Origin of the sequence: Pseudomonas salmasensis, from assembly GCF_014268375.2 — a bacterium.
Taxonomy (GTDB): domain Bacteria; phylum Pseudomonadota; class Gammaproteobacteria; order Pseudomonadales; family Pseudomonadaceae; genus Aquipseudomonas; species Aquipseudomonas salmasensis.
The window spans coordinates 4,418,527-4,473,822 of record NZ_CP077083.1; the positions used below are offsets into that span (position 1 = coordinate 4,418,527).

General features: G+C 60.7%; 56 protein-coding genes and 5 tRNA genes (2 of these 61 cut by a window edge). 32 read left to right on the plus strand and 29 right to left on the minus strand.

Annotated features, from left to right (window positions below; genetic code table 11):
• Window positions 1–215, plus strand: partial view of a glutamate racemase gene (gene murI / locus HU731_RS19755; RefSeq protein ID WP_186608437.1) — the 3' portion only. The gene continues 580 nt to the left of window position 1, outside the view; 215 of the gene's 795 nt are visible here — the last part of the coding sequence; the start codon falls outside the window, past its left edge; its stop codon occupies window positions 213–215.
• Between the two features lie 111 nt (window positions 216–326).
• The gene (locus HU731_RS19760) at window positions 327–845 is read left to right on the plus strand and encodes an acyloxyacyl hydrolase (RefSeq protein ID WP_014716838.1); all 519 of its coding nucleotides are present in this window, start codon (window positions 327–329) and stop codon (window positions 843–845) included.
• 108 nt (window positions 846–953) lie between these two features.
• Here the strand turns inward: HU731_RS19760 and HU731_RS19765 are convergent, their stop codons facing one another.
• The 12 genes from HU731_RS19765 to HU731_RS19820 all read right to left on the minus strand — a co-directional run bounded on the left by HU731_RS19765 (window position 954) and on the right by HU731_RS19820 (window position 10,943).
• The gene (locus HU731_RS19765; RefSeq protein ID WP_003188364.1) at window positions 954–1,256 is read right to left on the minus strand and encodes a YkgJ family cysteine cluster protein; all 303 of its coding nucleotides are present in this window, start codon (window positions 1,254–1,256) and stop codon (window positions 954–956) included.
• 54 nt (window positions 1,257–1,310) lie between these two features.
• Window positions 1,311–1,802: a DUF2878 domain-containing protein gene (locus tag HU731_RS19770; protein WP_186608436.1), complete on the minus strand. Its 492-nt coding sequence runs from the start codon at window positions 1,800–1,802 to the stop codon at window positions 1,311–1,313.
• The gene (locus HU731_RS19775) at window positions 1,795–3,066 is read right to left on the minus strand and encodes an SAM-dependent methyltransferase (RefSeq protein WP_020302482.1); all 1,272 of its coding nucleotides are present in this window, start codon (window positions 3,064–3,066) and stop codon (window positions 1,795–1,797) included. Before HU731_RS19775 ends, HU731_RS19770 begins: the two co-directional genes overlap by 8 nt.
• The gene (locus tag HU731_RS19780; protein WP_186608435.1) at window positions 3,053–3,862 is read right to left on the minus strand and encodes a DUF1365 domain-containing protein; all 810 of its coding nucleotides are present in this window, start codon (window positions 3,860–3,862) and stop codon (window positions 3,053–3,055) included. Before HU731_RS19780 ends, HU731_RS19775 begins: the two co-directional genes overlap by 14 nt.
• Window positions 3,859–5,106 (minus strand): NAD(P)/FAD-dependent oxidoreductase, encoded by a 1,248-nt coding sequence (locus tag HU731_RS19785; RefSeq protein WP_186608434.1) that lies wholly within the window; start codon window positions 5,104–5,106, stop codon window positions 3,859–3,861. The genes HU731_RS19780 and HU731_RS19785 overlap by 4 nt, the downstream gene beginning before the upstream one ends.
• Window positions 5,103–5,885 carry an SDR family NAD(P)-dependent oxidoreductase gene (locus HU731_RS19790; protein WP_186608433.1) on the minus strand — a complete coding sequence of 261 codons (783 nt, stop codon included), beginning with the start codon at window positions 5,883–5,885 and terminating at the stop codon, window positions 5,103–5,105. The genes HU731_RS19785 and HU731_RS19790 overlap by 4 nt, the downstream gene beginning before the upstream one ends.
• Window positions 5,882–6,304 (minus strand): nuclear transport factor 2 family protein, encoded by a 423-nt coding sequence (locus HU731_RS19795; protein ID WP_186608432.1) that lies wholly within the window; start codon window positions 6,302–6,304, stop codon window positions 5,882–5,884. The genes HU731_RS19790 and HU731_RS19795 overlap by 4 nt, the downstream gene beginning before the upstream one ends.
• On the minus strand, window positions 6,297–7,739 hold the full coding sequence (gene phrB / locus HU731_RS19800; RefSeq protein WP_186608431.1) for a deoxyribodipyrimidine photo-lyase: 1,443 nt from the start codon (window positions 7,737–7,739) through the stop codon (window positions 6,297–6,299). The genes HU731_RS19795 and phrB overlap by 8 nt, the downstream gene beginning before the upstream one ends.
• Window positions 7,740–8,669 carry a MerR family transcriptional regulator gene (locus tag HU731_RS19805; protein ID WP_047712553.1) on the minus strand — a complete coding sequence of 310 codons (930 nt, stop codon included), beginning with the start codon at window positions 8,667–8,669 and terminating at the stop codon, window positions 7,740–7,742.
• Window positions 8,670–8,672: 3 nt separating this feature from the next.
• The gene (locus HU731_RS19810; RefSeq protein ID WP_186608430.1) at window positions 8,673–9,632 is read right to left on the minus strand and encodes a YbgA family protein; all 960 of its coding nucleotides are present in this window, start codon (window positions 9,630–9,632) and stop codon (window positions 8,673–8,675) included.
• 112 nt (window positions 9,633–9,744) lie between these two features.
• The gene (locus HU731_RS19815; RefSeq protein ID WP_032893646.1) at window positions 9,745–9,960 is read right to left on the minus strand and encodes a TIGR02450 family Trp-rich protein; all 216 of its coding nucleotides are present in this window, start codon (window positions 9,958–9,960) and stop codon (window positions 9,745–9,747) included.
• Window positions 9,957–10,943, minus strand: coding sequence for an NAD(P)/FAD-dependent oxidoreductase (locus tag HU731_RS19820; protein WP_014716849.1), 987 nt, complete (start codon window positions 10,941–10,943; stop codon window positions 9,957–9,959). The genes HU731_RS19815 and HU731_RS19820 overlap by 4 nt, the downstream gene beginning before the upstream one ends.
• Window positions 10,944–11,155: 212 nt before the next feature.
• Here HU731_RS19820 and HU731_RS19825 point away from each other — a divergent pair, with 212 nt between their 5' ends.
• Together HU731_RS19825 and hemH are read left to right on the plus strand one after the other, a co-directional pair.
• On the plus strand, window positions 11,156–12,055 hold the full coding sequence (locus tag HU731_RS19825) for a TIGR01777 family oxidoreductase (RefSeq protein ID WP_186608429.1): 900 nt from the start codon (window positions 11,156–11,158) through the stop codon (window positions 12,053–12,055).
• A gap of 14 nt (window positions 12,056–12,069) precedes the next feature.
• Window positions 12,070–13,095, plus strand: coding sequence for a ferrochelatase (hemH, locus tag HU731_RS19830; RefSeq protein WP_186608428.1), 1,026 nt, complete (start codon window positions 12,070–12,072; stop codon window positions 13,093–13,095).
• A gap of 582 nt (window positions 13,096–13,677) precedes the next feature.
• Here hemH and HU731_RS19835 read toward each other — a convergent pair.
• Together HU731_RS19835 and algW are read right to left on the minus strand one after the other, a co-directional pair.
• Window positions 13,678–15,771: a TonB-dependent siderophore receptor gene (locus HU731_RS19835; RefSeq protein WP_032893643.1), complete on the minus strand. Its 2,094-nt coding sequence runs from the start codon at window positions 15,769–15,771 to the stop codon at window positions 13,678–13,680.
• A 112-nt stretch (window positions 15,772–15,883) separates the two neighbouring features.
• On the minus strand, window positions 15,884–17,044 hold the full coding sequence (gene algW, locus HU731_RS19840; protein WP_054896877.1) for a Do family serine endopeptidase AlgW: 1,161 nt from the start codon (window positions 17,042–17,044) through the stop codon (window positions 15,884–15,886).
• Window positions 17,045–17,145: 101 nt separating this feature from the next.
• Here algW and HU731_RS19845 point away from each other — a divergent pair, with 101 nt between their 5' ends.
• The 3 genes from HU731_RS19845 to cysN all read left to right on the plus strand — a co-directional run bounded on the left by HU731_RS19845 (window position 17,146) and on the right by cysN (window position 21,334).
• Window positions 17,146–17,904, plus strand: coding sequence for a Nif3-like dinuclear metal center hexameric protein (locus HU731_RS19845; protein ID WP_186608427.1), 759 nt, complete (start codon window positions 17,146–17,148; stop codon window positions 17,902–17,904).
• Between the two features lie 604 nt (window positions 17,905–18,508).
• A complete protein-coding gene (gene cysD, locus HU731_RS19850) occupies window positions 18,509–19,426 on the plus strand; it encodes a sulfate adenylyltransferase subunit CysD (RefSeq protein ID WP_003171640.1) in 918 nt (305 codons plus the stop codon).
• Window positions 19,427–19,435: 9 nt separating this feature from the next.
• Complete coding sequence (gene cysN, locus HU731_RS19855; protein ID WP_003188392.1) at window positions 19,436–21,334, plus strand: sulfate adenylyltransferase subunit CysN; 1,899 nt, start codon at window positions 19,436–19,438, stop codon at window positions 21,332–21,334.
• A gap of 215 nt (window positions 21,335–21,549) precedes the next feature.
• Here the strand turns inward: cysN and yihG are convergent, their stop codons facing one another.
• From yihG to HU731_RS19870, 3 genes are all read right to left on the minus strand, one after another.
• Window positions 21,550–22,449, minus strand: coding sequence for a 1-acylglycerol-3-phosphate O-acyltransferase, YihG family (gene yihG / locus HU731_RS19860; protein WP_186608222.1), 900 nt, complete (start codon window positions 22,447–22,449; stop codon window positions 21,550–21,552).
• Window positions 22,450–24,549 carry a phosphate acetyltransferase gene (pta, locus tag HU731_RS19865; RefSeq protein ID WP_056785333.1) on the minus strand — a complete coding sequence of 700 codons (2,100 nt, stop codon included), beginning with the start codon at window positions 24,547–24,549 and terminating at the stop codon, window positions 22,450–22,452.
• A gap of 79 nt (window positions 24,550–24,628) precedes the next feature.
• Window positions 24,629–24,916 (minus strand): DUF3565 domain-containing protein, encoded by a 288-nt coding sequence (locus HU731_RS19870; protein WP_186608223.1) that lies wholly within the window; start codon window positions 24,914–24,916, stop codon window positions 24,629–24,631.
• Here HU731_RS19870 and HU731_RS19875 point away from each other — a divergent pair.
• Window positions 24,915–25,400, plus strand: coding sequence for an FKBP-type peptidyl-prolyl cis-trans isomerase (locus tag HU731_RS19875; protein WP_003188398.1), 486 nt, complete (start codon window positions 24,915–24,917; stop codon window positions 25,398–25,400). The genes HU731_RS19870 and HU731_RS19875 overlap by 2 nt on opposite strands.
• Before the next feature lie 275 nt (window positions 25,401–25,675).
• Here HU731_RS19875 and rpsT read toward each other — a convergent pair whose 3' ends face one another.
• Complete coding sequence (gene rpsT, locus HU731_RS19880; RefSeq protein ID WP_003188401.1) at window positions 25,676–25,954, minus strand: 30S ribosomal protein S20; 279 nt, start codon at window positions 25,952–25,954, stop codon at window positions 25,676–25,678.
• 253 nt (window positions 25,955–26,207) lie between these two features.
• On the opposite strand from rpsT, the gene murJ reads away from it, so the two are divergent.
• The 6 genes from murJ to ispH all read left to right on the plus strand — a co-directional run bounded on the left by murJ (window position 26,208) and on the right by ispH (window position 33,729).
• The gene (murJ, locus tag HU731_RS19885; RefSeq protein WP_186608221.1) at window positions 26,208–27,746 is read left to right on the plus strand and encodes a murein biosynthesis integral membrane protein MurJ; all 1,539 of its coding nucleotides are present in this window, start codon (window positions 26,208–26,210) and stop codon (window positions 27,744–27,746) included.
• Between the two features lie 119 nt (window positions 27,747–27,865).
• Entirely contained in the window at window positions 27,866–28,804 is a 939-nt protein-coding gene (gene ribF / locus HU731_RS19890) for a bifunctional riboflavin kinase/FAD synthetase (protein ID WP_186608220.1), read from the plus strand.
• Between the two features lie 14 nt (window positions 28,805–28,818).
• A complete protein-coding gene (ileS, locus tag HU731_RS19895; RefSeq protein ID WP_186608219.1) occupies window positions 28,819–31,650 on the plus strand; it encodes an isoleucine--tRNA ligase in 2,832 nt (943 codons plus the stop codon).
• A complete protein-coding gene (gene lspA / locus HU731_RS19900; RefSeq protein WP_044270796.1) occupies window positions 31,643–32,155 on the plus strand; it encodes a signal peptidase II in 513 nt (170 codons plus the stop codon). The genes ileS and lspA overlap by 8 nt, the downstream gene beginning before the upstream one ends.
• 7 nt (window positions 32,156–32,162) lie before the next feature.
• Window positions 32,163–32,600: an FKBP-type peptidyl-prolyl cis-trans isomerase gene (locus HU731_RS19905; RefSeq protein ID WP_169855857.1), complete on the plus strand. Its 438-nt coding sequence runs from the start codon at window positions 32,163–32,165 to the stop codon at window positions 32,598–32,600.
• A gap of 181 nt (window positions 32,601–32,781) precedes the next feature.
• Window positions 32,782–33,729 carry a 4-hydroxy-3-methylbut-2-enyl diphosphate reductase gene (gene ispH, locus HU731_RS19910; RefSeq protein WP_032893637.1) on the plus strand — a complete coding sequence of 316 codons (948 nt, stop codon included), beginning with the start codon at window positions 32,782–32,784 and terminating at the stop codon, window positions 33,727–33,729.
• Here ispH and HU731_RS19915 read toward each other — a convergent pair.
• Window positions 33,683–34,264, minus strand: a complete 582-nt coding sequence (locus HU731_RS19915) for a GspH/FimT family pseudopilin (protein WP_186608218.1) — start codon at window positions 34,262–34,264, stop codon at window positions 33,683–33,685. The genes ispH and HU731_RS19915 overlap by 47 nt on opposite strands.
• Before the next feature lie 196 nt (window positions 34,265–34,460).
• Between HU731_RS19915 and pilV the strand changes: the two genes are divergently transcribed.
• Genes pilV through thiO form a run of 5 tightly spaced genes read left to right on the plus strand, consistent with a single transcriptional unit; the run spans window position 34,461 to window position 37,771 of the window.
• Window positions 34,461–34,946 (plus strand): type IV pilus modification protein PilV, encoded by a 486-nt coding sequence (gene pilV / locus HU731_RS19920; RefSeq protein WP_186608217.1) that lies wholly within the window; start codon window positions 34,461–34,463, stop codon window positions 34,944–34,946.
• Window positions 34,943–35,650: a prepilin-type N-terminal cleavage/methylation domain-containing protein gene (locus tag HU731_RS19925; RefSeq protein ID WP_186608216.1), complete on the plus strand. Its 708-nt coding sequence runs from the start codon at window positions 34,943–34,945 to the stop codon at window positions 35,648–35,650. The genes pilV and HU731_RS19925 overlap by 4 nt, the downstream gene beginning before the upstream one ends.
• A 5-nt stretch (window positions 35,651–35,655) precedes the next feature.
• Window positions 35,656–36,186, plus strand: coding sequence for a pilus assembly PilX family protein (locus tag HU731_RS19930; protein WP_186608215.1), 531 nt, complete (start codon window positions 35,656–35,658; stop codon window positions 36,184–36,186).
• Between the two features lie 11 nt (window positions 36,187–36,197).
• A complete protein-coding gene (locus HU731_RS19935; protein WP_186608214.1) occupies window positions 36,198–36,602 on the plus strand; it encodes a type IV pilin protein in 405 nt (134 codons plus the stop codon).
• Window positions 36,603–36,661: 59 nt separating this feature from the next.
• Window positions 36,662–37,771 carry a glycine oxidase ThiO gene (thiO, locus tag HU731_RS19940; RefSeq protein ID WP_186608213.1) on the plus strand — a complete coding sequence of 370 codons (1,110 nt, stop codon included), beginning with the start codon at window positions 36,662–36,664 and terminating at the stop codon, window positions 37,769–37,771.
• Here the strand turns inward: thiO and HU731_RS19945 are convergent.
• Window positions 37,758–37,991: a PP0621 family protein gene (locus HU731_RS19945; RefSeq protein WP_186608212.1), complete on the minus strand. Its 234-nt coding sequence runs from the start codon at window positions 37,989–37,991 to the stop codon at window positions 37,758–37,760. The two genes, thiO and HU731_RS19945, sit on opposite strands and share 14 nt — an antisense overlap.
• Window positions 37,992–38,118: 127 nt before the next feature.
• Window positions 38,119–39,144 carry an outer membrane protein assembly factor BamD gene (locus tag HU731_RS19950; RefSeq protein ID WP_044270805.1) on the minus strand — a complete coding sequence of 342 codons (1,026 nt, stop codon included), beginning with the start codon at window positions 39,142–39,144 and terminating at the stop codon, window positions 38,119–38,121.
• Between the two features lie 149 nt (window positions 39,145–39,293).
• Here HU731_RS19950 and rluD point away from each other — a divergent pair, with 149 nt between their 5' ends.
• The 7 genes from rluD (at window position 39,294) to HU731_RS19985 (ending at window position 44,387) form a co-directional block, all read left to right on the plus strand.
• Window positions 39,294–40,256, plus strand: a complete 963-nt coding sequence (gene rluD / locus HU731_RS19955; RefSeq protein ID WP_003188422.1) for a 23S rRNA pseudouridine(1911/1915/1917) synthase RluD — start codon at window positions 39,294–39,296, stop codon at window positions 40,254–40,256.
• A complete protein-coding gene (pgeF, locus tag HU731_RS19960) occupies window positions 40,253–40,978 on the plus strand; it encodes a peptidoglycan editing factor PgeF (protein WP_186608211.1) in 726 nt (241 codons plus the stop codon). Before rluD ends, pgeF begins: the two co-directional genes overlap by 4 nt.
• A gap of 135 nt (window positions 40,979–41,113) precedes the next feature.
• Window positions 41,114–43,678 (plus strand): ATP-dependent chaperone ClpB, encoded by a 2,565-nt coding sequence (gene clpB, locus HU731_RS19965; protein WP_003188426.1) that lies wholly within the window; start codon window positions 41,114–41,116, stop codon window positions 43,676–43,678.
• Window positions 43,679–43,973: 295 nt separating this feature from the next.
• Window positions 43,974–44,049: transfer RNA gene (locus HU731_RS19970), tRNA-Asn, on the plus strand.
• 9 nt (window positions 44,050–44,058) lie between these two features.
• A tRNA-Pro gene (locus HU731_RS19975) sits at window positions 44,059–44,135 on the plus strand.
• A 5-nt stretch (window positions 44,136–44,140) separates the two neighbouring features.
• Window positions 44,141–44,216: transfer RNA gene (locus HU731_RS19980), tRNA-Lys, on the plus strand.
• 94 nt (window positions 44,217–44,310) lie between these two features.
• Window positions 44,311–44,387: transfer RNA gene (locus HU731_RS19985), tRNA-Pro, on the plus strand.
• A gap of 195 nt (window positions 44,388–44,582) precedes the next feature.
• Here HU731_RS19985 and HU731_RS19990 read toward each other — a convergent pair.
• From HU731_RS19990 to HU731_RS20000, 3 genes are read right to left on the minus strand one after another with little or no spacing between them, the layout of a single operon-like run.
• Window positions 44,583–45,881 carry an NAD(P)/FAD-dependent oxidoreductase gene (locus HU731_RS19990; protein ID WP_014716868.1) on the minus strand — a complete coding sequence of 433 codons (1,299 nt, stop codon included), beginning with the start codon at window positions 45,879–45,881 and terminating at the stop codon, window positions 44,583–44,585.
• 60 nt (window positions 45,882–45,941) lie between these two features.
• A complete protein-coding gene (locus HU731_RS19995; protein WP_186608210.1) occupies window positions 45,942–46,115 on the minus strand; it encodes a DUF3094 family protein in 174 nt (57 codons plus the stop codon).
• A gap of 54 nt (window positions 46,116–46,169) precedes the next feature.
• Entirely contained in the window at window positions 46,170–46,799 is a 630-nt protein-coding gene (locus HU731_RS20000) for a DUF1780 domain-containing protein (RefSeq protein WP_003188431.1), read from the minus strand.
• A gap of 128 nt (window positions 46,800–46,927) precedes the next feature.
• On the opposite strand from HU731_RS20000, the gene HU731_RS20005 reads away from it, so the two are divergent.
• A complete protein-coding gene (locus HU731_RS20005) occupies window positions 46,928–47,617 on the plus strand; it encodes an energy-coupling factor ABC transporter permease (RefSeq protein ID WP_047712565.1) in 690 nt (229 codons plus the stop codon).
• 64 nt (window positions 47,618–47,681) lie between these two features.
• On the plus strand, window positions 47,682–47,897 hold the full coding sequence (locus HU731_RS20010) for a hypothetical protein (protein WP_003171680.1): 216 nt from the start codon (window positions 47,682–47,684) through the stop codon (window positions 47,895–47,897).
• Here the strand turns inward: HU731_RS20010 and yacG are convergent.
• From yacG to HU731_RS20030, 4 genes are read right to left on the minus strand one after another with little or no spacing between them, the layout of a single operon-like run.
• Window positions 47,894–48,094 carry a DNA gyrase inhibitor YacG gene (gene yacG / locus HU731_RS20015; protein ID WP_122489563.1) on the minus strand — a complete coding sequence of 67 codons (201 nt, stop codon included), beginning with the start codon at window positions 48,092–48,094 and terminating at the stop codon, window positions 47,894–47,896. The genes HU731_RS20010 and yacG overlap by 4 nt on opposite strands.
• Window positions 48,091–48,714: a dephospho-CoA kinase gene (coaE, locus tag HU731_RS20020; protein WP_186608209.1), complete on the minus strand. Its 624-nt coding sequence runs from the start codon at window positions 48,712–48,714 to the stop codon at window positions 48,091–48,093. The genes yacG and coaE overlap by 4 nt, the downstream gene beginning before the upstream one ends.
• Entirely contained in the window at window positions 48,711–49,577 is an 867-nt protein-coding gene (locus HU731_RS20025; RefSeq protein WP_186608208.1) for a prepilin peptidase, read from the minus strand. The genes coaE and HU731_RS20025 overlap by 4 nt, the downstream gene beginning before the upstream one ends.
• The gene (locus HU731_RS20030; RefSeq protein ID WP_186608207.1) at window positions 49,574–50,782 is read right to left on the minus strand and encodes a type II secretion system F family protein; all 1,209 of its coding nucleotides are present in this window, start codon (window positions 50,780–50,782) and stop codon (window positions 49,574–49,576) included. The genes HU731_RS20025 and HU731_RS20030 overlap by 4 nt, the downstream gene beginning before the upstream one ends.
• Window positions 50,783–50,983: 201 nt before the next feature.
• Between HU731_RS20030 and HU731_RS20035 the strand changes: the two genes are divergently transcribed.
• The 3 genes from HU731_RS20035 (at window position 50,984) to HU731_RS20045 (ending at window position 51,992) form a co-directional block, all read left to right on the plus strand.
• Window positions 50,984–51,397, plus strand: coding sequence for a pilin (locus tag HU731_RS20035; RefSeq protein WP_186608206.1), 414 nt, complete (start codon window positions 50,984–50,986; stop codon window positions 51,395–51,397).
• A gap of 64 nt (window positions 51,398–51,461) precedes the next feature.
• A tRNA-Thr gene (locus HU731_RS20040) sits at window positions 51,462–51,537 on the plus strand.
• Between the two features lie 149 nt (window positions 51,538–51,686).
• Window positions 51,687–51,992 (plus strand): DUF6388 family protein, encoded by a 306-nt coding sequence (locus HU731_RS20045; RefSeq protein WP_057710775.1) that lies wholly within the window; start codon window positions 51,687–51,689, stop codon window positions 51,990–51,992.
• Window positions 51,993–52,111: 119 nt separating this feature from the next.
• Here the strand turns inward: HU731_RS20045 and nadC are convergent, their stop codons facing one another.
• Complete coding sequence (gene nadC / locus HU731_RS20050) at window positions 52,112–52,960, minus strand: carboxylating nicotinate-nucleotide diphosphorylase (protein WP_047712568.1); 849 nt, start codon at window positions 52,958–52,960, stop codon at window positions 52,112–52,114.
• A gap of 245 nt (window positions 52,961–53,205) precedes the next feature.
• On the opposite strand from nadC, the gene HU731_RS20055 reads away from it, so the two are divergent.
• A protein-coding gene (locus HU731_RS20055) for a DUF1631 domain-containing protein (protein ID WP_186608205.1) crosses the window boundary here: on the plus strand, window positions 53,206–55,296 show its 5' portion. 42 nt of this gene lie beyond the right edge of the window; the window shows 2,091 of its 2,133 coding nt (coding positions 1–2,091); its start codon is at window positions 53,206–53,208; its stop codon lies beyond the right edge, outside the window.

Here is a 55,296-nt window from a genome sequence, read left to right on the forward strand (position 1 = left end):
TCCTGGCGCAGATGCTGCCCCCCAGCATCATCCTCATTGATACCGGCGCCGCCGTGGCGCGCCAGCTCAAGCGCTTGCTGGGTGAGCGCGACCTGCTGGCCGCTGGCGAACCTGAACCCGCACAGTTCTGGACTAGCGGCGATCTGTCCCACCTCAGAAATATCCTACCGGCACTTTGGAAACATCCTGGAGTTGTGCGAAGCTTTGGCTCGTGAAAATTTCGTGAAATAACACTGAAAAAAGCTGAACTTCCGGCTATGCGTCGGCTTCTATAGCCCGTTAGCCTATTCACGACCCTATAACTCCGTTTGCAAAGGATGTTTCACATGAAGCGCTTGTTCTGTTTGGCTGCGATTGCGGCCGCTATGTTGGGACACTCTGTTTCAGCCCAGGCCGCTGGCCTGGAGTTCGGCTTGGGGAGCACCAGCGATTCGACGCTGACCTACCGCCTGGGCCTGACCTCCGATTGGGACAAAAGCTGGATGCAGAGCAATGTCGGCCGACTGACCGGCTACTGGAGCGGCGCCTATACCTATTGGGAAGGCGATGACCGCGCAGGCGCCAGCAGCCTGTCGTTCTCGCCGGTATTTGTGTATGAGTTTGCCGGCGAGTCGGTCAAGCCCTACATCGAAGCCGGTATCGGCGTGGCGTTGTTCTCCCGCACTCGGCTGGAAGACAACAACATTGGCCAGTCCTTCCAGTTCGAAGACCGCCTGGGTTTCGGCCTGCGGTTCAACGGCGGGCATGAAGTGGGCATTCGTGCCACCCACTATTCCAACGCCGGCATCAGCAGCAATAACGATGGGGTAGAGAGCTACTCGCTGCACTACACCATGCCGTTGTAATGCACTGTAGGAGCGAGCTTGCTCGCGAAGAACCTCAACGATAACGCAGCGAATCGGGTTTAACGCGGCGCTCTCAGGTTTTTCGCGAGCAAGCTCGCTCCTACAACATCAGCGGTAGGCCGTGGTAATCCCTTCGCGCTCTTCAAGGCATTCCGGTGCCCCCATCTCGAACTCCCGGCAAATCAGCGGCCGCAGCTCATAAATCGTGCACATCATCGTGTCGCGGTCCAACGCTGCGCACCAGCCGTCGTCCAGGCGCAGCATTACCTCACCTCCCCAATCGTCGGTATCGATAAAACGTTGCGGCACGCCAGTGTCGGTGATCAGCATGACTTCCAGCTGGCAGCAACAGGCCGCGCACGTCGAGCAGGTGACGGGTTCGGTGATTTGAATGTGAGGGATGTTGGTCATAGGCGCGCAGTGTAAGGCAAGTGCGCTAGATGCGTATAAATGCTCGGACGGGCGTCAATGCTCCAGCCTCTGAGCAATCCTGTGCAACAGCGGAAAGAGCATGGCCCATAACAGCGCCAGGCCGATCAGCGTCGTTGCCGTGCCGTAGGTAAAACTCACGCCTGCCAATTGACTGCCGGCGTAATAAGACAACGGCCCGCCCACTGCGCCCAGCAGGCTAGCCAGCCACCCGGGCTGTGCGCTCCAGGCCAGGCAATGCCGCAAGGTGGTGGCCAGCAAGGCCCATAACAATATCAGCCACAGCGGAATCAGTGGCCCCGGCGTATTGAACTCAAACACGCCAAGCCCACGCAATGCCGTATCGACCAGTGTACCCAGCACCGTCACGGCCAGAATCACTTGCCCATCCCTGGCCCAGGAACTTATCCACAGCAGGTGCGCGCCCAGCGCCGCGATGCCGATCAGCAGCCAGCGGCTGTCGCCGCCGAGCACGCAGGCAAACCAGCCGCACTGAAACAGCACGGCGTTGGCCAGGGATTTAAGCACTGAAACGCCCGAGCAGCGGTGGATTGATCGCCGCCGGTTTGGCCAGCAGCAACTGTGCGGTGCCGATGGTGCGCTCCATAAAGCCGCCTTCGCAGTAGCACAGGTAAAACTCCCACAGGCGCAGGAAGTATTCGTCATAACCCAGCTCCGCAAGACGGCCATGGGCGCGGCGAAAGTTTTCATGCCACAGGCGCAGGGTGCGGGCGTAGTGCAGGCCGAAGTCTTCCATGTGCAGCAGGTTCATGTCGGTGTCGCGGCTGACGATCTGCAGCATGTTTTGTACACAGGGCAGCGCGCCGCCGGGGAAGATGTAGCGCTGGATAAAGTCGACGCTACGCTTGGCCTGTTCAAAGCGCTGTTCACGAATGGTGATGGCTTGCAGCAGCATCAAGCCGTCGGGCTTGAGCAACTGTGCGCACTGTTTGAAATAGGTGGGCAGGAAACGATGGCCCACCGCTTCAATCATTTCGATCGACACCAGTTTGTCGTACTCACCGGTGAGGTCGCGATAATCGCTCAGCAGCACCGTCACTTGGTCTTGCAGGCCCAGCGCCTCAATACGCTGCGCGGTGTAGGCGAACTGTTCCTTGGACAAGGTCGTGGTGGTGACCCGGCAACCGTAGTGCTGCGCGGCATACAACGCCATGCTGCCCCAGCCGGTGCCGATTTCCAGCAGATGGTCGCTGGGCTTGAGCGCCAGTTTCTGGCAGATGCGCGCCAACTTGTTCAGTTGTGCCTGTTCCAAGGTGTCGTCCGGCGTGAGGAACTGCGCCGCCGAGTACATCATGGTGGGGTCGAGAAATTCTTCGAACAGGTCGTTGCCCAGGTCGTAATGGGCGGCGATGTTTTTTTGCGAGCCTTTGCGCGTGTTGCGGTTGAGCCAGTGCAGGCCCTGGGTGAACGGCCGGGCCAGGCGAGCGAGGCCGCCTTCCATGGCGTCGAGCACCTCCAGGTTGCTGACCATCACCCGCACCACGGCGGTGAGGTCGGGGCTGGTCCAATAACCATGGATAAACGCTTCGCCAGCGCCGATCGAGCCATTGGCGGCCACCAGGCCCCAAACCGCCGCATCGAGAATCTGGATCTCGCCCAGCAGGTGCGCTTCCCGTGCGCCGAAGACTTGCCGCTCGCCATCCTCGATGATCACCAGTTGGCCATGGCGCAATTGGCTGAGCTGGCGCAACACGCCTTTGCGCAACAGCGCAGCGGTCATGCCGTTGACGTTCAGGCGGTTAGCCTTGACCGATAAGCTAGGGGATTTCATGGTGGCGATCCTTGGTATACCCGTCTGCGGTGCGAGAGGCGCCATCGGCGCCCTGGTGGGAAAAAATCGGTGTGCGTTTGAGCAGCAGGCGCAAGGCTTGCCAGTAGATCGCAAGGCCGGTCTTGGCGGTCATCCAGGGAAAGCGCCACAAATAGCGATGCAGGCTGGCGCGGCTCAGTGCCTGTTTTTCCAGGCTCAAGGTGGCGTCGAAGACTTTTTGCGTGCCCTGCCAATCGGCCATATGCACGCCGAGCCGGGCGGCGGGCGGGCTGAAACTCATGCGGTATTCCAGGTCGCGAGGCAAAAACGGCGACACATGGAAGGCCTTGGCCACGGCGAAATGCTGGTGCTCGTCGGCGCCCAGTGCCTGGGCGGGCAGCACGTAGTGATAGCGCTCGCGCCATGGGGTGTTGGTCACTTCACACAGGATCGCGGCCAGTTGCCCGTCAGCCTCGAAGCAGTAGAAGAAACTCACCGGGTTAAAAGCCAGGCCCCAACTGCGGGCCTGGGTCAGCAGGCAGATAGCGCCCTGGGGTGTTTGCCCCAGAGCCTTGCCGACTGCGTGGCGCACGGCATCGCTTAAGCTCATGCCGTGGCGCGTGAATTCACGCAGGTAATCCTGCTGGCGGAAACCGAAAGGCGCCAGGCGCCCCGTGCCGGCCAGCGGCGAGAGCCCCAGTACTTCATCCTCTTCGCTGAGGTCCAGGTACAGCAGGCCGATGCGGTAGCGAAAGGCGTGGGCCTTGGGCGTAAACCGCCGATGGGCGATCCAGCCGCTGTAAAGGGCGCTGTTCACAGGGTTTCCCCAAAAGCCTTGGCCACACGCAGGGCGCTGACCACGCCGTCTTCGTGAAAGCCGTTGGCCCAGTAGGCCCCGCAGTAAAAGGTATTGCGCACGCCGTGCAATTCTTCCCAGCGTGCCTGCGCCGCCACTGCGGCCAGGCTGTATTGCGGATGGGCGTAGGTGTAGCGCGCCAGGATCTTCAGTGGGTTGATCATCGGCGTCTGGTTGAGGCTGACGCAAAAGGTGGTGGCGCTGTCGATGCCTTGCAGGATGTTCATGTCATAGGTGACGGCGGCCTGTTGTTGCGCGCTGCCCGTCAGCCGGTAGTTCCAGCTGGCCCAGGCCAGTTTGCGGTCGGGCAGCAGGCGGGTGTCGGTGTGCAGCACCACGTCGTTGTCGGCGTAGGGCAGGGCACCGAGGATCTGTTGTTCGGCCTGGCTGGGGTCATCGAGCAAGGCCAGGGCCTGATCGCTGTGGCAGGCGAATACCACGCGGTCAAAGGTTTCGCTGCCGGCCGGGCTGTGGATAACTACACCTTCGTCGCTGCGTTGCACCTTATGCACAGGGCAGTTGAGCCGTATCTGTTCGCGAAAGCTGCGGGTCAGCGGCTCGATATAACGGCTGGAACCGCCTTCGATCACGCACCATTGCGGGCGGTTGCTCACCGAGAGCAAGCCGTGGTTCTTGAAGAAGCGCACAAAAAACTGCAGCGGAAACTTGAGCATATCGGCCAGGGACATCGACCAGATGGCAGCGCCCATCGGCACGATGTAATGCCGGATAAACCTGGGGCCATAGCCGCCAGCGGTGAGGTAATCGCCCAGGGTCATGTCGGCGCTGATGCGCTGCTCTTGCAAGTCCAGGGGCGCCTGGCGATTGAAGCGCAGGATATCGCGCAACATGCCCCAGAATCCCGGCGACAGAATATTGCGGCGCTGGGCAAACAGGCTGTTGAGGTTGTTGCCGTTGTACTCAAAGCCTGTGCTTTGGTCGCACACCGAAAAACTCATCTCGGTGGGTTTGAACCTGACCCCGATCTGCTCCAGCAGACGGATGAAGTTCGGGTAGGTCCAGTCGTTGAACACAATGAAGCCCGTGTCCACCGCATAGCTTTTGCCGTCGACCGTCACGTTGGCCGTATGGGTATGCCCGCCAATGCAGTCACTGGCTTCAAACAGCGTAATGTCGTGGCGACGGCTGAGCAGGTAGGCGCTGGTCAGCCCGGCGATGCCGCTGCCGATAATGGCGATCTTCACAGGTCGTCCTTCTTCGGTGGCGGGCTGCGCAGCATGCGTTTGCCGATGATCAATTGCGCGCGGTTGGGCAGCTTCGACAGCGGCCACAAGGTGGCAATGAACATGGCCGGAAAGGCGATTTCCAGCGGGCGTTTTTCCAGCTTGGCGAAGATGTGTTTCGCCGCTTTGTCGGCCGGCCAGCTCAAGGGCATGGGGAAATCATTACGTTCGGTCAGCGGCGTGTCGACAAAGCCCGGGCTGATCACGGTGACGTCGATGTTTTCCGGCGACAGGCCGATACGCAGGGATTCGAACAAGTAACGCAGGCCGGCCTTGGACGCGCCGTAGGCTTCGGCGCGGGGCATGGGCAGGTAGGTCACGGCGCTGGCCACGCCCACCAGGTGCGGGGTACGCCCGGCGCGCAACAGCGGCAGCGCGGCCTCGATGCAATAACTGCTGGCCAGCAGGTTGGTGCGCACCACGTGCTCGATGATCGAGGCGTCAAATTGCCGGGCGTCGACGTATTCACAAGTGCCGGCGTTGAGGATCACCGTGTCCAGCGAACCCCAGTCCTGCTTGATACGCTCGCCGATCTCGCGCACGGTCTGGCTGTTGGTCAGGTCGCCGGCCACCACCAGCACCTGGCCTGGATAACGAAGGGCGAGAGCTTCCAGCGGGCCTTGGGTGCGGGAACTGAGGGCCACGTGGGCGCCGCTGTCGAGCAACTCCACGGCCAGCGCCGCACCGATACCACTGCTGGCGCCGGTCAGCCAATAACGACGGGGCGGTGTAAGGCTCATCCCATTCTCCTTTTCAGCCAACGAATAACGCGACCCAGTAGGGGGACATGTTCATAGAGCAGGGCGCCGGCATCGAAATAGTCGCGATGGCGGTAAACCGTGTCGTGCCACATCAAATGGGAACAGCCTGGCACCTCGATCACCTGGCCGCCGGACAGGCGTGGGTGACTAAAACGCATAGTCCAGCGCAGGTAGCCCTCGCCTTCGGCCACGGTATCGAAGCCGTGGAAGTCAAAGTGCAGCGCGCTGACGTTGCTGTACAAGTCGGCAAAGTAACGCCGCAATGCGGGCAGGCCCTGGACTTGATGCAGGGGATCGGCAAAGGCGATGTCCTCGCTGTACAGGCTGCCGAGCAGGTGCAGGTTATGCTTGTCCAGCGTGGCGAAGGTGTTGGCGAACTGGCGCAGGAAGTCACTCATGTTCGGCCATCTCCTGGCGCGACGGCAGCCGGCGAAAGGCAGCCAAGGCGCGCTCGCGGGACTGTTTCAAATCGACAATGGCACGCGGGTAATCCGCCACGCCGAACAGGCCACCTGCCGCTTCGGGGTTGTGCACTTGTTTTTTATTCAGCGCGGCCAGCTCCGGGAGCCAGCGTTTGATGAACACGCCGTCGCCGTCGAATTTTTCCGATTGGCTCAGCGGGCTGAATATCCGGAAATACGGCGCCGAGTCGGTGCCGGTGGACGAACTCCACTGCCAGCCGCCGTTGTTGGCTGCCAGGTCGCCATCGATGAGGTGGCGCATAAAGAAGCGCTCACCTTCGCGCCAGTCGATCAGCAGGTTTTTGGTCAGGAACATCGCCACCACCATGCGCAGGCGGTTGTGCATCCAGCCGGTTTCCAGCAGTTGGCGCATGGCCGCGTCGATGATCGGCAAGCCGGTGCGCGCCTGTTGCCAGGCGGCCAGGTCTTCGGGCGCCTTGCGCCAGGCCAGCGCTTCGGTTTCGGGGCGAAACGCGCGGTGGCGGGAAACCCGAGGGTAGCCCACCAGAATGTGTTTGTAGAACTCGCGCCACAGCAGCTCGTTGATCCAGGTGATGGCGCCGATGTCGCCGCTTTCGAACTCGCCCTGGTTGGTTTGCAGCGCGGCGTGCAAGCACTGGCGCGGCGAAACCACACCGGCGGCCAGGTAGGCAGAAAGCTGACTGGTGCCGGGCTTGGCCGGAAAGTCGCGTTCGTCCTTGTAATAGCTGATCTGCTGATCGGCGAAGGCATCGAGGCGACGGCGCGCTTCGTCTTCGCCTGCGGGCCAGAGCGCACGCAAGGTTTCGCTGGGTGTAGGGAACCCTTCGACTGTCGTCGGCACAGGGTCGCTCTTCACGCCAAGTTCGGCCTGGGCCTTTGGCGTCGGCACCAGGCGGGGAAGGGCGCTGTGCAGGCGGCTGTAGCAGACCTTGCGGAACTGGCTGAACACCTGGAAGTAGGTGCCAGTCTTGGTCAGCACGCTGCCCGGCTGGAAAAACAGTTGGTCCAGGTAGCTGTGGAAGGTCACGCCGTCCACTTCCAAGGCCTGGGCCACGGCGCTGTCGCGGCGGCTCTCGTGAATGCCGTATTCCTCGTTGACGTGTACCGACTCCACCGACAGCTCGCGGCACAGTTGGCTCAGCACCGTCGGCGCCTGGTCCCAGGTCGCGGCGTGGCGGATTAACAGCGGAATGTTGAGGTCGCCCAGTGCCTGGCTCAGGTGCTGCAGGTTGCGCAGCCAGAAATCGACTTTGCACGGTGCGTCATCGTGGGCCAGCCATTGCTCGGGGGTGATCAGGTAAACAGCCGCGACGGGGCCGCGCTGGCTCGCGGCAGCCAGGGCAGTGTTGTCGTGCAGGCGCAAGTCGGTGCGCAGCCAGATCAGATGCATTTAGACAATTCCACGCTGGATCAATAATTGATGGGCCGACAACAGGTCCTCGGCCACGGACAACTCCGGGATGTCCTGGGTTAATACGCCCAACTCGGCGTGGTGGATGCACACCGTTGGTCCGGCAATCACGGTTGGGCAGCTAATGCCGCCCAGCAGTTTGCTGAGTGCCGGCACCTGCAGGGCCTTGCTCGAATACAGCAGCACCGCACGCGGTTGCAGGTGTTCCACCGCCAGGGCGAGTTCGCCGACCGGCAGCGGCCAATCGAACACTTCCACCGGGCAATCGGCACTGCTGGCCAGCCAGGCGCTGAGCCACAGGTGCGGTTCCAGGGGCAGGTCGGAATGATTGACCAGCAACAGCGGCGCGCCGTGGAGTTGACGATTGTTGTGATAGATCCGTGCGCCGAACTTGCTGCGCAACCAGGACAGGAAAAACACCCGCTCCATCTGCGCGCCGAACTGGCCCTGCCAGCGCTGTTCCAGCTCGTTGAGCAGCGGCAGCATCAGTTGCTCGCACAAGGTGCGCGGCGGGTACAGCGCCATGGCCTGGTTGAACGCGTCATCGACCCGGCGCTCGGCCAGTTCACTGATGGCACTCACCAAATGCTGGCGCAGACTCTGCCACTCGTTTTCCATCGGCTCCGGGCTGCCTTGGGCGGAGTCGATCAGCCCCTTGACCTGGCTGACCGGCACGCCGCGATTGAGCCAGGTGAGGATGGCCTGGATGCGTTGCACGTGTTCGGCGCTGAACAACCGATGCCCCTTGGGTGTGCGCTGGGGCACGATGAGGCCATAGCGGCGCTCCCATGCACGCAGCGTCACCGCGTTCACGCCGGTCTGGCGCGCCACTTCGCGGATCGGCAGCCAGCCGTTTTCCAGGGCGTGGGCGAGGTCTTCGCCGGGTTCGTCGAGCAGGGCAGGTTTCATGGGTTAGATCGCATTACGCAGGCTGAGGTTTTCCGGGTGCGGTTGCAGGTAGGCCTGCTGCGCGATGTAGCGGTCCGGGTGTTGGCGAAAGTGGTGCTTGAGCAGGGTCAGCGGCACCACCAGCGGCACGATGCCGTGGCGGTATTGGCCGATGACGGTCTGCATTTCCTGTTTGTCATCGGCACTGATGGCCTGCTTGAGGTAGCCGCTGATGTGTTGCAGCACATTGGTATGGGTGCCGCGCGTCGCACATTTTTTCAGGCCCGCCATCAGTTCGCTGAAATAGCCGTCGGCCAACGCGTGCAGGTCAATGCCCTTGCCCATGCTGCCGAGCAAGTGGCCCAGGCTTTTGTAATGCGCAGGGCTGTGGGCCATCAGCAGGTACTTGTAGCGCGCGTGAAACGTCAGCAAGCGGTGACGGGTAAGCCCGTCGGCCAGCAGTTGCTGCCAACTGGCGTACACAAATACCCGGGTGAGGAAGTTTTCCCGCAGCACTGGGTCGTTGAGGCGACCGTCTTCTTCCGCCGGCAGGTTGGGGTGGCGGGCACAAAACGCTTGGGCGTAAATGCCACGCCCGCCACCGTCAACAGGCGTGCCGTTGTCGCGGTACACCTTGACGCGCTCCAGGCCGCAGGACGGTGACTTTTGCATGAAGATGTAGCCGCACAGGTCGGTGTGTTCCCGGGCCATTTGCTGGCCGTAAGCATCCAGTGGCTGCGTGACATTGAGCGCAGGGTTTACGCTGCCCACGGCCTGCGGATGGTCGGGGTCACCGACCAGGCGGATTGCTTGGCGAGGAATGCCCAGGCCGATGGCAACTTCAGGGCACAGTGGGACAAAATCGAAATAGTCACTGAGGGTCTGGCTGCACAGCAGGGACTGTTTATGCCCGCCGTTGAAGCGCACGTTCTCACCCAGAAGGCAGGCGCTGATGGCGATCTTCGGTTTCGCGTGGCTGGACATAAGCAAACCTCTGCAAGAATCCTGTACAAGCCACAAAGCTTGTACAACTAAATCTCATCATAGGCTCGATGTTGTACAAGTCAAATAATTTGTACAGGTTTGTGCGGGTGCGTTATTTCCAGCCGATTTTCCAGTCTTCAGCGTTTTTCAACGTCTCCCAGGGCAGGCGTTCGGCGCGCCGGGTGAGGATGGCTTGCAGTTCGATGTCCAGCACTGTGCCCTCGTCGTCACGGAACAACTCGGTGACCAGAAAGTGTTTTTCCTTGTGGCGAGGATGGGCTGCCGTCCATTTTGACAGCAGCAGTTTGGCGGGGTTGATGCGGTTCATTGCAGGTGCTCGATCAAGCGTCGCGCCGCTTCCTGGCCACTGAGCCAGGCACCTTCCACCCGACCGGAGAGGCACCAGTCGCCGCAGACGAACAAGCCCAGGTCGGCGTCGGCTAGCACACCGAACTCATGGCTGCTGGAGGGGCGTGCGTAGAGCCAGCGATGCGCCAGGCTGAATGACGGCGCGGGCATGGCGCTGTGCAGCAATTCGGCAAAGGCGCCGTGCAGGTGTTCGATCACCGCTTCCTTGGGCAGGTCCAGGTGGGCCTTGCTCCAGGCGCTGGTGGCGTGCAGCACCCAAGTGTCGAGGGTGGTGTCGCGCCCGGGTTTACTGCGGTTGCGCGCCAGCCAGTCGAGGGGGCTGTCTTGCACGAAGCAGCCTTCCATCGGCGTATCCAGAGGCTTGTCGAACGCCAGGGCGATGGCCCAGGTCGGGTCCATTTTCACCCCGGCGGCGGCGCTCGCCAGCTTGGGCGCAGCGGCCAGCAGGGCGGTGGCTTGGGGCGCTGGCGTGGCGATGATCACATGGCTGAAAGGGCCGTGATTGCCGCCGTCCGCGTCGAGCAGGTTCCAGTGCTGCGTGCCCTGGAAGACTTCGGTGATGCGGCAACCGAACTCCACCGGCAAGTCGTCGAGCAGGGCGCGGGTGATGGCGCTCATGCGCGGCGTACCCACCCAGCGGATTTGCTCGTCGGGGGAGGGCGTCAGTTGGCCGGACTTGAAGTTATACAACTGCGGCTTCCATTGCTCGGCCCAGCCGTTGCTCTGCCAGCGCTGCACTTCGTTGACGAAGCGCCGGTCGCGGGCGGTGAAGTATTGCGCACCCATGTCCAGCGCACCGGCGTCGCTGCGCTTGCTGGACATGCGGCCACCGCTGCCGCGGCTTTTATCGAAAAGTTGTACTGCGTGCCCGGCGTCTTGTAACGCTCGGGCGGCGGAGAGACCGGCGATGCCGGTACCAATGATCGCGATGGGGACAGTCATGGGAGGCCTCGTTTTACCGTTGGGTACAGACTACGCCGACACCAATAGCTGTACAATATTGTTTTTTGGTATAAGTTTTGGCGTGCCTGATTGTGTGGCGTGACCTATGGTTAAGCTAAGGCTTAAACCCCCGTCACGCTCAATTATCAAATTGATCCCTGCTTATAAAATAGACCAGTGAGCGGCGGCGAACGTTACATGAGGAGAGTCCCATGCATATTTTGCTGACCGGCGGTACCGGCTTGATCGGTCGCCAACTCTGCAAGCACTGGCTCGCACAAGGGCATCGCCTGACCGTATGGAGCCGGCAACCGGAAACGGTCGCCCAGCTGTGCGGCGAGCAGGTGCTCGGGGTGGCGCGTTTGCAAGAGGTGATTGGCGCGGTGGACGCGGTAGTCAACCTGGCAGGCGCGCCTATCGCCGACCGGCCTTGGACCCACAAGCGCAAGGCATTGCTGTGGAACAGTCGCATTCACCTCACCGAAACCTTGCTGGCCTGGATGGAAAGCCTGGAGCAGAAACCGGCGGTGCTGATCTCCGGTTCTGCGGTGGGTTGGTACGGCGATGGCGGCGAGCGCGAACTGACCGAAGCCAGCGGCCCGGTGCTGGATGATTTCCCCAGCCAGTTGTGTATCGCCTGGGAGGAAACCGCCCAGCGTGCCGAAGCCTTTGGCATTCGTGTGGTGCTGGTGCGTACGGGGTTGGTGCTGTCTGCCGAGGGCGGCTTTTTGTCGCGCCTGCTGCTGCCATTCAAACTGGCGCTGGGCGGGCCGATTGGCAACGGGCGGCAGTGGATGCCATGGGTGCATATCAAGGATCAAATCGCCCTGATTGATTTTCTTCTGCACAAGCAAGAGGCCAACGGTCCTTATAATGCCTGCGCGCCACACCCGGTGCGCAACCGCGAATTTGCCAAGACCTTGGGCCAGGTGCTGCACCGCCCGGCGTTCATGCCGATGCCGGCATTTGCGTTGAAGGTTGGCCTGGGTGAGTTGTCCGGCTTGTTGCTGGGCGGGCAAAAGGCCTTGCCTGAACGGTTGCAGGCCGCAGGTTTCACTTTCCAGTTCACTGAGTTGCGTGCGGCTCTGGACGACTTGTCCAGCCGCCTCTAAAGATAGGATGTTGCATGACCGATCACGCGTTGTTACTGGTCAACCTGGGTTCGCCAAAGTCCACCTCCGTGGCCGATGTGCGCAGCTACCTCAATCAGTTCCTGATGGACCCTTATGTGATCGACCTGCCGTGGCCGGTGCGGCGCCTGCTGGTGTCGCTGATCCTGATCAAGCGCCCCGAGCAATCGGCCCATGCCTATGCATCGATCTGGTGGGACGAGGGTTCGCCGCTGGTGGTGCTGAGCCGCCGCCTGCAACAGCAGATGACCGCGCAGTGGACCCAGGGCCCGGTGGAATTGGCGATGCGTTATGGCGAGCCGTCCCTGGAAACGGTCCTGACACGCTTGGCTGCCCAGGGTATTCAAAAAATCACATTGGCGCCGTTGTACCCGCAGTTTGCCGACAGCACCGTGACCACGGTGATAGAGGAAGCCAAGCGAGTGGTGCGCGACAAACGACTGAGTGTGCAGTTTTCGATCCTGCAACCGTTCTACGATCAGCCTGAGTACCTGGATGCGCTGGCGGCGAGTGTGCGCGCTTATGTGGAGCAGGATTACGATCACTTGCTGCTCAGCTTCCATGGTTTGCCTGAGCGTCACCTGACCAAGCTCGACCCCACGGGCCAGCACTGCTTCAAAGACGCCGATTGCTGCAAGAATGCATCCCCCGAGGTGCTTGCCACTTGTTATCGCGCGCAGTGTTTCAGCGTGGCGCGGGACGTGGCCGCGCGGTTGGGTTTGCCGGAGGGTAAGTGGTCGGTGGCGTTCCAGTCCCGCCTGGGGCGGGCCAAGTGGATCGAACCCTACACCGAGGCGCGCCTTGAGGCATTGGCCCAGCAAGGCGTGAAGAAGCTGTTGGTGATGTGCCCGGCGTTTGTCGCCGATTGCATTGAGACGCTGGAGGAAATTGGTGATCGCGGTCGCGAGCAATTTCGTGAAGCGGGGGGCGAGGAGTTGGTGTTGGTGCCTTGCCTGAATGATGAGCCGCAGTGGGCGGCGGCGCTTAATACCCTGTGCGAACGGGCGCCGGTTGCCTTGTAAACGGGGCCTGGGGTGACCCAATTGTGGGAGCTGGCTTGCCTGCGATGGCGGCCTGCCAACCGGCGGCTATCTACCTGACGCCCCAACGATCCTAGTGTGGGAGCTGGCTTGCCTGCGATTGCGGCCTGCCAGCCGACGCCCAGCTACCTGACACCCCAACGATCCTAGTGTGGGAGCGGGCTTGCTCGCGAAGGCGGCCTGGCAGGCGACACTGTTATCCGTGTACATATCCATTCCTGCGGTAACGGCCACTTAGGGTTCCGCTCTGACAGCGGGTCACTTTTGGAAGGACCCAAAAGTAACCAAAAGGTCCTCGCCCCACCACTCGGCACCTCGCTTAGGCTCGGTGTGCCCGTAATCCGCCAGTGATTTGGGGGGCCGCCGCCACGCGCCATCCATGGCGCGGGGCGGCTAAACCGGCATCCCTGCCGGTTTACCCCCCAAATCCCTGTCGAATTCCGGCCAGCGTGGTTTAACGGGGCGCCTAAGATCAAAAGCAGATCAAGATCAAGAGCGGCTCGCTTCGCATCGTGGTTACCTATGGCCATCGCAGGCAAGCCACCTTCCACAATTTGACTGTATTTACAGATTAAGGGTCAGGCTAACCGTGAAGTTGCGCGGCTCGCCGGGGTTGACCCAATAGTTGCTATAAGACCGCTCATAATACTTTTCATTGAACAGGTTGTTGAGGTTCAGCCCCACCGTCACGTTCTGCGTAGCCTTGTAATGGGCCAGCAAATCCACGGTGTGGTAGGCAGGCAGTTCGAAGCCTGTGCCGGCTTCGCCCGAGCGGTCACCTACATAGGTGAACGCTGCGCCCAGGTCTGAGCCACGTAACGCGCCGTCCTGGAATTCATACACGCCCAACACACTGCCGCTGCGCTTGGCCACGCCGAGAATGCGGCTGCCCGTAGGAATGGTTTTGTCGCCCTTGGTCACTTCGGCGTCGATGTAGGCCAAGGCGCCGATCACGCGTACGGCGTCGGTCACTTGCCCGGTTACTTGCAGGTCGAACCCCTGGCTGCGGGCCTTGCCCATGGCGCGGTTGAGGTTGGTCGCCGGGTCCAGGGTCAGCACGTTTTCCTTTTCGATATGAAAGGCCGCCAGGGTAGCGCTGAGGCGGTCGTCAAACAGTTCGCTTTTGATTCCCACCTCGTAACCCACGCCTTCTTCGGGCTTGAAGGACTTGCCGCCAGCATCCAGGCCGCTATTGGGCTTGAACGAGGTGGAGGCGTTGGCAAATACGCCGACTTCAGGCGTGAGCTGGTAGAGCAGGCCGGCGCGTTGTGTGAAGGCATCGTGGGTTTGGCGGCTCTTGGCGTGATTGCGGGTGAAGTCGTCGGTGCTTTGTTCGAAGTGTTCGAAGCGGGCACCGATCATGCCGCGCAGGCGGTCGGTGAAGATGATCTGGTCTTGCAGGTTCAGAGCGTGGCTTTTGGTCTGTTCGAAGAAGTCGGTGCCGGAGCGTGTGCCGTTGGGTTTTGGCTGGCCGTACACCGGCTTGTAGATGTCGATGGGATAGTCGCCAGCGATCGCCGTCACGCGCTCTTTCTTGCGGTAATCCTCGTATTCGGTACCGATCAACAGTTCATGTTGCCAACTGCCAATATCGAACACCCCGCGCAGTTCCAGCTGGGTGATGCTGTCGTGCCAACCCGTGGAGCGTTCACGGTAGCGGCGGTTGACGCTGTGGCCGTCTGGGTTCAGCGCACGGCTTTCCGAAGCATCGCCCCACAGGCTGCCTTGCTTGTAATGGCTGGCCAGGCGCAGTTTCCAGGCGTCGTTGAGGTGGTGTTCCAATGCCGCCTGGATGCGGTTGTTGTGGTTGCGGATATTGCCGTCGTTGGGCTCGCCGAGGAAGGTGGAATGGGACATGCCGGTATTGGCGACGATGCCCCGGTCGAAGGTGGAACTGTGGCGCACGAACTCGCTTTCCACCAGCAGGGTGGTGTCCGGGTCCAGTTGCCAACTGAAGGAGGGCGCGACGAACACGCGCTTGGCGTCGACGTGATCGCGAAAGCTGTGGTTGTCTTCAACGGCCAGGTTCACGCGCGTCAGCACACGCCCCTCGCTGTCCAGCGGCGTATTCACATCCAGCGCGGTGCGGTAGCGGTCCCAACTGCCGGCGCTGGTCTGCAGCGTGGTGAAGGCCTCGGGCTGGGGTTTCTTGGTGACGATATTCACCGTGCCGCCGGGATCGCCACGCCCATACAGGCTGGCGGCGGGGCCCTTGAGCACTTCGATGCGCTCGATATTCGCTGCGTCCGGGGTGCTGGGGTAACCACGGTTGGCGCTGAAACCATCCTGGTAGAACTCGGACGTGGTGAAGCCGCGCACGCTGTATTCGTAGAGGGTCAGGCCGCCGAAGTTGTTTTGCTTGGACACACCGCCGGCGAATTCCAGGGCGCGCTCCACGCTGGTACTGCCCAGGTCCTTGAGCACCGTGGCCGGAATCACGCTGATGGACTGTGGGATGTCGCGCAAGGCCGTGTCAGTCTTGGTCGCGCTCGCAGAGCGGGTGGCACGGTAGCCATCGACTGGGCCGGTGGCGGATTCATAGGCGTCGGAGGTGACGCTGATGGTGTCCAGTTCCAGGGTGTTTTCTTCGGCGTAGGCAGGGTCGAGCAGCAAACCCAGGGCCAGGCCGGCCAGGGGCACAAACTTTCGAGACGACATGATAGAGCGTTCCAATAGCGATATTGAAACAATATAACATGCCTAATGAGAATGAATCGCTAAGAAATATGGCCTTACAAGCGCCCGCGAACGGGCGCTTGGGTCGCGACGGTTATTGCTCTTCTTTCAGTGGCGCGGTGGCCGGTGGTGGGCGCAGGCCGATTTCTGCCGACAGTTTGATCTCCTTGCCGTTGCGCATCACCAGGATCGCCACCTTGTCGGTCGGCTTGATCCGCGCCACCTGGTTCATCGACTTGCGGCCATCACCCGCCGGCGCGCCGTCGATGCTGAGGATCACATCGCCCAGCTGCAGGCCGGCTTTCTGCGCCGGGCCGTCGCGGAAGATCCCCGCCACTACGATACCTGGACGCCCGGTCAGGCCGAACGACTCGGCCAGTTCCTTGGTCAAGGGCTGTACTTCAATACCCAGCCAGCCACGAATCACCTGGCCGTGTTCGATGATCGACTTCATCACTTCCATCGCCAGCTTCACCGGGATGGCAAAACCAATGCCCTGTGAACCGCCGGACTTGGAAAAAATCGCGGTGTTGATGCCGGTCAGGTTGCCATTGGCGTCCACCAGCGCACCGCCGGAGTTGCCGGGGTTGATCGCCGCGTCGGTCTGGATGAAATCTTCGTAGCTGTTAAGGCCCAGCTGGTTACGCCCGGTGGCGCTGATGATGCCCATGGTCACCGTTTGCCCCACCCCGAACGGGTTGCCGATGGCCAGCGCTACATCGCCCACGCGCAAACCGTCGGAGCGGCCGAGGGTGATGGCCGGCAGGTTCTTCAGATCAATCTTGAGTACCGCCAGATCCGTTTCCGGGTCGCTGCCCACCACGCGGGCCAGGGTTTCGCGGCCGTCACGCAGGGCTACCACGATCTGGTCGGCGCCGGTGGTCACATGGTTATTGGTGAGGATGTAGCCTTCAGGGCTCATGATCACGCCGGAGCCGAGGCTGGATTCCATGCGGCGCTGCTTGGGGCCGTTGTCACCGAAATAGCGGCGAAATTGCGGGTCTTCAAACAACGGATGCGCGGGCTTGTTGATGACTTTGGTGGTGTACAGGTTGACCACCGCCGGCGCGGCAATGACCACGGCGTCGGCATAGGTCACCGGACCCTGCACCACCGTGTTGGTCTGCGGCGCCTGTTGCAGGTTCACATCCAGTGTGGGCAGGCCCACCCACTGGGGATAACGCTGGATAATCAGCATCGCGATCAGCACGCCAGCCAACAATGGCCATCCAAAAAAACGCAGTGCCTTGAGCATCAAGTAAGTCCTGACAGGTTGCAGGGGGCGGGAGAGCGCCCATAATGTCGCGCATTATACGAGGCTGTGACGCCTGCGAACGGGATATTTAGGAGTCTTTTATGGCCGTGCCCCTTACTACCCTCGTCGAGGAAGCCGACCGCTACCTCGGCAGCGCCAAAATTGCCGATTACTGCCCCAATGGCCTGCAGGTCGAAGGCCGGCCCCAAGTGATGCGCATCGTCAGTGGCGTGACCGCCAGCCAAGCCCTGCTGGACGCCGCCGTCGAAGCCAAGGCCGACCTGGTGTTGGTGCACCACGGTTACTTCTGGAAGGGCGAAAACCCCTGCATTACCGGCATGAAGCAGCGCCGCCTCAAAACCCTGCTCAAGCATGACATCAGCCTGCTGGCCTACCACTTGCCCCTGGACCTGCACGCCGATGTCGGCAACAACGTGCAACTGGCTCGCCACCTGGACATCACCGTCGAAGGCCCGCTGGACCCGGGCAACCCAAAAATCGTCGGGCTGGTCGGCTCCCTTGCCGAGCCCTTGTCACCTCGTGACTTCGCCCGTCGCGTGCAGGACGTGATGGGCCGCGAACCGCTGCTGATCGAAGGCAGCGAGATGATTCGCCGCGTCGGCTGGTGTACCGGTGGCGGCCAGGGCTACATCGACCAGGCGATTGCCGCGGGTGTCGATTTGTACCTGAGCGGTGAAGCGTCCGAACAGACCTTCCACAGCGCCCGGGAAAACAACATCAGCTTCATCGCCGCCGGCCATCACGCCACCGAACGCTATGGCGTGCAGGCGCTAGGCGACTACCTGGCGCGGCGCTTTGCCCTGGAGCACCTGTTCATCGACTGCCCCAATCCGATCTAAAGCACAGCGCTGAACACGGTGGGAGCTGGCTTGCCTGCGATTGGCCTTAGGCCTCTCCACAGCTCTGTAGTGAACAACGGTAATCACGATGCGAAGCGAGCCGCTCTTGATCTTGATCTGCTTGTGATCTTGATCTCAGGCGCCCCGTTAAACCACGCTGGCCGGAATTCGACAGGGATTTGGGGGGTAAACCGGCAGGGATGCCGGTTTAGCCGCCCCGCGCCATGGATGGCGCGTGGCGGCGGCCCCCCAAATCACTGGCGGATTACGGGCACACCGAGCCCAAGCGAGGTGCCGAGTGGTGGGGCAAGAGCGTTTTGCTTACTTTTGCGCTTTTCAAAAGTGAGCCGCCGTCAGGGCGGAACCCTAGGTGGCCGTTACCTGAATAACGGATATGTACCCGGTCCAACTGTGTTGACTGTTAGGCCGTCTTCGCAGGCAAGCCAGCTCCCACACTGCCCAGATTAAAGCCCAAACCGGGCGGCATATTCATATATCGTTTCGGTCTAGCTGGCGCCCTAAATAGAAGAAGTTGCTGTGCTAGCATGCCTCGCTCGAACACGGCCCGCTGGCCGTCCATAAGATCGTTTTTCCGTGAGTAACCATGGTCGACAAACTGACGCATCTGAAACAGCTGGAGGCGGAAAGCATCCACATCATCCGCGAGGTCGCCGCCGAGTTCGATAACCCGGTGATGCTCTACTCGATCGGTAAAGACTCCGCCGTGATGCTGCACCTGGCACGCAAGGCCTTCTTCCCAGGCAAGCTGCCGTTCCCGGTGATGCACGTCGACACTCGCTGGAAATTCCAGGAGATGTACAAGTTCCGCGACAAGATGGTCGAGGAGCTGGGCCTGGACCTCATCACCCACATCAACCCCGATGGCGTGGCGCAGAACATCAACCCGTTCACCCACGGCAGCGCCAAGCACACCGATATCATGAAGACCGAGGGCCTCAAGCAGGCGCTGGACAAGCATGGTTTCGACGCCGCATTCGGCGGTGCCCGTCGCGATGAAGAGAAATCCCGTGCCAAAGAGCGCGTGTACTCGTTCCGCGACAGCAAACACCGCTGGGACCCGAAGAACCAGCGCCCTGAGCTGTGGAACGTCTACAACGGCAACGTCAACAAGGGCGAGTCGATCCGTGTGTTCCCGCTGTCCAACTGGACCGAGTTGGACATCTGGCAGTACATCTACCTGGAAGGCATCCCGATCGTGCCGCTGTATTTCGCCGCCGAGCGCGACGTGATCGAGAAGAACGGCACGTTGATCATGATCGACGACGACCGCATCCTCGAGCACCTGTCCGACGAAGACAAAGCCCGTATCGTCAAAAAGAAAGTACGTTTCCGCACCCTTGGCTGCTACCCGTTGACGGGCGCGGTGGAGTCCGAAGCCGAGACGCTGACGGACATCATTCAGGAAATGCTCCTGACGCGAACTTCCGAGCGCCAGGGCCGTGTCATCGACCACGATGGTGCCGGCTCGATGGAAGATAAAAAACGTCAAGGCTATTTCTAAGGGGCTGTCATGTCGCATCAATCTGATTTGATCAGCGAGGACATCCTCGCCTACCTGGGCCAGCACGAGCGCAAAGAAATGTTGCGCTTCCTGACCTGCGGCAACGTCGACGACGGCAAGAGCACCCTGATCGGGCGCCTGCTGCACGACTCCAAGATGATCTACGAGGATCACCTTGAAGCCATTACCCGCGACTCGAAAAAGTCCGGCACCACCGGTGACGATATCGACCTGGCGTTGCTGGTCGATGGCCTGCAGGCCGAGCGTGAGCAGGGCATCACTATTGATGTTGCCTATCGCTATTTCTCCACCGCCAAGCGCAAATTCATCATCGCCGACACCCCCGGCCATGAGCAGTACACCCGCAACATGGCCACTGGTGCGTCCACCTGTGACCTGGCGATCATCCTGATCGACGCCCGCTACGGCGTGCAGACCCAGACCCGTCGCCACAGCTATATCGCCTCGTTGCTGGGTATCAAACACATCGTTGTGGCCATCAACAAGATGGACATCAACGGCTTTGACCAAAGCGTATTCGAGTCGATCAAAGCCGATTACCTGAAGTTCGCCGAAGGTATCGCATTCAAGCCAAGCACCCTGGCCTTCGTGCCGATGTCGGCGCTCAAGGGCGACAACGTGGTGAACAAGAGCGAGCGTTCGCCCTGGTACACCGGGCAGTCGCTGATGGAGATCTTGGAGACTGTCGAGATCGCCAATGATCGGAACTACACCGACCTGCGTTTCCCGGTGCAGTACGTCAATCGCCCGAACCTGAACTTCCGTGGGTTTGCCGGCACCCTGGCGAGCGGTATCGTGCACAAGGGTGATGAAGTGGTGGTGTTGCCGTCGGGCAAGAGCAGCCGCGTCAAATCCATCGTCACCTTTGAAGGTGAGCTGGAACACGCAGGCCCGGGCCAGGCCGTGACCTTGACCATGGAAGACGAGATCGACATCTCCCGTGGCGACCTGTTGGTGCATGCCGACAACGTGCCGCAAGTGACCGATGCCTTCGACGCCATGCTGGTGTGGATGGCCGAAGAACCGATGCTGCCGGGCAAGAAATACGACATCAAGCGCGCCACCAGCTACGTGCCGGGTTCCATCACCAGCATCGTGCACCGCGTGGACGTAAACACCCTGGCCGAAGGCCCGGCGAGTTCGCTGCAGCTCAACGAGATTGGCCGGGTCAAGGTCAGCCTGGACGCCGCCATCGCCCTGGACGGTTACGACAGCAACCGCACCACTGGCGCGTTCATCGTGATCGACCGCTTGACCAACGGCACGGTGGCCGCGGGCATGATCATCGCGCCACCGGTGGGTCATGGCGGCGCTGCGCAGCACGGCAGCCTGGCGCATGTGGCCACCGAAGAGCGCGCCCTGCGTTTCGGCCAGCAGCCGGCCACGGTGTTGTTCAGCGGCTTGTCGGGCGCTGGCAAGAGCACTCTGGCCTATGCGGTCGAGCGCAAGCTGTTCGACATGGGCCGGGCGGTGTTCGTGCTGGATGGCCAGAACCTGCGTCACGACCTGAACAAAGGGTTGCCGCAGGACCGTGCCGGGCGTACCGAGAACTGGCGTCGTGCGGCTCATGTGGCGCGTCAGTTCAACGAAGCCGGCCTGCTGACCCTGGCGGCCTTCGTTGCGCCGGATGCCGAAGGCCGTGAGCAGGCCAAGGCGCTGATTGGTGCCGACCGCTTGCTGACCGTCTACGTACAGGCATCGCCGTTGGTGTGCGCCGAGCGTGACCCGCAAGGGTTGTACGCGGCTGGTGGGGATAACATCCCTGGCGAATCCTTCCCGTATGACGTGCCGTTGAATGCCGACCTGGTGATCGACACCCAGGCGTTGTCGCTGGAAGACAGCGTCAAGCAAGTGCTGGAGCTGTTGCGTCAGCGCGGCGCGATCTAAACCTCGCGGCCATTAAAAAGCCCGCCATCGATCACTCGGTGGCGGGCTTTTACATGCTTGAGGCCTGGCTATTGCCTTCTGTAGGAGCGAGCTTGCTCGCGAAAAACGTCAACGATTACGTGTGCTTCCTGGATAAACGCGGCGCCTATGAGTTTTTCGCGAGCAAGCTCGCTCCTACAGAGTGATATTAAGGCAAGCCTGCTCCCCCATTTTGATCAGCGGCTGGCCGGAAAGTCTTTGTGAAGCTGCTCCAGCAACGCATCCTTGTCTTGCCACAACCGGTTGATCCAGCCTTGGAACGCCAACCGATAGTCCCCATCCTGCTCATAATTCTTGCCGATGAACTCAGCCGGGATCTGTACTTCTTCAAAGTGCACCACCACGTCCTTCACATTGCCGCACAGCAGATCCCAATAACCTGGGCGCCCGCCGGGGTAGTGGATGGTCACATTCACCAGTGATTTGAGCTGCTCACCCATGGCATCCAGCACAAACGCAATACCGCCCGCCTTGGGTTTAAGCAGGTAGCGAAACGGTGACTGCTGCTGCGCATGCTTGCCCGGCGTAAAGCGCGTGCCTTCGGCAAAGTTGAAAATCCCCACGGGGTTGTCGCGAAACTTCGCACAGGTCTTGCGCGTGGTTTCCAGGTCTTTGCCTTTCTTCTCCGGGTGCTTCTCCAAATAAGCCTTGCTGTAGCGCTTCATGAAGGGAAAGCCCAGCGCCCACCACGCCAGGCCAATCACGGGTACCCAGATCAATTCTTGCTTGAGGAAAAACTTCAGGGGGCGAATGCGCCGATTGAGCACGTACTGCAACACCATGATGTCGACCCAGCTCTGATGGTTGCTGGTCACCAGGTACGAGTGCTGGTAGTCCAGGCCCTCAAGGCCAGTCAGGTGCCAGCGTGTGCGCCGCACCAGGTTCATCCAGCCCTTGTTATTGGTGACCCAGGCTTCGTGGGTGTGGTTCATCAGCCATTCGCTCAGGCGCTTGGCAAACGGCAGCGCCTTGAACAGCGCGACGATAAACAGGAACGAACACAGCAGGATCGTGTTCAGCGCCAGCAACAGCGAAGCGATCACCCCGCGCAAGGCGGCAGGTAGAAAATCCAGCATTTAGATATCCATGGGGCGGTTGGCGGCTTGGATCGCCGTCAGGGCGATGGTGTACACGATGTCGTCCACCTGGGCGCCACGTGGCAGGTCATTGACCGGTTTGCGCAGGCCCTGGAGCATCGGCCCCAGGCTCACGCAATCGGCGCTGCGTTGTACGGCTTTGTGAGTGGTGTTGCCGGTGTTCAGGTCTGGGAACACAAAGACAGTGGCCTTGCCCGCCACCTGGCTGTTGGGCGCCAGTTGCCGGGCGACGTTTTCGTTGGCGGCGGCGTCGTACTGCAACGGGCCGTCGATCAGCAGCGAGCTTTGTTGCTCGTGGGCGAGCAGGGTGGCTTCGCGGACTTTTTCCACTTCCTCGCCGCTGGCCGAGTCACCGCTGGAATAGCTGATCATCGCCACCCGTGGCGTGATGCCGAACGCGGCTGCCGAGTCGGCGCTTTGCAGGGCAATTTCCGCCAGTTCCGCAGCGCTTGGGTGCGGGTTCATCACGCAGTCCCCGTACACCAGCACCTGCTCGGGGAACAGCATGAAGAACACCGACGACACCAGGGTGCAGCCTGGTGCGGTTTTAATCAGCTGCAGCGCCGGGCGAATGGTATTGGCGGTGGAGTGAATAACGCCGGAGACCAGGCCATCCACTTCGTCGAGGGCGAGCATCATGGTGGCGATCACCACGGTGTCTTCCAGTTGTTGCTCGGCCATGGGCGCGTTGAGGCTTTTGCTCTTGCGCAAGGCGACCATCGGCTCCACGTAGCGTTGGCGAATCAGATCGGGGTCGAGAATCTCCAGGCCTTCGGGCAGGTCGATGCCCTGGGCACGGGCAACGGCTTCCACATCCTCAGGCTTGGCCAGCAGCACGCAACGGGCAATGCCACGGGCCTGGCAGATCGCGGCGGCCTGTACGGTCAGCGGCTCGCTGCCTTCGGGCAACACGATGCGTTTGTTGGCGGCCTGGGCGCGTTGGATCAGTTGGTAGCGGAACACCGCCGGCGACAGGCGCATCTCCCGTGGCGTGCCACACCGCTGGTGCAGCCAGCGTGCATCGAGGTGGCTGGCGACGAAGTCGGTGATGATTTCCGCGCGCTCGCGGTCATCGATGGGGATTTCCTTGTTGAGGCTATTGAGCTGGTTGGCGGTGTCATAGGAGCCGGTGCTCACCGACAACACTGGCAACCCGGCCTGGAAGGCGCCTCGGCACAGATCCATGATGCGCGGGTCGGGCAGGGTGTCGCTGGTCAGCAGCAGCCCGGCCAGCGGCACGCCATTGATGGCGGCCAGGCTGACGGCGAGGATGATGTCGTCGCGATCGCCCGGGGTCACCACCAACACACCGGGCTTGAGCAGCTCGACGGTGTTACGCATGGTGCGCGCGCAAATGATGATCTTGGTCATGCGCCGGCTTTCGTAGTCGCCGGCGTTGAGGATCTGCGCGCCCATCAAGTCCGCCACATCGCGGGTGCGTGGGGCGTTGAGCTCGGGTTGGTAGGGGATGCAGCCGAGCAGGCGGAAATCACCGCTGCGCAACAGCGGCGAATGCTCTTTGAGGCGCGCCGAGAAGGCTTCCATGCTTTCGTCGGTGCGTACCTTATTGAGGATTACGCCCAGCACTTTCGGGTCTTTGGGACCGCCAAACAGTTGGGCCTGCAATTCCACACGGCCAGACAGCTCGGTGAGCACTTCGTTTTCCGGAGCCGAGACCAGGATCACTTCCGCGTCCAGGCTCTTGGCCAGGTGCAGGTTGACCCGTGCCGCGTAGCTGGCGCTGCGGGTGGGCACCATGCCTTCGACGATCAGCACGTCTTTGCCTACGGCCGCCTGCTGGTACAGGGTGATGATTTCTTCGAGCAGCTCATCGAGCTGGCCGTCGCCGAGCATGCGCTCTACGTGAGCCAGGCCAAGCGGCTGCGGCGGTTTCAGGCCGTGGGTGCGCGCCACCAGCTCGGTGGAGCGTTCCGGCCCGGTGTCGCCAGGGTGTGGTTGGGCAATGGGTTTGAAAAAGCCGACTTTCAGGCCGGCCCGTTCCAGGGTACGCACCAGCCCAAGGCTGATGGAGGTCAGACCCACACCAAAATCGGTGGGCGCGATAAAAAAAGTCTGCATGCGAATTCTCTGGAGGTGCATGGCTTGGGTGGCGCTCTATGGGTGAGTGCCTACCGCGAATCAGGCGCCAAGGTTATCGTTATTCGTGCCCTTGCGCACACCAGCCGCACGCAAAGGCCTGGCCTATTTTTTCAAGGCGTTGCGCGGGGTCGAGCACCCAGGCGCGTGACTGCCAGGGCGGCTGGTGGCGCAGGTGCTGGGTGTGGCCGCAAGACAGCTCGGCCACCCAGTGCCCCTCGTCGTCCTGATGAAAACCTGTGATCGTGACCGTTGATCGGCCCCGTCCGTCCGGGTTCCGTTCGCTTTCGGGCAAATCCTTGTTTAGACTTGTCCGTTCTTCATTCTTTTGCAAAAGGTCTCGCCCCATGACGATCGCCGCTAACAAGGCTGTCTCCATCGACTATACCCTGACCAACGACGCTGGTGAGGTCATCGACAGCTCCGCCGGCGGCGCGCCGCTGGTTTACCTGCAAGGCGCAGGCAACATCATCCCGGGCCTGGAAAAGGCTCTGGAAGGCAAGAACGTCGGTGACGAACTGACCGTCGCCGTAGAACCTGAAGATGCCTACGGCGAATACTCTGCCGAACTGGTCAGCACCCTGAGCCGCAGCATGTTCGAAGGTGTCGATGAGCTGGAAGTGGGCATGCAGTTCCACGCTTCCGCGCCGGACGGCCAAATGCAGATCGTCACCATCCGCGACCTGGACGGCGACGACGTCACCGTTGACGGCAACCACCCTCTGGCTGGCCAGCGCCTGAACTTCCAAGTGAAGATCGTGGCCATCCGCGACGCTTCCCAGGAAGAAGTGGCTCACGGCCACGTCCACGGTGAAGGCGGTCATCACCATTGATTGATGTTTTGATCAAGTGGTAGCAAAAACGCCCCGACTGGTTCGGGGCGTTTTTTTTGCCCTGAGCTCACTGTAGGAGCGAGCTTGCTCGCGAAAAACCTGAGCACCCCGCTGGGCGCCAGGCTTCCCGCGTCATCGTTAACGATTTTCGCGAGCAAGCTCGCTCCTACAGTTGTTGGGCGTGTTTCCGGCACAAACAAAAATGCCCCGAACCTTTCGGTACGGGGCATTTCTTAACTGTTACGCAACCTGAGCTGCGTTGCAGTTGTTACCACTTAGGCTGCAGCAGGAACGCTCAGAGCCTTGATGTGGCCATTCAGGCGGCTCTTATGGCGAGCGGCCTTGTTCTTATGGATGATGCCTTTATCGGCCATACGGTCGATAACAGGCACAGCCAGAACGTAAGCTGCTTGAGCTTTTTCAGCGTCTTTGGTGTCGATGGCTTTGACTACATTCTTGATGTAGGTGCGAACCATGGAACGCAGGCTGGCGTTGTGGCTGCGACGCTTCTCAGCCTGTTTTGCACGTTTTTTGGCGGAAGGTGTGTTGGCCACCGTCGAGCTCCTCGAAAGACTTTTTAGGAAATAGCAAACAAAATAGGCCGCGAATCATGCCGATGACTTGACGGGTTGTCAAGGGCGGCTGATGCGAACTGCTGAGTGGTCGATCTGAAGAGGCGGGTGATTTATTTCCGGCGCTTGACCTGTAAACTCGCGAGCTTTGGCTCTGTGCTGTTGCAGGCGCGCAGTATCGCATAAGTGGGCGCGTAGTTCGCCTGCTCTTTATCTATAGGCGCAAACTCTTTCAATGAATCTGCTCAAATCGTTGGCTGCCGTCAGCTCTATCACGATGATTTCCCGGGTATTGGGGTTTGTGCGTGACACCCTGCTGGCACGCATCTTTGGCGCCAGCATGGCCACGGATGCGTTCTTTATTGCCTTTAAACTGCCCAACCTGTTGCGGCGGATCTTCGCCGAAGGCGCTTTTTCCCAGGCGTTCGTGCCGATCCTGGCCGAATACAAGACCCAGCATGGCGAGGAGGCGACTCGTACGTTCATCGCCTACGTCTCGGGCCTGCTGACGCTGGTGCTGATGCTGGTAACCATCGTCGGCATGCTCGCCGCGCCCTGGGTGATCTGGGCCACGGCGCCTGGTTTTGCCAATACGCCGGAAAAGTTCGCGCTCACCACTGATCTGCTGCGCGTGACCTTTCCTTATATATTGCTGATTTCCCTGTCTTCGCTCGCTGGGGCGATCCTCAATACCTGGAACCGTTTCTCGGTGCCGGCCTTCGTGCCGACCTTGCTGAACGTCAGCATGATTATTTTTGCGCTGTTCCTCACACCGTACTTCGACCCGCCCGTCATGGCGCTGGGCTGGGCGGTGCTGGCCGGTGGCCTGGCGCAGTTGTTGTACCAACTGCCCCACCTGAAAAAAATCGGCATGCTCGTACTGCCGCGCCTGAACCTCAAGGACACCGGCGTGTGGCGCGTCATGCGCAACATGCTGCCGGCGATCCTCGGGGTGTCGGTCAGTCAGATCTCTCTGATCATCAACACCGCGTTCGCCTCGTTGCTGGTGTCCGGCTCGGTGTCGTGGATGTACTACGCCGACCGCCTGATGGAATTGCCATCCGGTGTGCTGGGCGTGGCGTTGGGCACGATCTTGCTGCCGACCCTGGCGCGTACCTATGCCAGCAAGGATCGCCAGGAATATTCGCGCATCCTCGATTGGGGCCTGCGCCTGTGCTTTTTGCTGGTGCTGCCGTGCGCCCTGGCCCTGGGCATCCTCGCCGAACCGTTGACGGTCTCGCTGTTTCAGTACGGGCAGTTCGACGCCCATGACGCGTTGATGACCCAGCATGCGCTGGTCGCCTACTCCGTCGGCCTGCTCGGCATTATTGTGATCAAGGTGCTGGCGCCGGGCTTCTACGCCCAGCAAAACATCCGCACCCCGGTGAAAATCGCGATTTTCACCCTGGTCGTGACGCAATTGCTCAACCTGGTGTTTATCGGCCCGCTGGCCCACGCCGGCCTGGCCTTGGCGATCAGCGCAGGTGCATGCATAAACGCAGGCCTGCTGTTTTACCAATTGCGTAAACAACAGATGTACCAGCCGCAGCCAGGCTGGGGCATATTTGCGCTCAAGCTGCTGGTGGCGGTCGCCGCGATGTCGGTTGTGCTGTTTGGCCTGATGCACATCATGCCGGCCTGGGGCCAAGGCAATATGCTGGAGCGCTTCATGCGCCTGGGTGTATTGGTCGTGGCGGGCGTGGTGGTGTACTTCGGGATGTTGCTGTTGCAGGGTTTTCGCCTGCGCGATTTCAATCGCAAGTCGCTGGGATAGCGAGTTTGCCGCGATAAAACGATTGTTTTATCGATTCGACCCATTTGGCCTGCGCTGTTGCCTGTCGTCCGGGGCTGGGTGTGGTTATAATCGACCACTTTATGAGCAAGAAGCGCGTTATGCAGCTGGTTCGAGGTCTCCACAACCTGCGCCCCGAGCATCGGGGCTGCGTCGCCACTATTGGCAACTTTGACGGTGTTCACCGTGGCCACCAGGCTATCCTGGCTCGGCTGCGCGAGCGTGCGGTCGAGTTGGGCGTGCCCAGCTGCGTGGTGATTTTTGAGCCGCAACCGCGGGAGTTCTTTACCCCGCAAACCGCGCCGGCCCGCTTGGCGCGTTTGCGGGACAAGCTGCAGCTGTTGGCGGAAGAGGGCGTGGACCGCGTCCTCTGCCTGGCTTTCAACCAGCGTTTGCGCAGCCTCAGCGCCGCCGAGTTCGTCGACCGCATCCTGGTGGATGGCCTGGGCGTGCAGCACCTGGAGGTCGGCGACGACTTCCATTTCGGTTGTGACCGGGTTGGGGATTTCGATTTCCTGCAGCATGCCGGCGTCAATCAGGGTTTCACTGTCGAAGCCGCGCAAACCGTCGAACTGGACGGCCTGCGCGTGAGCAGCACCCAGGTGCGTAACGCCCTGGCCGCCGCTGACTTCGACCTGGCCGAGCGTTTGCTCGGTCGCCCGTTCCGCATTGCCGGGCGGGTACTGCACGGCCAGAAGCTGGCGCGCCAACTGGGCACGCCAACCGCCAACGTGCAACTCAAGCGCCGCCGTGTGCCGCTGACCGGGGTTTACCTGGTGAGCGTCAACATCGACGGCCAATCGTGGCCAGGAGTCGCCAATATAGGCGTCAGGCCCACGGTTGCAGGTGATGGCAAGGCCCACCTGGAAGTTCACCTTTTGGATTTTGCCGGTGATTTATACGACCGGCGTTTGACGGTGGTTTTCCACCAGAAGCTGCGTGAAGAGCAGCGTTTCGCCTCCCTGGAGGCGTTGAAAACGGCGATCAATGCGGATGTCGCCGCCGCCCGTGCACTAGCCGCACCTAGCGCCCATCGCTAACCGAAGAGCCTTAAATGACCGACTATAAAGCCACGCTAAACCTTCCGGACACCGCCTTCCCAATGAAGGCCGGCCTGCCACAGCGCGAACCGCAGATCCTGCAGCGCTGGGACAGTATTGGCCTGTACGGAAAGTTGCGCGAAATTGGCAAGGATCGTCCGAAATTCGTCCTGCACGACGGCCCTCCTTATGCCAACGGCACGATTCACATCGGTCATGCGCTGAACAAGATTCTCAAGGACATGATCCTGCGCTCCAAGACCCTGTCGGGCTTCGACGCGCCGTATGTCCCAGGTTGGGACTGCCATGGCCTGCCGATCGAGCACAAAGTCGAAGTGACTTACGGCAAGAACCTGGGCGCGGATAAAACCCGCGAACTGTGCCGTGCCTACGCCGCCGAGCAGATCGAAGGGCAGAAGTCCGAATTCATCCGCCTGGGTGTGCTGGGCGAGTGGGACAACCCCTACAAAACCATGAATTTCAAGAACGAGGCCGGTGAAATCCGTGCCTTGGCCGAAATCGTCAAAGGCGGTTTCGTGTTCAAGGGCCTCAAGCCCGTGAACTGGTGCTTTGACTGCGGTTCGGCCCTGGCCGAAGCGGAAGTGGAGTACGAAGACAAGAAGTCCTCGACCATCGACGTGGCCTTCCCGATCGCCGACGACGCCAAGCTGGCCGAGGCGTTCGGCCTGGCAAGCCTGGCCAAGCCAGCCGCCATCGTGATCTGGACCACCACCCCCTGGACCATCCCGGCCAACCAGGCGCTGAACGTGCACCCGGAATTCACCTACGCCCTGGTGGACGTCGGTGATCGCCTGCTGGTGCTGGCCGAAGAAATGGTCGAGTCGTGCCTGGCGCGTTACGAGCTGCAAGGTTCGGTCATCGCCACCACCACCGGTTCTGCGCTGGAGCTGATCAACTTCCGTCACCCGTTCTATGACCGTCTGTCGCCGGTGTACCTGGCTGACTACGTCGAGCTGGGTTCGGGTACTGGTATTGTTCACTGCTCGCCTGCCTATGGTGTGGACGACTTCGTGATCTGCAAGAAGTACGGCATGGTCAACGATGACATCATCAACCCGGTGCAGAGCAACGGCGTATACGTGCCTTCGCTCGAGTTCTTCGGTGGCCAGTTCATCTTCAAGGCCGATCAACCGATCATCGAAAAGCTGCGTGAAGTTGGTGCGTTGATGCAAACCGCCGCCATCCAGCACAGCTACATGCATTGCTGGCGTCATAAGACCCCGCTGATCTACCGCGCTACGGCGCAGTGGTTTATCGGCATGGACAAAGAGCCGACCAGCGGCGACACCCTGCGTGTACGTTCGCTCAAAGCCATCGAAGACACCACGTTCGTCCCGGCCTGGGGCCAGGCGCGCCTGCACTCGATGATCGCCAACCGTCCGGACTGGTGCATCTCCCGCCAACGTAACTGGGGCGTGCCGATCCCGTTCTTCCTGAACAAGGAAAGCGGTGAACTGCACCCGCGCACCGTCGAGTTGATGGAAGTCGTGGCCCAGCGCGTTGAGCAAGAAGGCATCGAAGCCTGGTTTAAGCTGGACGCCGCCGAGCTGCTGGGCGACGAAGCGCCGCTGTACGACAAGATCAGCGACACCCTCGATGTGTGGTTCGATTCGGGCACCACTCACTGGCACGTGCTGCGTGGCTCGCACCCGATGGGTCACGAGACCGGCCCGCGCGCCGACCTGTACCTGGAAGGTTCTGACCAACACCGTGGCTGGTTCCACTCGTCATTGCTGACCGGTTGCGCCATCGACAACCACGCGCCGTACCGCGAGCTGCTGACCCACGGCTTCACCGTCGATGAGACGGGCCGCAAGATGTCCAAATCGCTGAAGAACGTGATCGAACCGAAAAAGATCAACGAAACCTTGGGCGCCGACATCATGCGTCTGTGGGTGGCTTCCACCGATTACTCGGGTGAAATCGCCGTGTCGGACCAGATCCTGGCCCGCAGCGCCGACGCCTACCGTCGTATCCGCAATACCGCGCGCTTCATGTTGTCGAACCTGACCGGTTTCAACCCGGCCACCGACCTGCTGCCGGCCGAAGACATGCTCGCCCTGGACCGTTGGGCCGTGGACCGTACTCTGTTGCTGCAGCGCGAGTTGCAAGAGCACTACGGCGAATACCGCTTCTGGAACGTCTACTCCAAGATCCACAACTTCTGCGTGCACGAGCTGGGCGGTTTCTACCTCGACATCATCAAGGACCGCCAGTACACCACCGCCGCCAACAGCAAGGCGCGCCGTTCGGCGCAGACCGCGCTGTACCACATCAGCGAAGCGCTGGTGCGCTGGATCGCACCGATCCTGGCGTTCACCGCCGACGAGCTGTGGGAATACCTGCCGGGCGAGCGTAATGAGTCCGTGATGCTCAACACCTGGTACGAAGGCCTGACCGAACTGCCGGCCGACTTCGAACTGGGCCGCGAGTACTGGGCAGGCGTCATGGCCGTCAAGGTTGCAGTGAACAAGGAACTGGAAGTCCAACGTGCGGCCAAGGCCGTGGGTGGCAACCTGCAAGCCGAAGTCACCCTGTTTGCCGAGGATGGCCTGACCGCCGACCTGGCCAAGCTGAGCAACGAACTGCGCTTCGTACTGATCACCTCCACCGCGAGCCTGGCACCTTTCGCCCAGGCCCCGGCAGATGCCGTGGTCACCGAGGTGCCGGGCCTGAAGCTCAAAGTGGTGAAGTCGGCCTTCCCTAAGTGCGCCCGTTGCTGGCACTGCCGTGAAGATGTCGGTGTGAACCCTGAGCACCCGGAAATCTGCGGTCGTTGTGTCGATAACATCAGCGGTGAAGGCGAGGTTCGCCACTATGCCTAATGCTGCCAGTCGTTTCGGACGTCTGGGCTGGCTCGTACTGAGCCTGCTGGTGCTGGTCATTGACCAGGTCAGCAAGGCTCACTTCGAAGGCTCCCTGGAAATGTTCCAGCAAATCGTGGTGATCCCGGATTACTTCAGCTGGACCCTGGCCTACAACACTGGCGCCGCCTTCAGCTTTCTGGCTGACGGCGGTGGCTGGCAGCGCTGGCTGTTCGCGGTGATCGCCGTGGTGGTGAGTGCCGTGCTGGTGGTGTGGCTAAAGCGCCTGGGCCGCGACGACACCTGGCTGGCCATCGCGCTGGCGCTGGTGTTGGGCGGCGCGCTGGGTAACCTGTATGACCGCATCGCCCTGGGCCATGTGATCGACTTCATCCTGGTGCATTGGCAGAACCGCTACTACTTCCCGGCGTTCAACTTTGCCGACAGCGCCATCACCGTTGGTGCAATCATGCTGGCGCTGGATATGTTCAAGAGCAAGAAAACCGGAGAAACCGTCAATGACTGATCAGGTATTGGCTGAGCAACGCATCGGCCAGAACACGGAAGTCACTTTGCATTTCGCATTGCGCCTGGAGAATGGCGACACGGTAGACAGCACCTTCGACAAAGCCCCGGCGACCTTCAAGGTTGGCGACGGTAACCTGCTGCCCGGTTTTGAAGCGGCGTTGTTCGGGTTCAAGGCGGGCGACAAGCGCAATCTGCAGATCCTGCCGGAAAACGCCTTCGGCCAACCCAACCCGCAAAACGTGCAGATCATCCCGCGTTCGCAGTTCGAAGGCATGGACCTGTCGGAAGGTTTGCTGGTGATCTTCAATGATGCGGCCAATACCGAATTGCCCGGAGTGGTTAAAGCCTTCGATGATGCGCAAGTGACCATCGACTTCAACCATCCGTTGGCCGGTAAAACCTTGACGTTTGATGTTGAAATCATCGACGTTAAAGCGCTCTAACTGACGAAACCGGTTCCTGTGGGGCTGGCTTGTGTGGGAGCTGGCTTGCCTGCGATAGCATCACCTCGGTGTACCTGATACATCGAGTCGTTTGCATCGCGGGCAAGCCCGCTCCCACAGACGCTTATTCTATAGAGCTGAGTTGATCCAATTTCTTGGCCTGCAAGGCACGAGGCACAGCATGCAAATCAAACTCGCCAACCCCCGTGGCTTCTGCGCTGGCGTGGACCGGGCGATCGAAATCGTCAACCGCGCCCTGGAAGTCTTCGGGCCGCCGATTTATGTGCGCCACGAAGTCGTCCATAACAAATTCGTGGTCGAAGACCTGCGCGCACGCGGTGCGATCTTTGTCGAAGAACTCGACCAGGTGCCCGATGACGTTATCGTCATCTTCAGTGCCCATGGTGTGTCCCAGGCTGTGCGTACCGAAGCGGCCGGCCGTGGCCTAAAAGTATTCGATGCCACTTGCCCGCTGGTGACCAAGGTGCACATCGAGGTAGCGCGTTATAGCCGCGACGGCCGCGAATGCATCCTGATCGGCCATGCCGGTCACCCGGAAGTCGAAGGCACCATGGGCCAGTACGACGCCAGCAACGGCGGCGCCATCTACCTGGTGGAAGACGAAAAAGACGTTGCCAACTTGCAGGTGCACAATCCCGACCGCCTGGCTTTTGTCACCCAGACTACCTTGTCCATGGACGATACCAGCCGCGTGATCGACGCCCTGCGCACGCGATTCCCGGCCATTGGCGGCCCCCGCAAGGATGACATCTGCTACGCCACGCAAAACCGCCAGGATGCGGTCAAGCAGCTGGCGAATGAATGCGATGTGGTACTGGTAGTCGGCAGCCCTAACAGTTCCAACTCCAACCGCTTGCGCGAACTGGCCGAACGCATGGCCACACCGGCATACCTGATCGACGGTGCCGAAGACATGCAGCGCAGCTGGTTCGACGGTGTCGAGCGTATCGGCATCACGGCGGGTGCCTCCGCTCCGGAAGTGCTGGTGCGCGGCGTGATCCAACAGTTGCAGGCCTGGGGTGCCACCGGCGCCGATGAGCTGGCGGGTCGTGAAGAGAACATCACGTTCTCGATGCCCAAGGAACTGCGGGTCCGCTCGCTGCTCTGACGGCCAGGGTGCTGGAATAGCCTCGGCATAATGCCTGTTCGGTCTTATCACTGCGCAGGCTGATGCGCCCGCTGGGGGCCAGCACGATCTGATACTGGCTCTGTGCATGGGCCTTGTCACACACGTGCACGGTGCCGGCACGAAATCCCCCGCCGGCGAACACCGGTTCCCCCAGGCCGCTGAAGCGCACCTGGCTCGTCACCGGGCCATTACCGGCGACCGGCACGCGCCCACTGCCCTCACGCTCCAGCAATACTGGATTGTCGTCATCCAGGTGGCCGCGCCCACTCACATCCAGTATCACGCGCCATCCCAGGCTCCAGTCCTCACTCTTTGCATGAATGACCACCGCCCGATTGCGCGCGATGGCCTCGGTGCGTGCGTAGCGCAGCCCGGAGGCAAGTGATTGGGCAACGTTTTGTCGTTGCTGTGATTCAAGTAAACCCTTGAAACCAGGTACGGCCAGTTGTGCGAGAAAACTGGTGACGATCAGCCCCAGCAGCATTTCAATCAGGGTGAATCCTCGTTGTTTCATGTGCGTTCCCTCCTTGGGCACGAGTGGGTTTTCTAGGTATAGCGCTTGGTCCTTGGCCCTGGATGATGGCCTTTATGTCCAAAGTATTTCCCTTTGTTCCGGGAGCAGCGCCGCTCGAAAACCGACGCTAGTCTTGGGTCGCACAGCAGGCTTTGCCTGCTTTTTCCACCGGCCTTCGACATGGATGACGACGCAAATGCCAGCCTGCCCGAACCGATTTTTCCTGCGCGTTGCGCACTCGCGCCAGTCCGGCACGACGTTGGTCGAAGTGCTGGTAGCGCTGTTGATTTTGGCGATCGGCCTGATGGGCGCTGCGGTGCTGCAACTCAACGCGCTCAAGTACACCAACAGCGCCAGGATGACCAGCCAGGCCAGTTTTATTGCCTACGACATGCTCGACCGTATTCGCACCAATGCTGGCGCTGATTACACATGGGGCAGGGCGGAGCTGGCGCCACCCAACACTGCCACCGCCAGTGTGCGTGACCTGGACCTGCACGATTTCGAGGCCAATATCATGGGTTTTGCCGGCGAGGATGCCAAAGGTTCAGTGGTGGTGAACGGGCACGAGGTCACCATCAGCATCAGTTGGGCGGATGCCCGGGCAGCAAACCGTCCAGGGGCGCGGGAAACCTTCACCCTGACCAGTCGCATCAGCAATGAACAAGGAGTGTCGCAATGAAGCGTCTTGCGCGAGGTTTCAGCCTGGTGGAAGTGCTACTGGCGCTCGCCCTCGGGTTGGTTTTGATACTTGGGGCGAGCCAGATACTGATCAGTGCGCGGTTGACCCACGCCAGCCAGCAGGCCGCCATGCTGCTGCAGGATGATGCGCGGTTTGTGCTGAGCAAGATCACCCAGGATATTCGCCAGGCAGGCATGCTGGGGTGTTTGGCCTTGGCCGCTATCGATAATGCTCCGGCTGCCTTTGATCGGCCGATAAGCTGGGAAGCGGCGGGGAGTGCGAAGTCACTGACGCTGGTGACCGCGAATGTCGGCGATAGCGTCGGTAAGCCCGACTGGACGGTGCTCTCCGACTGCAAGGAGACGGCCCGGGCTTATGCCGGCACACCGCCCGTTATCGAACCCGGCCAACTTCGCTTTGGCATACGCCAACTTACCTACACCTACGAATCGGGCCAGTTGAAGATCAGTACTCCGGCAGCACCCGCCAGGGCGGTATTGATGGATAACGTGCGGGCATTCGACGTCAGCTTCGGCATGGCGGCCACCTCGGCATCAACGGTTGTGACGCGCTATGACAGCCATCCGGCCGATGAGTCGCTGATACGTAGCGTGCGCATCTTCATGACCCTTCAAGACCCCGCCGGCCGGGTGAAGGACCAGACCTACAGCGTCGTGGCGGCACTGCGGAACCGACTGGGGTAGGGGCGATGACTATGCAGGGTGGCATTCGTGTACGGCAGACCGGGATGGTACTGCTGATCAGTCTGGTGTTTCTGTTGGTGCTGTCGCAGGTGGGGCTGTCTTCGATACAGGCTGCGGTCTCCCAGCAAAAAGTCGCGAGCAGCCTGTGGCATCGCAATCAATCGTTTCAAGCTGCCGAAAGCGGTCTGAGGTTGGGGGAATCGGCCGTGCAAAAGGTTGGCCAGGCGATGCCTGTCTGCCACTCGATCACCCGCTGTGCGCCGCCTGCTGAGGCTTTTTCCTTGACGGCGGCCGGGACGAACCCTGCCTCGGCAGTCACCTGGCTTGCCTTGAAGGATGGTTTTTATGGCATTCAATCCCTCGGGGAGGGTGAAGGGCTGGCTCATTTGCCGCCCCGTTCCCCGGCCTCACTTTTTCGTGTCACCTCGGTCGGGCTCGCGGGGCAATCGCGCACGGTGCTGGAGACGGTCTATGCACGGGTAGAGGAGGGCGGCCGCGTCAGGTTTCGACGGGTCTTATGGCGGCAACTTCAATAAGGAGCAATCGGATGGGCAAGGAGAGCCAGGGTTTTACCCTGATGGAGTTACTGATCGTCGTGGCGATCATCGCGTTGCTGGCCGGGATTGCGTATCCCGGGTACCTCGGGCAGGTAAAAAAGGTGTACCGGGCGCAGATCGTCGCGTTGTTGAGCGAACAAGCCCAGCATCTGGAGCGTTCTTACACGAGAAATGGCACTTTTATTGATGCGGGCGACGTCAGCGCGGGCAATGATCACTATAGAATCAGTGTCGTCCTGAACCCCCAGGATTTTGACCTGCTCGCCACACCTGCTACGGACTCGGTCATGGCGAATGACGCGTGCGCAGCCTTCAGCTTGACCAGCACCGGTATGCGCAGCAACCCGGGAGCGGGGCCTGAAATGTCGCCCAAGGTCTGCTGGGGGCAAGGATGAGCGTACTTGAAACGTGGGCGCCGGGTGTGCCTTTCCCTGTTTATCGGCTGGATCAAATGATGGCTAAGCAACAGCAAGTGGTGATTGTCGGCGGCGGAGTAATCGGGCTGTTGACGGCGTACAACCTCGCCAGTGAGGGCCAGGCGGTCACGCTGCTGGAGCGCGGTGGGCTTGGGCAGGAGTCTTCCTGGGCGGGCGGTGGGATTGTCTCGCCGTTATATCCGTGGCGCTATAGCCAGGCGGTCACGGCCTTGGCCCATTGGTCCCAGGATTTTTACCCGCAACTGGCGCAACGGTTGTTTGCTGCCACCGGTGTCGATCCAGAGGTGCATACCACGGGTTTGTATTGGCTCGACCTGGATGACGAAGCGGATGCACTGGCCTGGGCTGCCCGTGAAGGGCGGCCATTGAGCAAAGTGGACGTATCGGCGGCCCATGACGCGGTGCCGGTGCTGGGGGGCGGCTACGCCCAGGCAATCTACATGGCCGACGTGGCCAATGTTCGCAACCCGCGCCTGGTCAAATCACTGAAGGCGGCGCTGCTGGCGTTGCCGAACGTGACGATTCACGAGCAATGCGATGTGTTGGGCTTTGTGCTCGGCGACGGCAGGGTAGTGGGTGTGAATACCGCTACGGGCCAGGTTTTGGGAGATCAGGTGGTGCTTGCGGCCGGGGCCTGGAGCGGGCAGTTGCTGGGTACGCTGGGCTTGGGGCTGCCCGTGGAGCCGGTCAAAGGCCAAATGATCCTGTACAAATGCGCGTCCGACTTTTTATCCAGCATGGTCCTGGCCAAGGGGCGCTATGCGATCCCGCGGCGGGATGGGCACATCCTGATCGGCAGCACGTTGGAGCATGAAGGATTCGACAAGACGCCAACCGACATCGCGCTGGAAAGCCTCAAGGCGTCTGCGGTGGAACTGATTCCCGCCTTGGCGGACGCCGAGGTGGTCGGGCATTGGGCCGGTTTGCGGCCTGGCTCACCCGAAGGTATACCGTTTATCGGTGAGGTCCCTGGCTTCAAGGGGTTGTGGCTCAATTGCGGGCATTACCGCAATGGCCTGGTACTCGCACCAGCCTCTTGCCAGTTGTTCACCGACTTGCTGCTGGCGCGGGCTCCGATCATCGATCCAGCGCCTTACGCCCCCGCAGGTCGCCTCAAGGCTGGATAGACTTTGGCCCTTGTTCCAGGTGCGCCTGGGTGCAGTACCATTGCTGGCGTGAACTCAGTGCGCGGTCTTGCGGCAGGTGCACGCCACAGTGGGCGCAACGCACCATCAGGGCCGCATCCGGCTCGGCAGGCCGTTGCTGACGGGCGGCAGGGTTTTTGAATTTGCGCCAGAACCATACCGCGGCGGCAATGACGGCAATCCAGAACAGTAGACGAAGCATGATGGGCATTTCTCGACAAGGAATGCGCCAGTTTAGCCAAGGTGATCACGGGCGCACAGGGCAATAAATACTCGCTCATAAAAAAGGGAGCTCCTTGAGAGCTCCCTTTTTGCGTTGCGTCGAACAATCAGTCGAACACACCGAAGGTCATGTAGCTGAACCACGAGCGGTCCTGGTTATCGCCCAGGGCTTGTGGCTCTTCTTCTTCGAGCACATCGCCGTTCTCGTCGTGTGGCTTGAGCTCCGAAGGAATGGCGTCCTTGGCGTCCTGGTACATCTTGATCACGTCCTGGTTGGCGCGGGTTTCACCCGGCGGCAGCGGTGGACGGGACTCGATCAGGCCCAGGGTGTACTTGCTCAGCCACGAACGGTTGTCCGCTTCGGCAACCTGAGGCACGAACTGGCCGTCTTTCAGGCTCGGGTGGTCAGGGTAGTTGAGCTTCAGGGTTTCCAGGCTGGTGGTCGCCAGGGTGTCCAGGTGCAGGCGCTGGTAAGCCTCGGTCATCACGGCCAGGCCGTCGCCCACGGATGGGGTTTCCTGGAAGTTTTCCACCACGTAGCGGCCACGGTTGGCGGCGGCCACATAAGCCTGACGGGTCAGGTAGTAGTGGGCCACGTGGATCTCGTACGAAGCCAGCAGGTTGCGCAGGTAGATCATGCGCTGCTTGGCGTCCGGCGCGTAGCGGCTGTTGGGGTAGCGGCTGGTCAGCTGGGCGAACTCGTTATAGGAGTCGCGGGCAGCACCCGGGTCACGCTTGGTCATGTCCAGCGGCAGGAAGCGCGCCAGCAGGCCAACATCCTGGTCGAACGAGGTCAGGCCCTTCATGTAGTAGGCGTAGTCCACGTTCGGATGCTGCGGGTGCAGGCGGATGAAACGCTCGGCAGCGGACTTGGCAGCTTCCGGCTCGGCGTTCTTGTAGTTGGCGTAGATCAGCTCAAGCTGGGCCTGGTCGGCATAGCGGCCGAACGGGTAACGCGACTCCAATGCCTTCAGCTTCGCTGTGGCGCTGGTGAAGCTATTATTGTCCAAGTCTGTCTGAGCTTGCTGGTACAGCTCGACTTCGCTCAGGTTTTCGTCGACGACGTCCTTTGTTGACGAGCAAGCAGCAGTCATGGCGAGGATGGCGATCAGCAGCAGGTGTTTCACTTGCATGGCGGCTTGCGTCCCTATGACGGCCGCTGTCTTGGGCGGGGCCGTCCTGTTATGATGAGCGCCCCGTTGAAAGCCTCGGGGCAAAAGACGCCGTATTTAACCACAAGCGCGCAGCCGAAACCAAAGGCTACGCCACGCCTAGTCTGAGCATGTCCGATAAAATTGAACTTCGCGCAGAGGTGCCGTCCGAATTGGGCGGCCAACGCCTCGATCAAGTCGCCGCACAATTATTCGCTGAGCACTCGCGCTCGCGCCTTTCCGCCTGGATCAAAGACGGCCGCCTGACTGTGGATGGAGCGGTTATCCGCCCGCGAGACATAGTCCATGGCGGTGCGATTCTTGAGCTGACTGCCGAGCAGGAAGCCCAGGGAGAATGGGTCGCCCAGGACATCGAGCTGGATATCGTCTATGAAGACGACGACATCCTGGTCATCAACAAACCCGCGGGCCTGGTGGTTCACCCGGCCGCTGGGCACGCTGATGGCACCTTGCTCAATGCCCTGTTGCACCACGTGCCGGACATCATCAATGTGCCGCGTTGCGGCATCGTGCACCGTCTGGACAAGGACACCACCGGCCTTATGGTGGTGGCCAAGACCATTCAGGCGCAGACGCAACTGGTTACGCAATTGCAGAGCCGTAGCGTCAGCCGCATCTATGAGTGCATTGTGATCGGCGTCGTTGTGGCCGGTGGCAAAATCAACGCGCCCATTGGTCGTCACGGCCAGCAGCGCCAGCGTATGGCGGTGATGGAGGGCGGCAAGCAGGCCGTCAGCCACTACCGTGTGCTGGAGCGTTTCCGCTCCCACACCCATGTGCGGGTCAAGCTGGAAACCGGGCGTACCCACCAGATTCGCGTGCACATGGCGCACATCAACTTTCCGTTGGTCGGCGACCCAGCCTACGGTGGCCGCTTCCGTATTCCGCCGGCGGCCAGCCAGACCATGGTTGAGTCGCTCAAGACGTTCCCGCGCCAGGCACTGCATGCACGCTTCCTGGAACTGGATCATCCGACGAGCGGTAAGCGCATGAGCTGGGAATCGCCACTGCCAGACGATCTGGTCTGGCTGCTTTCGCTGCTCAAGCAGGATCGCGAGGCGTTTGTCGGATGAATGACTGGCTGATACCTGACTGGCCCGCGCCGGCTCGGGTAAAAGCCTGCGTCACCACCCGTGCGGGCGGCGTCAGTCTGGCGCCGTTCGACAGCCTCAACCTGGGCGATCATGTCGAGGATAGCCTTGAGGCCGTCCTTGAAAATCGCCGTCGCCTGAGTGACGCCTTCGATATCCAGCCTGCCTGGCTGCGCCAAGTCCACGGCACGCGCGTGGTTGAGGCCGATCCGGGCCGTACTGTCGAGGCCGATGGCAGTTGGACCAGCACTCCTGGCATCGCCTGTACATCCATGACCGCCGATTGCTTGCCGGCGCTGTTCTGTAATCGAGCGGGCACCCGAGTTGCCGCAGCCCATGCAGGCTGGCGTGGCTTGGCGGCTGGGGTGCTGGAGGCCGCGTTCGAACGCCTGGATACCGCCCCTGAAGAGGTTCTGGTCTGGCTCGGCCCTGCCATTGGCCCACAAGCCTTTGAGGTCGGCCCGGAGGTGCGTGAAGTGTTCATGCAGCAACTGCCGGCCACCGCCCAAGCCTTTGTTCCCAGCCACAACCCTGGCAAGTTCATGGCCGACATCTACCAGCTGGCGCGCCTGCGCCTGGCAGCGCGTGGTGTCACCGCTGTGTATGGTGGCGGTTTGTGCACTGTGACCGACCCGCGTTTCTTTTCTTATCGCCGCAGCCCGCGCACGGGCCGATTCGCCTCCCTTATCTGGCTTGAACGCTAGACTGTCCTGACCTGTATCAACCGTCCGCCGCTTGAAACGCCCAGAATCCACCCCATCTATAAGGGTATCTGGCAGGTTTCTTCATTCAGGATGTGTTTGTTCATAGCTCCGGCCTGCTCAAAAGGAAGGTGACTAATGCGTATTGATCGTTTAACCAGCAAATTGCAGTTGGCCTTGTCTGACTCTCAATCCTTGGCGGTGGGCCTCGACCACCCGGCCATCGAACCTGCGCACTTGATGCAGGCGCTCCTGGAACAGCAAGGTGGTTCTATCAAACCCTTGCTGATGCAGGTGGGCTTTGACGTCAACAGCCTGCGCAAGGAGTTGAGCAAAGAGCTCGACCAACTGCCGAAAATCCAGAACCCCACCGGGGACGTGAATATGTCCCAGGATCTGGCGCGCCTGCTCAACCAGGCCGACCGCCTGGCCCAGCAGAAAGGTGACCAGTTCATCTCCAGCGAACTGGTGCTGCTCGCCGCCATGGACGACAACAGCAAACTCGGCAAATTGTTGCTGGGCCAGGGCGTAAGCAAGAAAGCCCTGGAAAACGCCATCAACAACCTGCGTGGCGGCGAGGCGGTGAACGACCCTAACCATGAGGAGTCGCGCCAGGCCCTGGACAAATACACCGTCGACCTGACCAAGCGTGCCGAAGAAGGCAAGCTCGACCCGGTGATCGGCCGTGACGACGAAATTCGTCGCACCATCCAGGTGTTGCAACGTCGCACCAAGAACAACCCGGTGCTGATCGGTGAACCTGGCGTGGGTAAAACCGCGATTGCCGAAGGCCTGGCCCAGCGCATCATTAATGGCGAGGTGCCGGATGGCCTCAAAGGCAAGCGCCTGCTGTCTCTGGACATGGGCTCGCTGATTGCCGGTGCCAAGTTCCGGGGTGAGTTCGAAGAACGCCTCAAATCCTTGCTTAACGAATTGTCGAAGCAGGAAGGGCAGATCATTCTGTTTATCGACGAATTGCACACCATGGTCGGCGCCGGTAAGGGCGAAGGTTCCATGGACGCCGGCAATATGCTCAAGCCCGCCTTGGCGCGGGGTGAGTTGCACTGCGTCGGTGCGACCACGCTCAACGAATACCGTCAGTACATCGAAAAGGACGCGGCCCTTGAGCGTCGCTTCCAGAAAGTACTGGTGGAAGAACCGAGCGAAGAAGACACCATCGCGATCCTGCGTGGCCTGAAAGAGCGCTATGAGGTTCACCATAAGGTGGCGATCACCGACGGTGCGATCATTGCGGCGGCCAAGTTGAGCCACCGCTATATCACTGATCGTCAGTTGCCGGACAAGGCTATCGACCTGATCGACGAAGCGGCCAGCCGCATCCGCATGGAGATCGACTCCAAGCCGGAAGTGCTGGATCGTTTGGATCGACGCCTGATTCAACTGAAAGTCGAATCCCAGGCGCTGAAGAAAGAAGAAGACGAAGCGGCCAAGAAACGCCTGGAAAAACTCCAGGAAGAAATCGTCCGCCTGGAACGTGAGTATTCGGACCTCGAAGAAATCTGGACCTCGGAAAAAGCCGAAGTACAGGGCTCGGCGCAGATCCAGCAAAAAATCGAGCAGTCCCGCCAGGAACTGGAAGCCGCGCGCCGTAAAGGCGACCTGAACCGCATGGCCGAGTTGCAGTACGGGGTGATCCCGGACCTGGAGCGCAGCCTGCAGATGGTCGACCAGCACGGCAAGCCTGAAAACCAGTTGCTGCGTAGCAAGGTGACCGAGGAGGAAATTGCCGAAGTGGTCTCCAAGTGGACCGGTATTCCGGTGTCGAAGATGCTCGAAGGCGAGCGCGACAAGTTGCTGAAGATGGAAAGCCTGTTGCATCAGCGCGTCATCGGCCAGGAAGAGGCAGTGGTGGCGGTGTCCAACGCGGTACGGCGTTCCCGGGCAGGCTTGTCCGACCCTAACCGTCCAAGCGGCTCGTTCATGTTCCTGGGCCCGACCGGTGTGGGTAAGACCGAGTTGTGCAAGGCGTTGGCCGAGTTCCTCTTTGATACGGAAGAGGCCATGGTGCGGATCGATATGTCTGAATTCATGGAGAAACACTCGGTGGCTCGCCTGATCGGTGCTCCACCAGGCTATGTGGGCTATGAAGAGGGCGGTTATCTGACCGAAGCCGTGCGGCGCAAGCCTTACTCGGTGATCCTGCTGGATGAGGTCGAGAAGGCGCACCCGGATGTGTTCAACATCTTGCTGCAGGTGCTGGAGGATGGTCGCTTGACGGACAGCCACGGGCGTACGGTGGACTTTCGCAATACGGTGATCGTGATGACTTCCAACCTGGGCTCGGCACAGATCCAGGAATTGGTGGGTGATCGTGAAGCCCAGCGTGCGGCGGTGATGGACGCGTTGACCACGCACTTCCGTCCGGAATTCATCAACCGGGTCGATGAAGTGGTGATCTTCGAGCCTCTGGCGCGGGATCAGATCGCGGGCATCACCGAGATCCAGTTGGGCCGCCTGCGTAGCCGCCTGGCTGAGCGCGAGCTGGACCTTGAGCTGAGCGGCGAAGCGTTGGACAAGCTGATCGCGGTCGGTTACGACCCGGTGTATGGCGCACGGCCGCTTAAACGTGCGATCCAGCGCTGGATCGAGAACCCGCTGGCGCAGTTGATCCTGTCGGGCAGCTTTATGCCTGGTACTCGCGTCACGGCGACGGTGAAAGACGACGAAATCGTCTTCCATTAAGCCCAGCGCTTGGCGTAAACAAAGAAGGCCCCGCATCGCGGGGCCTTTTTTTTCGATAGGGCGTTGAACTGTAAGGCAAAGGCTTGTAAAGTGCGCCCCGCAGCAACGTCAGCCCACGGGTTTCTTCTCCCCAAGAAGAAATCAGAAAGAAGCGCAAATCATTGTCTTAAAAGCAATTTAAAGGGTTGACAGGGGTTTTTAAGATTGTAGAATAGCGCGCCTCAGAGACGCTAACGTAGCGATACGGACAGGGTCGAAGAGGAAGCAACGCAGCAGTAACTTTGAAATATGTAGTTCCGTGATAGCTCAGTCGGTAGAGCAAATGACTGTTAATCATTGGGTCCCAGGTTCGAGTCCTGGTCACGGAGCCAATTTCAAACCGGGGTATAGCGCAGTCCGGTAGCGCGCCTGCTTTGGGAGCAGGATGTCGGGAGTTCGAATCCCCCTACCCCGACCATATTTGGGTCGTTAGCTCAGTTGGTAGAGCAGTTGGCTTTTAACCAATTGGTCGTAGGTTCGAATCCCACACGACCCACCATTTTTGAGACCAGTTCAGGCTGGAATCGAATCTTAAGATCAGAGGCCAAAAGCGCTGATCGAAGAAGGCGACTGAAAGGTCGCCTTTTTATTACCGGGGTATAGCGCAGTCCGGTAGCGCGCCTGCTTTGGGAGCAGGATGTCGGGAGTTCGAATCCCCCTACCCCGACCATATTAAAAATCCTCGTATCGAAAGATACGGGGATTTTTTTTGCCTGTTGTAGGAGCGAGCTTGCTCGCGAAAGACGTCAACGATAACGCGGGCTTTCTAAGTGAACGCGTCGCCTGTGAGTTTTTCGCGAGCAAGCTCGCTCCTACAAGGGGCAAGATTCGCTTAACTTGCCCCCCCCACAGGTGTTATGCGTTGTTAATGCAATTTAAGGCGTGGCTCGGTGCCGCGGCCGATCTTGCTGCCCAGCATCAGCATCGCTGTGCGGAAGAACCCATACAGCGCCATCTGGTGCATGCGGTACAGCGACACGTAGAACATCCGCGCCAGCCAGCCTTCCAGCATCACACTGCCCGTCAAATTGCCCATCAGGTTACCCACCGCGGAAAAGCGCGACAGCGAGATCAGCGAGCCGTAGTCGGTGTACTTGTAGGTCGGCAGCTCCTTGCCTTCAATCCGCAGCTTCAGCGATTTGGCCAGCAATGACGCCTGTTGGTGAGCCGCTTGGGCCCGTGGCGGTACATTGCGGTCGGTGCCCGGCTGCGGGCAGGCGGCGCAATCACCAAAGGCGAAGATGTTTTCGTCGCGGGTGGTTTGCAGGGTTTGCAGGACTTGCAACTGGTTGATGCGGTTGGTTTCCAGGCCGTCGATGTCCTTGAGGAAGCCAGGTGCGCGAATACCGGCCGCCCAGACCTTGAGGCTAGCCGGGATCACCTGGCCGCTGCTGGTGATCAGGGCGTCGGCGGTTACTTCACTGACCGCCGAGTTGGTCAGTACTGTCACCCCTAGTTTCTCCAGGGTCTTATGCACTGGCCCACCGATCCGCTCCGGCAGGGCAGGCAGTACACGCGGGCCGGCTTCGATCAGGGTGATGTGCATGTTTTCTGGCTTGATACGGTCCAGGCCATAAGCCGCCAGTTCATGGGCGGCGTTATGCAGCTCGGCGGCCAGCTCGACACCGGTGGCACCGGCGCCGACGATGGCGACGCTGATCTGTTCAACGGCGTCGGTTTGGCCTGCATGGGCGCGCAGGTAGTGGTTGAGCAGTTGCTGGTGGAAGCGCTCGGCCTGCTTGCGGGTGTCGAGGAACAGGCAATGTTGCGCCGCGCCCTCGGTGCCGAAGTCGTTGGTGGTGCTGCCTACCGCAATCACCAGGCTGTCATAGCCCAGCACGCGGGCGGGTACCAGTTCGCGGCCTTCTTCGTCGAGGGTGGCGGCCAGCTGGATCTTCTTCTGTTCACGGTCAAGCCCGCTCATACGGCCCAGCTGGAACTCGAAGTGGTTCCATTTGGCTTGGGCGACGTAGTTGAGTTCGTCTTCCGAGGAATTCAGCGAGCCGGCAGCCACTTCGTGCAGCAACGGCTTCCAGATGTGGGTCAGGTTGGTGTCGACCAGCGTGATGCTGGCCTTGCCGCGCTTGCCCAGGGTCTTACCCAGGCGGGTAGCCAACTCCAGGCCGCCGGCACCGCCGCCGACGATAATAATACGATGGGTCATGGGGATATCTCGCAAGGCTAAAAGAAATCGGAGCAGTTACCCTCGCGAGCGCCAGGCGGCTCATAGCGTCAGGTAACTCAATAGGCGGCTCAGCGCACCGAGCCCGATCACCACTACCAGCACCACGCAGAGGAGCAGCCACGGCCGGAAAGGCTTGCGCTCGACTCTGTGCTGGGAGAGTTGCAGGTACTCTTCGACACGCTCTTGGTCATCGGGTTTCAGGCGGCTGGTCATAAAGGCCTCGTCAGGTAGACGTTGCAAAGGGGCGCCACGTTACAGCCAGGGGCATCACAGGCTGATGCCGACATCAAACACTATGCTGCGGCCCAGGTTGTTGCGCAAGAAGTCCGGCGCGTCGGGATGTGCGAACAGGACCCGCGCGAATGTCGGCCCCACCAGCGATAGCGAGCGCCAGCCCTGGCGCAGGTATTCGGTCGGCGGCGGAAAATGGCTGTTGAGGTCCAGCACTTCGCGCTTGAGGCTGGTAAACGCGATAAGGTCCAACTCCCCCAGGTCCATGCCGCGTTCTTTGTAGTTGTGAGCTTTTTTACGCAGTGTGGGGGCCAGGCGCAGCAGAAACTCATGGGCGGGGATACGCCGTGGCTTGGCTTCGCGCCGTACCAGTTGGCTCAAGGAGAAAGCACTGCGCCTGCGCAGCAACTCATCGCGCCATTCGTCGTTCAGGCGGCGGCCCTCGTCCAGCACAAAAAAGACCTCGAAGCTGGCGTCGCGAAACAGCACGTCGGGCGGCTCCTGGCCTGCTGCGTGGAATTCTTCGACACGGTAGGGCACGTTCAAGCCTTGCAGCAGGCGCTGGCAGACCCAACGCTCACGCTCCCACTTGCGGGCATTGGACAGGAATGCGTTGGCTTGTTCGGCTGCTACGGTGAGCAGGCGCAAATAATCTGAGTCATCCATAGTCGCAGCTTAGCGTTCAAATGATGACCACAGGAAGTCTTGCCTTAAAACGCGGGTGTAGAATGCTCACGTGAAACAGGCCCAGGGACGAGGTATGTGATGAGTTTTTTGGTAAAGGCAGAGCGTCCGTGATCAGTGCAGCGGTTTTGGCACCCCAGACCCTCGGTATCGGCTGGCTGGTGTATGCGCCCGTGGTGATATGGGCGATCCTGCGCTCGCCCTGGGTGGAGCTGTTTGCCGACCGGCGGCGCCAGCATTTGCTCTTCGGCACGGTGTTCGCACTGTTCATGCTGTGGCTGGTGCGGCGGGATTTCGATACCGGCGTGTCCTATCACTTCATCGGCATGACCGCCGTGACCTTGCTGCTCGATTGGCCGCTGGCTATCGTCGGTGGTTTTGCCGCCCAGCTTGGCTTGATGCTGTTGGGGCGCCAGGACCTGGCCGCGCTTGGCGTCAATGGCCTGCTCCTGATCGTGCTGCCGGTGCTGGTCACCGAAGGGTGCGCGCTGTTGGTAGAGCGGGCGCAGCCGCGAAACCCCTTTGTGTATATCTTCTGTTCGGGCTTTTTTGCTGCCGCACTGTCGGCATTGCTGTGCCTGTTGGCCGGCCTGGGCCTGCTGTGGTTCGACGGCCTTTTTGCAATGCCGCAATGGCTGGAGGACTTTGTCGGTTACCTGTGGCTGATCATCTTTCCCGAAGCCTTTATCAACGGCATGGTCATCAGCGCGCTGGTGGTGTTTTGCCCGGAATGGCTGGAGACCTTCAACCGCACCCGCTACCTCTCGGCGCCCTGGAAGGACGACGATTCGCGGCGTTGATCCAGGTCAAATGCCAGGCAGCGGCGCAGGTCCATGCTCTGCAAAATTTTCAGGAGCACGAATCATGAGTGTGTATGAATGGGCACGGCAGGAGTTGCGCAGAAGCCAGGATGCAGCGCAGGAAATCGGGTTTGACCCCGGCTTGACCTTGCGCGCCATGCTCAGCGCAGTGGTGCAGCAAAGCAAGGGTGTACGCAGCTTTGAAGACCTGGCCGACGAGTTGCAATACCTTGCAGAAAACCTCGACGACCAGCAGGAATATGCCTTTATGCGGCCTTAGTGGCGCGGCGACAGGTCTTCGGAAAACAGTTCGTCTTCGGCGTCAGGGGCGACGGGAATCTTGTGTTCTTCAGCGGCCCAGGCACCCAGGTCGATGAGTTTGCAACGGTCCGAGCAGAACGGCCGGTTGAGGTTGGTCGCTTTCCATTCCACGGGGGCGCCGCAGGTTGGGCAGTCGACGGTCAAGGGTTGGCTCATGATCGGCCTCCACGCAAAGTAAGGTAAAAGTGGTGCAGTCGCTCGACCTCGCCGTGCAGCCAGGCCAGGTCCTTATCGTTGACCAGCACGTCATCGGCATGGTTCAGGCGGTCTTCGCGGCTGGACTGGGCCTTGAGAATTGCCTGCACCTGTTGTTCGCTGATGCCGTCGCGCTGCAGGGTACGCTGAATCTGCAGCGATTGCGGCACGTCGATCACCAGGATGCGCTGGGTCATGCTGTACTGCCCGGACTCGATCAGTAGCGGTGACACCAGGATCGCGTAGGGCGACTGTGCGCGTGCCAGGTGGCTGCGAATTTCCTCGGCGATCAGCGGGTGCAGCAAGGCTTCCAGCCACAGGCGCTCTTGTGGGACCTCAAAAATCAGTTTGCGCAGCGCGGCACGGTCCAGTTGGCCGTCGGCTTGCAGCACGCTGGCGCCGAAATGTTCGGCAATGCGCGCCAGCGCCGGGCGGCCAGGCTCGACCACCCAGCGCGCGGCGTGATCGGCGTCCACCAGGTCGATGCCCAGCTTGATAAAGTGCTCGGCCGCAGCGCTTTTGCCGCTGCCAATGCCGCCCGTGAGCCCAAGAATCCAGGGTGTTGCAACAGAAGTGGTCATCTGAAACCGACAGACTGCAAATAGAAGTCGGTTATTTGACCACCCCAGAGCAATGCAATCCAGCCGGCAATTGCCAGGCAGGGGCCAAATGGCATTGGCGCTGACGCCTGGGCCTTGCGAAAACGCAGCAGGATCAGCCCAACAAACACGCCCAGCAGCGAGGCCATCAGCAGGGTCATCGGCAGAATCTGCCAGCCGCCCCAGGCTCCCAGCAAGGCCAGTAACTTGAAGTCGCCATGGCCCATGCCGTCTTTGCCGGTGGCCAGCTTGAACAGCCAGAACAGGCTCCACAAGCTCATGTAGCCGATGACCGTGCCCCACACCGCATCGGGCAGTGGCGTCAGCAGGTCAGCGCTGTTGAGGACCAGGCCCAGCCATAGCAGCGGCAGCACCAGCACATCCGGCAGCAGTTGGTGGTCCAGATCAATCAGGCTCATGCCCAGCAAGCCACAACTCAGCAGCATCACCGCGCCGGCTTGCCAGCTAAAGCCGAAGTGCCAGGCGACTGCGGCGCAGATCAGCGCGCACGCCAGTTCGGTGAGGGGATAGCGCAGGCTGATGGGCTCGCGGCAGTGGGCACAACGCCCCCGGAGCAGCAGGTAGCTGAGCACCGGGATATTTTCCCAAGGCCGAATCGGTTGATTGCAGTGCGGGCAGCATGAGTTGGGGCGCATCAGGTTATAGGCCGGCCCACCGGGCTCGGCTGGCAAGTCGAGAATCTCATGGGCCTGGGCACGCCACTCCCGCTCGAGCATTTTGGGCAGGCGCCACACCAGCACATTGAGGAAGCTGCCGACGATCAGGCCCAACACCAGCGCCATGCCAACAAATGCCCAGGGATGCTCGCTCAGCAGCAGGCTCAAAACGCCGTCCCCAATTGAAATACCGGCAAGTACATGGCGACTACCAGCGCGCCGACAATCCCCCCCAATACGACCATAATCAGCGGCTCCATCAGGCTGGTGAGGTTGTCGACCAAGGTATCCACGTCTGACTCGTAGTGGTTCGCGACTTTTTCCAGCATGCGGTCCAGGGTGCCGGACTCCTCCCCGATTGCGGTCATCTGGATTGCCATGCCTGGGAACAGGCCGCTGTTATGCATTGATTGATTCAACTGCATGCCTGTGGATACATCGTGGCGCATACGTTCGATTGCCTGTTTGAAGGGGCCATGACCGACGGCGCCAGCCACCGAACCCAATGCCTGTACCAGAGGAACGCCCGCCGCAAAGGTGGTGGAAAGCGTGCGGGCGTAGCGAGCAACGGCAGATTTGTGCAGCAGTTTGCCTGCCACGGGCACTTTCAACAAACCTGCTGCCCACCAATGGCGAAACCCCGGGTAATTACGGTAGGCGTGGCGCCCCGCAACCAGCGCCGCGCCCACACCCAGCCCCAGCATCCACCACGCCTGTTGCAGCAGTTCCGACAGCGCGATGACCCCCAGGGTAAACCCCGGCAATTGGCCGTTGACCCCGGCGAACAAGTTCTGGAATTGCGGCACCACATGGATCAACAGCACTGTGCTCACCCCTGTGGCAATTACCAGTACCGCGATAGGGTAGGTCATGGCTTTCTTGATCCTGGTTTTGAGCCGTTGGCTTTTTTCCAGATGAATCGCCACGCGCTCCAGCAGGGTTTCCAGGGCACCGGCCATTTCGCCAGCCGCCACCAGATTGCAGTACAGCTCATCGAAGTAGCGGGGATATTGACGCAGGGCAGCAACCAACGGGTGGCCGCTGGCAATGTGCTGTTTCAACGCCTTCACCAGTTCGCGCAGTTGTGGGTTTTCGACGCCTTCACTGATGATGTCGAAGGCTTGCAGCAGCGGGATGCCGGCCTTGAGCAAAGTGGCCAACTGGCGAGTGAACAGGGCGATATCTGCAGGCGTTATTCGCGTCTTGAAGGTCGGCAGTGCACAAGATTTTTTGCGCACACGCTCGGGGCAGATCCCTTTCTGGCGCAGTTGTACCTTGATCAGCGCAAGGTTATGGCCGGCGATTTGCCCGGAGACCCGGCGCCCTTTGCGGTTGATGCCCTCCCAGGCATAGATTGTTGGAGTGTCGTTCATGTGAGGTTGGCGCACCCAGGTCGTGAAGAATTTATAGCTTAGTCAGGTTGCGGAGTCGGGCAGGCTGGCGCTGGGCGATAAAATGTCAGATTGTGCGTCTTGCAGGCGATGGACTGCGTGGGGATGAGTACACTGGCGCCGTTGCACACTACGGGGCGCAGGACGCGCCTTGTCATGGTTCTATTCTGGAGAGTGAAAGAGATGCGTCAAAAAGGTTTTACCTTGATCGAGTTGTTGATCGTCGTGGCAATCATCGGCATTTTGGCCACCATCGGCCTGCCTATGTACACCAAGCACCAGGCCAAGGCCAAGTTCACCGCGGGGTTGGCTGAAATCAGCGCGTTAAAGGCCGGCTACGAGGACGCTATCAATCAGGGCGAAGTGCCGAAGCTGCCGCTGATCGGTGGAACCAGCCCTACCGCCAACTGCACTATCGAAGTGACAGGCGATGTAGCCTCGGGCGCAGGTACTATCCGTTGTGAAATCCTCGATGCGCCCGCGCCCGTGCTCGGCAAGACCATCACCCTGACCCGCAGCGCCACCAGCGGCTGGAGCTGTGCCACCACGGTAGAGCCTCAGTATGCTGCCAAGGGTTGCGGCGCCAACGGCGCGTGACAGTCGCCGGGCGGTGAGCGAGCAAGTTGCTGCATGCCCAATGCAGTGCTAGCTTTAGCCCACCGCCCGTGTAGCTCAGCCGGTAGAGCAGCGCACTCGTAACGCGAAGGTCGCAGGTTCGATTCCTGTCTCGGGCACCACAGGCACCACTGTTTCAACGGCAATGTTTTCAGATGATCCCAGAATGGTTCTGAAGGCCAGGTGAGCCGGGCATTTGCGCCCGCTCTTTTGTATCTGCGCAACCTTGAAGACCCAGATGCATTCCCATTCCTCGATCTAAGAGAACGACATGACCACGACTGAAATGACCCAGGACGCTCGGCACGAACAAGCGCTCAAGCACTACCTTGAGGACACGCCGCAGCTAAAAGAAGAGATCAAGGACCTGAGTGCCGATGATCAGCGCGACCAGATTCAGTGGGCATTCGAGGACGAGGCCGAGAGCCAGAACCTCCAGCCTTGGGAGCTGACCCTCAAGTACACCACGACCCCTGAAGAGTTCGAAGCTGCACGGTTGGCCTTGCACAAAGAGGCGGCCGAGGTGCTGGGTGTCGAATGGGACGAGTACTGCGAGATGAATAACCTTGTAGTTTAAAAGCAGCCTGTAGGAGCGAGCTTGCTCGCGAAAAACTCAAGGCCACCGCGTGCCCCCAGAGGTACGCGTTATCGTTAGGGTTTTTCGCGAGCAAGCTCGCTCCTACAGTTACGGCATCTTCAGATACTGAGGCGCATCGACAGGTCCACCGCCTTCACATCCTTGGTCATCGCCCCGATGGAAATGTAGTCCACGCCGGTTTCAGCGATAGGCAGCAAGGTGGTTTCATTGATCCCGCCGCTGGCTTCCAGCTTGGCCTTGCCGGCGTTCAGGCGCACGGCTTCGCGCATGTCGTCCAGGCTCAGTTCATCCAGCATGATGATGTCGGCACCCGCCGCCAGGGCTTCGCGCAATTCCTCCAGGCTTTCCACTTCGATTTCCACCGGCTTGCCCGGGGCGATCTTGTGGGCGGCCGTAATCGCTTGAGCGATACCACCGCAGGCGGCGATGTGGTTTTCCTTGATCAGGAACGCGTCATACAGCCCGATGCGGTGGTTGTGGCAACCGCCGCAGGTTACCGCGTACTTCTGCGCCAAACGCAGACCTGGGAGTGTCTTGCGGGTGTCCAGCAGTTTGACCTGGGTGCTCGCGACAAAGTCCGCCAGGAACTGCGCTCGGGTGGCTACACCTGACAGCATCTGCAAAAAATTCAGCGCACTGCGTTCACCCGTGAGCAGCGAGCGTGCCGGGCCTTCAAGGTGGAACAGCGCCTGATTGGGGCTGACGCGTTCACCGTCAGCTACCTGCCAATGCACGGCGACCCGTGGGTCCAGTTGGCGAAATACCGCATCCACCCAGGCCGTACCGGCAATCACGGCCGCTTCACGGGTAATGATCGTGGCCTTGGCCAGCCGTTCGGCCGGGATCAACTGCGCGGTGATGTCACCACTGCCGATGTCTTCCAGCAGTGCGCGGCGCACGTTGGCTTCGATTTCGGCGGTGAGGTCGGCAAGACGGAGGTTCGGCATAACAGGCTCCACAAACAAAGTGCCTCGATTATAGGGCCAGCGTGCGTTCTAACCCAGGCTCGCCACTCATTTACCGCACAAAGTCAGAGTGTGCTGGCGCAACTGCCCTCGTTTGCAAGATAATCTCGCGCCTTGCAATTGGCGTCATAGCTTTGACGTCTTGGTGGTAACCGGGATATTTGCAGGGCCTGCCGGGCCTGCTCCGGTCTTTCCACCTCTCAAAACCGCCGTTTCAGGAGGCCAGGATGCACAATGACGGGAAGGTGGTGCCTATCAACAGGGCACAGGCCACGCCATCGCCGCTCGCGCGCCTGCCGGTGGTGTTGCTGCAGGTGCGTGACAAGGCTGCGCAACAGCTGCAGCAGGGTTTGCAGGAACTGTTCGATAACGCCGACGACACCCTGTTTGAAATGGCCGAAAAGGCCCGTAGCACCGTCGACCATCATATTTTTTTCGAGGCCATGCGCGACCTGCGCCTCAAGCGCAAGAACTTCGAACGCGTGTTCATGGAGCAGCTGTTCGTGGCGTTCGCCAACCTGGGGCAGGCTCGGTGCAGCGGGGCACACCTGGTGCCGCTGGTGTCTTATGAGGCGCTACCCGGCACCAGCGCCGATGACGTGGAAAAAGCCGTGGCCCTGGAGGCGATGCTCGGTCGGGTGCGCCACCGTGATGGCTTGGCGCTGGGGCAATTGAACGCGCGCTTGAGTGAACTGCTTGGCAGGCGCCTGGATGATCCTGAAAACCCCTTGGGCCCGGCGCGGCTGTGCGAGTTTTTCCTGCAAGCAGGGCGCAGCCTCGGGGTGGAGATCCGCGTCAAGCTGGTCATGCTCAAGCTGTTTGAGAAGTACGTGCTCAGTGACGCCGACCTGTTGTATGGCGAGGCCAACCAATTGCTGATCGCCACTGGCGTATTGCCGGAACTCAAAGCGGTCCCATCCCGTCGAGCCGGCGGGCGTGCGGCCCGGGAGCACCAGGACTGTACCGGCCAAGCGGTGGCCGACCCGCCGCTGGATAAAAGCGGCCAGCAAGCGTTCAGCGCCTTGCAGACGTTGCTGGTAGCGGTGCGTGGCAGCGTGGCCCCGACCCTTGAAGCCAGCGCGGAGCCGCAACCCATTGCCACTCGCGATCTGCTGCGGCTGCTGTCGCATTTGCAGCAATATGTACCAGAGCCGGAGAACGAGGACGATTTTGACCTGCGCAGCCAGCTGGAGCAGTTGCTCACTCGGGTCAGCGTCAAGAGTGGCAAGTCGCGAGTTTTAGAAGAAGCAGACGAGGATGTGATCAATCTGGTGGCCATGCTGTTCGAGTTCATGCACGATGACAGCAGTGTGCCGGACGCTTTCAAGGCGCTGATCGCTCGCTTGCAGATCCCGCTGCTGAAAGTGGCGGTGCTGGACAAGAGCCTGTTCAGTTGCGCGCAGCATCCGGCGCGGCGCTTGCTCAATGACATCGCGAGCGCCGTCATCGGCTGGAGCCCGCCCCATGAACCCCCACGGGACAACCTCTATCTGTGTATCGAGCAACTCGTGCAGCGTTTGCTGAATGAGTTCGTCGAAGACCCGACGATTTTCTCCCAACTGCTCACCACCTTCAGCGCATTTACAGCCCAAGAGCGCACGCGCAGTGAACGCCTTGAGCGACATACCCGTGACGCCGAGCAAGAGCGCCTGCATACCCAGGTGGCGCGCGTGCTCAATCGGCGGCTCGTGGGCAAAACCTTGCCGGCATCGGTGCTGCAATTTGTGCAGCAAGCCTGGAGCCAGGTGCTGTTAGTGGCCGTTCTCAAGCACGGCGAACAATCGCTGCAATGGCAGACGGCGCTGCGTACCCTGGATGAATTGCTCTGGAGCGTGGGCCTGCGTGAAGACACCGAAGCCGGCCGGCGTTTGCTGGAGCAATTACCCGGGCTGCTCAAAGCATTGCGTGACGGGTTGGCCGGTGCGGCGTTTGATCCTTTCAGTACCCGCGAGTTTTTCCTGCGGTTGCAGGCTCTGCATGTTCAGCCGCTCGACGGCGAGGTGCTGGTCGAAGTCCGCGAGCCTTTTACCCTGGACGCTGGCCCGCCGGCCGCCGACGAATCAATGCCCCCTGACGACCCCGACCGGCTCAAGGTCCAGCAGTTGCGAGTCGGTGTCTGGGTAGCGTTGCAGCAACATGAAGCCGGTACCCTGCGCTGCAAGTTGACCGCAATCATGCCGCCCGCCGATACCTATATTTTTGTCAGCCGAGGGGGCCTCAAGGTGCTGGAGAAAAACGCGTGCCAGTTAGCCCTGGCGTTCAAGCAGGGCGTCCTGCACGCCTTGGACGATGGCCCGCTGTTCGAACGTGCGCTGGCC

Bases quoted from the DNA above. Each gene is read 5' to 3' on its own strand.
- HU731_RS19990 (WP_014716868.1), bottom strand. From the start codon at position 45,881: ATGACCCATCGTATTATTATCGTCGGCGGCGGTGCCGGCGGCCTGGAG.
- HU731_RS19995 (WP_186608210.1), bottom strand. From the start codon at position 46,115: ATGACCAGCCGCCTGAAACCCGATGACCAAGAGCGTGTCGAAGAGTAC.
- HU731_RS20010 (WP_003171680.1), top strand. From the start codon at position 47,682: ATGAGTGTGTATGAATGGGCACGGCAGGAGTTGCGCAGAAGCCAGGAT.
- HU731_RS19845 (WP_186608427.1), top strand. From the start codon at position 17,146: ATGGCCGTGCCCCTTACTACCCTCGTCGAGGAAGCCGACCGCTACCTC.
- nadC (WP_047712568.1), bottom strand. From the start codon at position 52,960: ATGCCGAACCTCCGTCTTGCCGACCTCACCGCCGAAATCGAAGCCAAC.
- HU731_RS19760 (WP_014716838.1), top strand. From the start codon at position 327: ATGAAGCGCTTGTTCTGTTTGGCTGCGATTGCGGCCGCTATGTTGGGA.
- clpB (WP_003188426.1), top strand. From the start codon at position 41,114: ATGCGTATTGATCGTTTAACCAGCAAATTGCAGTTGGCCTTGTCTGAC.
- HU731_RS19820 (WP_014716849.1), bottom strand. From the start codon at position 10,943: ATGACTGTCCCCATCGCGATCATTGGTACCGGCATCGCCGGTCTCTCC.
- HU731_RS20030 (WP_186608207.1), bottom strand. From the start codon at position 50,782: ATGAACGACACTCCAACAATCTATGCCTGGGAGGGCATCAACCGCAAA.
- HU731_RS19915 (WP_186608218.1), bottom strand. From the start codon at position 34,264: ATGAAACAACGAGGATTCACCCTGATTGAAATGCTGCTGGGGCTGATC.
- HU731_RS20035 (WP_186608206.1), top strand. From the start codon at position 50,984: ATGCGTCAAAAAGGTTTTACCTTGATCGAGTTGTTGATCGTCGTGGCA.
- HU731_RS20045 (WP_057710775.1), top strand. From the start codon at position 51,687: ATGACCACGACTGAAATGACCCAGGACGCTCGGCACGAACAAGCGCTC.
- HU731_RS19875 (WP_003188398.1), top strand. From the start codon at position 24,915: ATGACGATCGCCGCTAACAAGGCTGTCTCCATCGACTATACCCTGACC.
- ispH (WP_032893637.1), top strand. From the start codon at position 32,782: ATGCAAATCAAACTCGCCAACCCCCGTGGCTTCTGCGCTGGCGTGGAC.
- HU731_RS19835 (WP_032893643.1), bottom strand. From the start codon at position 15,771: ATGTCGTCTCGAAAGTTTGTGCCCCTGGCCGGCCTGGCCCTGGGTTTG.
- HU731_RS19795 (WP_186608432.1), bottom strand. From the start codon at position 6,304: ATGAGTGACTTCCTGCGCCAGTTCGCCAACACCTTCGCCACGCTGGAC.
- yacG (WP_122489563.1), bottom strand. From the start codon at position 48,094: ATGAGCCAACCCTTGACCGTCGACTGCCCAACCTGCGGCGCCCCCGTG.
- ileS (WP_186608219.1), top strand. From the start codon at position 28,819: ATGACCGACTATAAAGCCACGCTAAACCTTCCGGACACCGCCTTCCCA.
- HU731_RS19765 (WP_003188364.1), bottom strand. From the start codon at position 1,256: ATGACCAACATCCCTCACATTCAAATCACCGAACCCGTCACCTGCTCG.
- phrB (WP_186608431.1), bottom strand. From the start codon at position 7,739: ATGCATCTGATCTGGCTGCGCACCGACTTGCGCCTGCACGACAACACT.
- ribF (WP_186608220.1), top strand. From the start codon at position 27,866: ATGCAGCTGGTTCGAGGTCTCCACAACCTGCGCCCCGAGCATCGGGGC.
- HU731_RS20000 (WP_003188431.1), bottom strand. From the start codon at position 46,799: ATGGATGACTCAGATTATTTGCGCCTGCTCACCGTAGCAGCCGAACAA.
- HU731_RS19775 (WP_020302482.1), bottom strand. From the start codon at position 3,066: ATGAAATCCCCTAGCTTATCGGTCAAGGCTAACCGCCTGAACGTCAAC.
- yihG (WP_186608222.1), bottom strand. From the start codon at position 22,449: ATGCTGGATTTTCTACCTGCCGCCTTGCGCGGGGTGATCGCTTCGCTG.
- hemH (WP_186608428.1), top strand. From the start codon at position 12,070: ATGACCGATCACGCGTTGTTACTGGTCAACCTGGGTTCGCCAAAGTCC.
- pta (WP_056785333.1), bottom strand. From the start codon at position 24,549: ATGCAGACTTTTTTTATCGCGCCCACCGATTTTGGTGTGGGTCTGACC.
- coaE (WP_186608209.1), bottom strand. From the start codon at position 48,714: ATGACCACTTCTGTTGCAACACCCTGGATTCTTGGGCTCACGGGCGGC.
- HU731_RS19790 (WP_186608433.1), bottom strand. From the start codon at position 5,885: ATGAGCCTTACACCGCCCCGTCGTTATTGGCTGACCGGCGCCAGCAGT.
- HU731_RS19935 (WP_186608214.1), top strand. From the start codon at position 36,198: ATGGGCAAGGAGAGCCAGGGTTTTACCCTGATGGAGTTACTGATCGTC.
- rluD (WP_003188422.1), top strand. From the start codon at position 39,294: ATGTCCGATAAAATTGAACTTCGCGCAGAGGTGCCGTCCGAATTGGGC.
- pgeF (WP_186608211.1), top strand. From the start codon at position 40,253: ATGAATGACTGGCTGATACCTGACTGGCCCGCGCCGGCTCGGGTAAAA.
- HU731_RS19805 (WP_047712553.1), bottom strand. From the start codon at position 8,669: ATGAAACCTGCCCTGCTCGACGAACCCGGCGAAGACCTCGCCCACGCC.
- HU731_RS19945 (WP_186608212.1), bottom strand. From the start codon at position 37,991: ATGCTTCGTCTACTGTTCTGGATTGCCGTCATTGCCGCCGCGGTATGG.
- pilV (WP_186608217.1), top strand. From the start codon at position 34,461: ATGCCAGCCTGCCCGAACCGATTTTTCCTGCGCGTTGCGCACTCGCGC.
- HU731_RS19810 (WP_186608430.1), bottom strand. From the start codon at position 9,632: ATGTCCAGCCACGCGAAACCGAAGATCGCCATCAGCGCCTGCCTTCTG.
- murJ (WP_186608221.1), top strand. From the start codon at position 26,208: ATGAATCTGCTCAAATCGTTGGCTGCCGTCAGCTCTATCACGATGATT.
- HU731_RS19825 (WP_186608429.1), top strand. From the start codon at position 11,156: ATGCATATTTTGCTGACCGGCGGTACCGGCTTGATCGGTCGCCAACTC.
- HU731_RS19950 (WP_044270805.1), bottom strand. From the start codon at position 39,144: ATGCAAGTGAAACACCTGCTGCTGATCGCCATCCTCGCCATGACTGCT.
- cysN (WP_003188392.1), top strand. From the start codon at position 19,436: ATGTCGCATCAATCTGATTTGATCAGCGAGGACATCCTCGCCTACCTG.
- HU731_RS19870 (WP_186608223.1), bottom strand. From the start codon at position 24,916: ATGGGGCGAGACCTTTTGCAAAAGAATGAAGAACGGACAAGTCTAAAC.
- HU731_RS19925 (WP_186608216.1), top strand. From the start codon at position 34,943: ATGAAGCGTCTTGCGCGAGGTTTCAGCCTGGTGGAAGTGCTACTGGCG.
- HU731_RS19930 (WP_186608215.1), top strand. From the start codon at position 35,656: ATGACTATGCAGGGTGGCATTCGTGTACGGCAGACCGGGATGGTACTG.
- HU731_RS19815 (WP_032893646.1), bottom strand. From the start codon at position 9,960: ATGAACCGCATCAACCCCGCCAAACTGCTGCTGTCAAAATGGACGGCA.
- cysD (WP_003171640.1), top strand. From the start codon at position 18,509: ATGGTCGACAAACTGACGCATCTGAAACAGCTGGAGGCGGAAAGCATC.
- algW (WP_054896877.1), bottom strand. From the start codon at position 17,044: ATGCTCAAGGCACTGCGTTTTTTTGGATGGCCATTGTTGGCTGGCGTG.
- lspA (WP_044270796.1), top strand. From the start codon at position 31,643: ATGCCTAATGCTGCCAGTCGTTTCGGACGTCTGGGCTGGCTCGTACTG.
- thiO (WP_186608213.1), top strand. From the start codon at position 36,662: ATGGCTAAGCAACAGCAAGTGGTGATTGTCGGCGGCGGAGTAATCGGG.